Below are 56,673 nucleotides of genomic sequence, written 5' to 3'. Positions count from 1 at the left end.
CTCTCGAACAGTGGCGCGCCGATATCGTCCTCGAGCTGTTTCAAGGTCATCGAGACGGCGGACGGGGTGCGGCCGATCTGGTCGGCGGCGGCGCGCACGCCGCCGGTCTCGCAGACCGCGACGAAACTTCGCATGCCGATCAGGCTGATGGTTTTGCCCACTGTTAAGCTTGCCTGAACATTTGTGCCAAAAATTGAGCTTGATTGAAGTTCACAGCATTGGTTAGGTCGTTGTCAACCGAATTGATGCAGGTCGAACAGAATGCTGAACGGTCAGAACTTCGTTGCAGGCGAATGGCGCGACGGCGCCGACTGGGCCGAGGATATCAATCCATCCGACGTGACCGATGTTGTCGGGCGGTTCGCCCAGGCGCAGCCGTCCGACATCGACGACGCCGTAGCGGCGGCTCATGGCGCGCAGCGGGCGTGGGCAGCGGCCGGGCTCGAAGCCAGAGCTGCCGTTCTCGACGCCATCGGGCGCGAGTTGATGGCGCGCTCGAAAGAGCTTGGCGAACTGCTGTCCCGCGAGGAGGGCAAGATCCTGGCCGAGGGCGTCGGCGAGGTCTATCGCGCCGGGCAGTTCTTCACCTATTTCGCCGCGGAGGCATTGCGCAATCTCGGCTCTTCGGCCGAGTCCGTCCGGGCCGGCGTCGATGTGCTGATCGAGCGCGAGCCGCTCGGCGTCGTCGCGATCATATCGCTCTGGAATTTCCCCATCGCCACCGCGTCCTGGAAGATCGCGCCAGCAGTGGCTTTCGGCAATGCCGTGGTCTGGAAACCGGCCAGCGCCACGCCGGCCAGCGCCTGGGCGTTGACCGAGATCATCAGCCGGCAGGCCATCCCGAAAGGCTTGTTCAACCTGGTGATGGGGTCGGGATCGACGATCGGCCGCGAGCTCGCCGCAAATGCAGATATACAAGGGCTGAGCTTCACCGGCTCCGGTGCCGTCGGTTCCGGCATCGCGGCACTGGCGGCCGCGCGGTTCGTAAAGCTTCAGCTCGAAATGGGATCGAAGAATCCGTTCGTGATCATGGACGACGCCGACCTCGACCGCGCCGTCGACCTCGCCGTGAACGGCGCCTTCGGCGGTTCGGGCCAGAAATGCACGGCGGCCTCACGCCTGATCGTCCATCGGCCCGTCCATGACGCCTTCGTCGAAAAGCTGCTGGCGAAAACCAAGGCGCTGAAGGTCGGCCATGCCCTGGAAGCCGGCGTCCAGATGGGGCCGGTCGTCAGCGCCGGGCAACTCTCAGCCAATCTCGATTATGTGACGCTCGGCAAAAGCGAAGGCGCCGAGCTTGCGACAGGTGGCGAGGCGCTCGACCTGGCGCATCGGGGGCACTACATGGCGCCCGCTGTTTTCCTCAATGGGCGTTCGCGCATGCGCATCAACCAGGAGGAGATGTTCGCGCCGATAAGCTGCGTCATTTCCGCAAACGATCTCGACGAAGCGATCTTCCTTGCCAACGACACGCCGTATGGGCTGACGGCGGGGATCGCCACGCGTTCGCTCGCACGCGCCACGACGTTCCGCCACGCGTCGCGTTCGGGCTGCGTCATGGTCAACCTTGCGACCGCCGGCACCGACTATCACGTGCCGTTCGGCGGCGTCCGCGCATCGAGCTACGGTCCGCGCGAGCAAGGGCGCTCGGCGGCCGAGTTCTACACCCAGGTGAAGACCTCCTACATCCACGCGGGCGTACCCGAATGACCGTCGCTACCGACACGCCTCAGGTGCTCATCGACGGGCTGCAATACTGCAACTGGTCACGCGAGATTTTTGAGCAGATGCGCCAGGGCGGCTTGACTGCGGTCCACGCCACGGTCGGCTATCATGAAGGCTTCCGCGAGACGGTTCGGCACCTCGTCGATTGGCGGACACGGTTTCGCGACAACGAGGACCTGATCCTTTTGGCGCGCGACAGCGGCGACATCGAGCGTGCCCGCGCCTCGAACCGGACAGCGATCTTTCTCGGTCTGCAAAACCCGATGCCGATCGAGGACGACATCGGCCTGATCGAAATGCTCTTCGATCTGGGCATCCGTTTCATGCAGCTCACCTACAACAACCAGTCACTGCTGGGCTGCGGCTGGATGGAGAAAGAGGACAGCGGCCTGACGCGGATGGGGCGAGAGGCGATCGCCGAGATGAACCGGCTCGGCATGATCATCGATCTGTCCCACGCGGGCGAGCGGACAGCGCTGGAAGCGATCTCGCTCTCGCAGCGTCCGGTGGTCGTCAGCCACGCCAATCCTCGCTGGCTGCGCGACAGCAATCGCAATGTCTCCAAAGCCGTCCTGCTGGCACTGCGCGAAAGGGAAGGATTGCTCGGCCTTTCGCTTTACCCGCTGCATCTTCCGAACGGTTCCGACACGACACCAGGGCAATTCGGGGAAATGGCTTCGGAAGCCGCCCGGATCATGGGCGCTGAGCATCTCGGCATCGGCTCGGATCTCTGCCAGGACCAGCCCGACAGCGTGGTGCGCTGGATGCGCGAGGGTCGTTGGACCCGCGAGATACAGGCGACCGCGAGCTTCCCGCTTCAACCGTCATGGTTCGGATCGAACCTCGACTTTTCCAGGCTTTCGGAAGGCCTTCTCTCGGCAGGCTTCGGCAAAGCTGAATCCTCCCTCGTGCTTGGCGGCGCCTGGCATCGCTTCATCAAGGCCAGCCTGCCTTCCGGTGGCTGACTAAGACGACGTTGGGGCCGTTGCGCTATTCTGCCGCCTTGTCGTCTGGGTGGCCAAGCTCGCAGAACCAGCCGCCGAGATATTTCACCGACGGCTTCTTCGGATCGAGAACAGGAGTCTTGGCCTCGATAGCGGCGCGAAATGGCTCGGCACTGTCCTGCGGGATGAATCCAAGGTGGTCGGCCCCGCTGTTGTCGACCATCTTCACCTTGTTGTCGGAAGTGCCGAACGAGATCGTGTGGCCGACACGCGGCGCTGTCAGCGAAGCCTCGACCAGGCGCACGCAGTCGTCGAAGGAGAGATAAGACCACAGCATGCGGCGGTCGGCCGGCTCGGGGAAGGACGAGAAGATGCGCAGGCATGCGGTCTCGATGCCGAACTTGTCCCAATAGAGCCGGCTGAGGCTTTCGACGAAATTCTTCGACACGCCGTAAAGGCTGTCGGGACGTACCGGCGCATCGACGCCGATATGCGCCTCGATCTCGTGGTAGCCGATCGCATGCACCGAGGAGGCGTAGATGACGCGCTTCACGCCGTGTTTCCGCGCGCCTTCATAGATATGGTAGGAGCCTCGGATGCTGGAATCGAGGATGGTCTGCCACTCGCATTCGAGCGGCGCCCCGCCGAAATGCACGATCGCGTCGCAGTCCTTGGTCGCCGCGATCGTCGCCTCCATGTCGGCGAGATCGAAGACCGCTTCCTCCTCGTGAGGCGCGAGATCGCCGAACGGCTCGCGCCCCGCCAGACGGATCGTCTTTGCCAGCGACACCAGCCCTTTACGCAACTGTGAGCCGAGCCGGCCGGCGGCGCCGGTGATCAGGATACGTTCGTAATGCGGCATTCTCTACTCCACTTGCGCGACGGCGGCATTGATCCGCGAGATCGCCTCGGCCAACACCTCTTCGCTGGTCGCGGTCGAGATGCGGAAATAGGGTGACAGTCCATAGGCGACGCCGGGCACCGACGCCACCCGGCCTTCGTTCAGAAGATAATTCGATACAGCCGCATCGTCCTCCAGCACGACGCCCTTGGGCGTCTTGCGGCCGATCAGGCTGGCGCAGCCGATATAGACGTAGAAGGCGCCCTCCGGCGGCGAGAGCGTCAGGCCGTTGATCTTCCTGATGCCGTCGACGACCAGGTCGCGGCGCCTCTCGAAAGCCTGCCGGAAACGCGCGACCTCATCCTGCGGGCCGTTGAGTGCGGCGACGGTCGCTGCCTGGGCGATCGAGCAGACCGAGGTGCAGGACTGACTCTGGATCGTCGACATCGCCTTGAGCAGCGGCGTCGGCCCGGCCGCATAGCCGACGCGCCAGCCCGTCATGGCATAGGATTTCGACACGCCGTTGACGATCAGCGTGCGGTCCCTGAGTTCGGGACAGGCCTTGGCGAACGAAACGAATTCGCGCCCGTCGAAGAGGATGTGCTCGTAGATCTCGTCGGACAGGATGAGCACCTGGGGGTGTTTTGCCAGCACCGCGCCCAAGGCCTTCAGATCGGACTCCGAATAAACCGCGCCGGACGGGTTTCCTGGCATGTTGAGGAAAAGCCACTTTGTCCTTGGCGTGATTGCCTTTTCCAGCAGGGCAGGCGTCAGCCGGAAGCCGGTGGTCTCCGGGCACTCGACGACAATCGGCGTGCCGCCGAGAAGCTTCACCATTTCGGGATAGGAGACGAAATACGGTGCCGGCAGGATCGCCTCGTCGCCGGTCTCCAGCGTCGCCATCAGCGCGTTGAAGATGATCTGCTTGGCGCCGTTGGCGACCACGATGTCGTCGGCCGTGTAGTCCAGTCCGTTCTCGCGCCGGAATTTTCCGGCGATGGCTTCGCGCACCTCGACCGTGCCGGCGGCTGCCGTATAGAGTGTCTGGCCGGCCTTTGCCGCGAAATGGGCGGCATCGACAATGTGATGCGGTGTCGGAAAATCGGGCTCGCCCAGGCCGAGATCGATCACGTCCACGCCTTTGGCGCGCAGCGCCTTTGCCGCTTGGGAGGCCGCCATCGAGGCCGATGGCTTCACCACCGAGAGGCGCGAGGCAATATAGCTCATCAGTCGTTCTCCGTGATGTATCCCTTGGATCGGTCATTGGCCCGTGCGGCGGCGCTGCGCCTGGCCGGATCGCCATAGCCGCCGCCGCCCGGCAATTCGAGGACCAGCCGGCGGCCGGCCGGAACATGCTGCCAGCCCTTGGGGCGCATCTTGGTGCCGTCGTCGAGCTTGACCACGCCGGCAATGCCCGGCTTGCCGCCGTTGCGTCCTTGAGCCGGATGATTGACGCGGTCGAACATGGCGGAAAAGTCGAACTCGTGGCCGTCGGTCGCGGCGATCTCGATGACCTGTCCAAGGCCGCCGCGGAATTCGCCGTCGCCGCCGGAATCCGGCCGCAGCTCCTTGCGCCAGATCACGATCGGACCGGTATGCTCCGTCGCCTCGATCGGCATCGTGTGCACGCCGGAGGGAAAGGCCGTCGCCGACAAGCCGTCGAGCTCCGGGCGGGCGCCCATGCCGCCGGAGTTGAACATCAGCACTTCGGCCCGACGACCGGAGCCGCCGGCGACAGGCCGCACCGAGATGTGGATGTTCCACAGCGCGCCGGCCCCTTCGGCGAGGATCTTGCCGGGCAATGCCTTGGAGAAAGCGCCCAGCACCAGGTCGGGAACCATGTGGCCAAAGATGTGCCTGAGCGCCACCGGCGCCGGCCGCACGGCGTTCAGGATGTTGATTGGCGACGAGACGGTGAAGAAGGCGAGCGAGGCGGCATTGTTGGGAATGTCGGGCGCCACCATGCATTTCAGCGCATAGCAGGCATAGGCCTTGCTGTAGATGATCGGGCAATTGATGCCCCAGCGGCTCATCGGGTCGGTGCCGGTGAAATCGACCTCGACATGGTCGTCGCGGACCGAGACTGTCGCGACAAGCTTGACCGGCTCGTCGTAGCCGTCGGTCACCAGCTCGTTCGACCAGCTTCCCTTGGGCAGCGCCTTGATGCGTTCGAGCATGGCGTCGCGGGTGCGCGAGAAGATGAATTCGCCGAGCCCGTCCAGTGAGATGAGCCCGATCTCCTTCATCATGTCGACGAGGCGGCGATGGCCGACCTCGTTGCAGGCGGCTAAAGAATAGAAATCGCCGACCACTTGGTTCGGCTCGCGGACATTGGCGCGTAGGATGCGGACGAGGTCGAAATTGACCTTGCCCTTTTCCGCGAACTTCATGATCGGGATCTGGATGCCTTCCTCATAGACCGACTTGCCGTCGGCGCCGAAGCCGCGCCCGCCGACATCGACGACATGCGCCGTGCAGGCGAAGAAGGCCACGAGCTCGCCGTTCAGGAAGGACGGCGACACCATGGTGATGTCGTGCAGATGGCCGGTGCCCAGCCAGGGATCGTTGGTGACATAAGTGTCACCCTCGAACATGTTGTCGCGCGGGATCTCGTTCATGAAATGCAGCACGGCTTCGGCCATGGTGTTGACGTGGCCGGGTGTGCCGGTGACTGCCTGCGCCAGCATCTGGCCGCGCGAGTCGAACACGCCGGCCGACAGGTCGCCGGATTCGCGCACCGAGGTCGAAAAGGCCGTGCGCAGCAAAGTGAGCGCCTGCTCCTCGACCACCGAGATCAACCGGTTCCACATGACCTGCATGCGGATTTCGCCAATGTTGCCCTTGCCCGGATCGCTCATGCCTGGCTGCCTTTGCGGATCAGGAGGATTGCGCCGTCGCTCTGGATGACGGCGTCGAAGCTGGTGGTGACGACGGTCGATGTCTCGCGCTCGACGATGATCACGGGGCCTGCCACGCGATCGCCGGCGCAAAGCGTGTCGCGCTCGACGATACCATAGGTCTGGGGCGCGCCGGTCGCTGGATCGAACACCGCGCGGGTGATCGCCGGCTCGTTCGACGTCTTGCCCGTGGTCAGTTGGTGTCTCGCAGCGGAAGGACGAACATCGGTTGCCTTCACCGACCATGTGACGATCTCGATCTCCAGCCCGTCGAGCCCTTCGATGGCGCGGCCGAAGAAGCGCTGGTAGCTGATCTCGAACAGCTCCTTGAGCCTGGCGACGGCATCGTCGCCGAACGGCTCGTCCGCCAGCGGCACCGGGATTTCCCAGCCCTGGCCGGCATAGCGCATGAAGGCGGTGATCTCGCACACGATCTTGCCGCTGGCGCCGGTGCGGACAAAACCCTCGGCGGAGGCCTTGAGGTCGGCCAACAGGGCGTTGACTTCGGCTGGCTTGAACCGCGACAGCCGCGTCAGCTTGGAGGCCAGCGCTTCATAGCCGAATGGCGCCTTGAGGAAACCGATCGCCGAGCCGACACCGGCGCCTTTCGGCACGATGCACCGATCGATGCCGAGCTTTTCGCAGAGCCTTGCCGCGTGCAGCGGTGCTGCGCCGCCAAAGGCGATCATGAGATTGTCGGAGATGTTCTTGCCGTTCTCGACGGCATGGACGCGAGCGGCGTTCGCCATGTTCTCGTCGACCACCTCGCAGATGCCGAAGGCCGTCGCCATGGCATTCAGCGAAAGCCTCTCGCCGACATCGCGCAGGATCGCCTGTTCGGACGCGGCTGTGTGGAGCTTGATCGCGCCGCCGGCGAAATTGTCGGGATCGAGCTTGCCGAGCACCAGGTCGGCGTCGGTGATCGCCGGGCGCTTGCCGCCGCGGCCGTAGCAGGCGGGGCCCGGTTCCGAGCCGGCGCTTTCCGGTCCGGTCTGGATGCGGCCCATGGCGTCGACCCAGGCAATGGAGCCGCCGCCGGCGCCGATCTCGATCATCTCGATCACCGGAATGGAGATCGGCATGCCCGAGCCCTTCGAGAAGCGATAGGTGCGTGCCACTTCGAAGGTTCTCGCGGTGCGCGGCGCATAGTCCTCGATCAGGCAGATTTTTGCGGTGGTCCCGCCCATGTCGTAGGAGACGACCTTCTCCAGGCCGAAGCGCCTGGCGATGTCGGCGGCGAAGATGGCGCCGCCCGCAGGGCCGGATTCGACCAGCCGTACCGGAAATTCAGAGGCCGTCTCCACCGAGATCAGGCCGCCGCCGGAATGGATCATGAAGACCGGGCATTCGGCACCCATATCCCTCAGGCGCGTCTGCAGCCGCGCGAGATAGTCGGCCATCTGCGGCCGCACATAGGCATTGGCGCACACCGTGTTGAAGCGCTCGAACTCGCGCATTTGTGGCGAGACCTCGGCGCTGATCGAAATCGGGATAGTCAGTTTCCTGGAAAGGATTTCGCGCGCGCGACGCTCGTGGTCCGGATTGGCATAGGCGTGGATGAAGCCGATCGCCACCGAGCCGAAACCGGCGGCGGCAATCTTGTTGGCGATCTCTTCGAGGGCGGTTTCGTCGAGGGGCTGCAGCTCCTGGCCCTCGGCGCCGATGCGGCCCTTGACGGTAAAACGGTCCTCGCGCGGGATCAGCGGCATCGGTAGTTGCAGGTTCAGATCATACTGCTCGAAGCGGTTCTCCGTCCGCATTTCGATCACGTCGCGGAAACCCTCCGTCGTGACCAGCGCCGTCCTGGCGCCACGCCGCTCGATGAGCGCGTTGGTCGCGAGCGTCGTGCCGTGGATGACGATGCCGATCTCGGCGGCCGAGATGCCGGCATCGCGGATGACCACGTCGATGCCGTCGAGGATCGCCTGCTCCGGCGCCGAATAGTTGGTCAGCACCTTGGTCGAGAACATCGTTCCCCTGACATCGAGGGCGATGTCGGTGAAGGTACCGCCGATATCGGCGCCGAGGCGGATGTCTTCGGTTCTGGAGGTCATGCCTTGGCCTTCTGGGAAGCGAGTGCTGCGTCGCGCATCTGGGAGAGGGTCTGCCGGGGTGTGAGCGCTTCGGGAGAAACGGCGATGTCGAGAACGGCACCCGTCGCGGAGTTGAGCGCCCGCTCGAACGCCGCCGCGAAATCCCCGGTGGATTCGACCCGCTCGGCGTGGAAGCCATAGGCCTTTGCCAACGTCACGAAATCCGGGTTCTCGAGCGAAGTGCCGGAGACACGCGCAGGATAGTTGCGCTCCTGATGCGCGCGGATCGTGCCGTAGATGCCGTTGTTGACGATCAGCACGATCGGCTGCGCGCCCGCCTGCATGGCGGTGCCGAGTTCCTGGCAGTTCATCTGGAAATCGCCGTCGCCGGCAAAGCAGACGACCGTGCGCTGCGGAAATGCCACTTTGGCGGCGATCGCGGCGGGCAGGCCGTAGCCCATGGCGCCGGATTGCGGCGCAAGCAGCCGCGCCTCCGGCCCGAACTTGAAGAACTTGTTCGGCCACACTGTAAAGTTGCCGGCGCCGTTGGTGAGGATGACGTCGGCCGGCAGGGTCTCGCGCAGCCAGGCGGTGACCGCGACCATGTCGACGGGGCCGGGCTGAACGGGCGCGGCGAATGTTCCTTCATAGGCCTTGCGTGCCGCCGCGCGCCAGTCGGCCCAGGTGCCTTTCACCGGGGTTAGCGCCTTGGCGAAGGCGTTCGGACCGGCATGGATGCCGATCGTCGGCACGTAGATCTTGCCAATCTCGCGATCCGAGCCATGGACATGGATGAGCTTCTGGTGCGGCATAGGCACGGACAGCAGCGTATAGCCGTCCGTCGTCATCTCGCCGAAGCGGACATTGACGGCGAGGATCACGTCGGCCTCGCGGATCAGCTTCTTGACATGCGCCACCATGCCGACGCCGGCCTCGCCGACGAAGACCGGCGAATGGTTGTCGAACTGGTCCTGATAGCGGAAGGCGGCGACGACCGGGATGTCGGAAGCCTCGGCAAAAGCCTGGAGCGTGGCGCGGCCACCCGCCGTCCAGTTGGCGCCGCCCATGAGCAGCACCGGCCTTTCGGCCGCAGCGCACATCTTGAGCGCCGAAGCCATCGCGTCCGCGCTCGGCGCCGGCTCGAAAATCGAAGCCGGGCCTCTGAGCGGCGCGGCCTCGGTCATGGTCGTCAGCATGTCTTCCGGCAACGCCACCACGACGGGGCCGGGCCGACCGGTCAAGGCGGTGGTCCAGGCCCGCGCGACGATCTCGGGGAGCCGCGCAACGTCGTCGATCTCGACCGCCCATTTGGCGATGGTTCCGTACACCGCCCGGTAGTCGATTTCCTGGAAAGCCTCGCGGCCTTTCATATCGGTGCCGACCTGGCCGACGAACAGGATCATCGGCGAACTGTCCTGCATCGCCGTATGCACGCCGATGCTGGCATTGGTCACGCCCGGGCCACGGGTGACGAAACAGATGCCTGGCGATCCGGTCAGCTTGCCATAGGCAGAAGCCATGAAGGCCGCGCCGCCTTCGTTGCGGCAGAGCACATAGTCCAGCTTGCCACGGGTGTCGTGCAACGCGTCGAGAACGGCGAGATAGCTCTCGCCGGGGACGCCGAAGCTCTTGGTCGCGCCGAGCGCGATCAGGCACTCGACGAGGAGGTGACCGCCATTGCGGACCATGCTTCGGCATCCTTACAGCTGGCGGCAAGCGTACCGAGCTTGCCTTTCGGTTATACCTGCACTCCAGCGGGCCGGCGCGAAATCAAGAAATGCGGTTCATTCGAAAGTTTTTCTTTACTGTGATGCGCGCACCAGAACGCCGGGATTCATCGTGCCCCGCGGATCGAATGCGCGCTTCAGCCGCGCCATGAGGTCGCGCTCGATGGGGGCGCGATTCCTGTCGGCCATGGCGATCTTTGCGCGCCCTAGCCCATGTTCGGCCGCGAAGCTGCCGCCCATTTTGGTGGCGAGCGCAGCCAGCGCTTCGGCGAACGCCCCGGCCTTGCCGTTGAAATCGGAGCGGCCTTCCGGCGGCGACAAATTGTAGTGGATGTTGCCGTCGCCGAGATGGCCGAACGGGTTGATGCGCACACCGGGAAGAATGTCGTTGCATAGACCGGTGCCTGCTTCGATGAAGCGGGCAATCGCGCCCGGCGGCACCGAGATATCGTGCTTCAATTGCTCGCCTTCGAGGCGCTGCCCCTCCGGCTGCTCCTCGCGCAGGCGCCAGAACTGCGCCCGCTGCGCGCCCGAATTCGCCAGCGCGCCATCCGTGACCAGACCTTGCTCCATGCCCCATTCCAGCGCCGAATTCAGGATCTCGTCCAACGGGACGCGTGTCGAGCCCGAAGCCAGTTCGACGAGCAGATAGACGTCACCGCGCGACTCAAGCTGGTAGGCGAGATCCTGCAGGTGTTTGAGTGCGAGTGCGAGGCCGACATCCGAAAAGAATTCGAGCCCGGCCAGGAACTCTCCGGCTTCGCTGCGCAGGAAGGCGCCGAACGAGACCGCGGCGGCAAAGTCGGACATCACCAGGAGCGCGCTCGCCTGTTGGCGTGGCGTGGGATAGAGCCGCAAGACAGCACGCGTCACAATGCCGAGCGTGCCTTCCGCGCCGCAGAACAGCTTGCGCAACTGATAGCCGGCATTATCCTTCTGCACCGCGCGCAACCCATCCCAGATTTCGCCATTCGGGGTGACGACTTCGAGGCCGAGCACAAGATCCTGCATCATGCCGTAGCGAAACGCCTGGCTGCCGCCGGCATTGGTGCCGATCAGGCCGCCGATCCTGGCACTGCCCTCGGCACCGAGATGCATCGGGAACATCAGCCCATGCGGCTCGAGCGCCTCGTGCAGCGTCGCGAGAACGACGCCTGCGTCGACCGCGATCGACCCGCTCTCCGGATCCGGTTCGCCGATTGCAGTCATGCGCGAAAGCGAGATGATCACCGCGTTCGCCTGATCGGCGACCGCACCGCCGCACAGGCCCGTATTCCCGCCTTGCGGGATCACCGCGACGCCTGCTTCCCGGCATGCCTTCACGACCGCCGCTACTTCAGCAGTGTTCGCCGGCCTGGCAACCCCCAGGGGCGCGACGCCGTAGCGGTTGAGCCAGTCGCGCCGGTAGGGTTCGACGTCGGTGCCCGAAAGCCAGCCTTTCGGTCCGAGGATTGTCTGCAATTCACCAACGGGATCGGTCATCGAAATACCTGAGCCATGCGATGCGCCGCCTACAGTCAGTTGTATCGCGCGGCTCAATGGCCCAGCACCTGCGACAGGAACCGTTGGGTACGCTCGTTGCGGGACGCGCTGAAGAATTCCTCCGGCGGCGCCTCCTCGACAATCTCGCCCGCGTCCATGAAGACGACCCGGTCAGCAACCCGCCGTGCGAAACCCATCTCATGGGTGACGCAGATCATCGTCATGCCTTCGGAGGCGAGTGTCACCATCACGTCGAGCACCTCCGATATCATTTCCGGATCAAGTGCCGAGGTCGGTTCGTCGAAAAGCATGATCTGCGGTTGCATGCACAGCGCCCGCGCGATTGCCACGCGCTGCTGCTGGCCGCCGGACAACTGTCCGGGAAACTTCATCGCCTGTTCCGGGATGCGGACTTTTTCCAGATAGCGCCGGGCTCTTACTTCAGCTTCCGCTCGAGGCTGCTTGCGCACGATCATCGGCGCCAGCATGCAGTTCTCCAGCACGGTCATGTGCGGAAAAAGATTGAAGTGCTGGAACACCATGCCGACTTCGCGCCTGATCCCGTCGATGTTGCCGACATCGTCGTTGAGCTCGGCGCCGAGCACGGTGATGCGGCCGCCATTGTGCTGCTCGAGCCGGTTGATGCAGCGGATCATGGTCGATTTGCCGGAGCCGGAGGGGCCGCAGACGACGATCTTCTCGCCGCGCTCGACGGACAGGTTCACGTTCCGCAGTGCGCGGAATGTGCCGTAGTATTTGTCGAGGTTTTCCAGGCGGACGGCAGGTCCGCCTGATTTGGTCGAATTGCCAGCAATCATATGTGTCTCCCTACCGTTCGCCGACCGCCATGCGGCGCTCTAGGAAGGCGCCATAGCGCGACAGGCTGAAGACGAAGATGAAATAGATGAAGGCGATGAAGGCATAGACCTCGACATAGGCGAAGCGCCATTCGCCGGTGCCGTAGGCGGCGTTGCCGGAGGCCAGTATCTCGAAGAAGCCGACGATCACCACCAGCGAGGTCTCCTTGAAGGAGATGACGAACTGGTTGATCGTGGCCGGCAGCGCGTTGCGCATGGCCTGCGGCAAGACGATGAGGCCGATGCGCTGCCAATAGCTCATGCCGAGCGCCATGGCGGCCTCTTCCTGTCCCGCCGGAACGCCCTGCATGCCGCCGCGCACGATTTCGGCCTGATAGGCGGAAAAGAACAAGGCCGATCCCAGGATCACGCGGTAGAGCTTGTCGCCTTGCAGCCATTGCGGCAGCGCGAAGGGCAGGACGATGGCGAAGGTGAACAGGATCGAGATCAGCGGCAATGAACGGACCCCATCGATGACGAGGCCGGTGGTTCGCGAAATCCAGGGCAGTTCCGACCGGCGCAACAGCGCCAGGCAGATCGCCAATGGGAAGCCGATCAGGCAGGTGGTGACGAAGATGAAGAGGGTCAGAGCCAGGCCGCCCCACGCCTCCTCGCCGACATAGGCAAGGCCTAGCACGCCGCCCTTCATCAGCACGTAGTAGAGCGCCGCTCCGGCTCCCCAAACCAGCGCAATGCGGCGGCCCGTCCAGAAGGCCGGAATGCAGCTCAGCACGGTCATGACCACCACGACGACGCAGGCCAGCGCCGAGCGCCATTGCTCCTCGAACGGATAGAGGCCGAAGAGGATGATGCGCCATCTGGCAGCGATGACCGACCAGCAGGCGCCGGCCGCCGCCTGGCAGGCTTCAGGCCCGCCGCTGGTCGTGAACACGGCCGAAAAGACGGCCCAGTTGAGCAGCTTCCAGACGACGAAAACCATGATCGCCAGGGATATCAGCGACAGCAGCGCCTGAAGCGGCGTCGCGAAGAAGCGGCGCTTGAGATCTTCGAGCCTGCCGGGAGCAGGGGGAGCGACAACGACCATCTCCATCTCTCAGCCCCTCAATTGATTGCCCTTGAGGGCAATGGCTCTGTTGATGCGGTTGAACACGGCGGCCAGGCTGAGGTTGATCGCGAGGAAGCCCGCCATCAGGATGCCGATGGCTTCCAGCGTCTGGCCGGAATGGTTGATGGTCAGCGCCACGATCATGAAGAAATCGGTGAAGCCCACCGCAATGCCCATGGTCGTTGCCTTCATCAGCCAGACATACTGGTTGGCGAGGATCGGCAGCATGGCGCGCAGCGCCAGCGGAAGCCGCACCAGCGTGAAGATCCGCCAGGGGCTGAGCCCCAGCGATTGCGCCGCCTCCATCTGTCCCTTGCCGACAGATTTGAAGCCGCCGCGCACGATCTCGGCGATGTAGGAACCGCCATAGATAGCGATGGCGATGGCTAAAGCGGAAAACTCGGGCGGAATGCGCAAGCCTCCCCTAAGGTTGAGGCCTTGCAAGGCGGGGAAGTCGACCAACGGCAGGTCCGGCAGCCGGCCAACCGCCAGGATGATCGCCGCGCAGACCAGGGCCGCCGCCGCGCCGGCGACCTGGATGCCGAGCCGCTCGCCGACCGGTCGGCTGAGGCGCGCTGTCCTACCCAGCCAGACCGGCAGCACGACGGCAGCGATCAGCGCGACTGCGGTGGCGACCATGGCCAGGTTGCCGACATTCGGAACCGGCACGTAGAGGCCGCGGCTGGTCAGCAGCATGCCCAAGCCCTGATGCGCGGCGCGCGGCGTCGGCAGGTGCGTGATGACCGCGTACCAGAAGAAGACCTGGAGGATCAGCGGGATGTTGCGGAAGATGTCGACATAGGTGCGGCCAAGCAGCCGCGCCAATTCGTTCGAGGAGGTCCGCGCCAGGCCGACGATCGTACCTACGACCGTCGCCATGAGCAGTCCGGTGCTGCCCAGGAACAGCGTGTTTATGATACCGATGAGGAAGTACCACCAATATGGATCATTGGCGGTGGCCGGCAGCAGCGAGAAGTTCACATCCCAGCCCGTCGACTTGAACAGGAAGTCGAAGCCGGAGGTGATCCCTTGCGCGGCAAGGTTCCGCCTGGCGATCATCACGCAGGCAAGGACCATCGCGGCAAGTGAGCCGACATAAAGGACCTGCAACAGCGCGTTGCGGACCTTCTGATTTCTCAGCAGGCTGACCATCGACCCATCTTTCTCGAATTACAGCCGGCTCCGCCTGGCAGGAGCCAGGCGGAGCCCAGAACGGGACAGCTCTTGACGTGGATCAGTCGATCACCAGCGGGAACAGGACACCGCCATTGTTCCACAAATTGGTCAGCTCACGATCCATCTTGTAAGGCGAGTCCTTGCCGAGATCGCGCTCGAAGATCTCGCCGTAATTGCCCACCTTCTTGATCACGTTGTAGGCCCAGTCGTCGGAAAGCCCGAGACCCTTGCCCATGCCTGGCGTGACGCCGAGGAACTTCGCCACCTGCGGCGAGGTCGGCTTGGCCTTGATCTCATCGACATTCTTGGAGGTGATGCCTTCCTGCTCGGCGAAGATCAGGGTGCTGAGCGTCCAGTTGGCGATGTCGACCCAGTTATCGTCGCCTTGGCGCATGATCATGACTTCCGGCTCGACGGCGAGCACGTCGGGCAGGATGACATGGTCTTCAACCTTGCCCTTGGCGATGCGGGCGATGGCGAGCGTCGGCCCCCACTGCGCGTAGAGATCGCAGCGTCCGGAGAAATAGGCCTGTTCGAGCTCTTCGGTTTTTTCAATGAGCACGGGCTCCAGCTTGATGCCGATCTTCTGGGTGTAGGCGGCGACCTGCTGCTCTTGCGAGGTACCGGCGGGAATGCAGATCGTGCCGCCATTGGCGTCCTTCAGCGACTTCAGGTTAAGCTCCTTGTGCGCCATCACCTTTGTCGTGCCGAGGTAGTAGGACGTCGAGAATTGCAGGCCGAGCTCGGTGTCGCGGCTGAGCGTGCCACCGGAGGCCTTGATGATGATGTCGACATCGCCCGACTGAAGCGAGGGCCAGCGCTGCGCCCAGCTGATCGGAACGACCTTCAGCTTTGCCGGGTCGCCGAACACGGCGGTCGCCACCGCCTTGCAAAGGTCAATGTCCATGCCCTTCCAGTTGCCCTTGTCGTCGACCTCTGCGAAGCCGAGATACGAGCCGTCATGGCCGGTGCAGTTGAGCACGCCGCGCGCCTTGACGGTTTCGAGCGTCTTGCCGCCCGCCGCTTGTGCCGGCGCCGCCAAATGCACGAGGCCAAGGGCCACGGCAGCGGCCCCCCATTTGATCATTTTCATGTTTGTTGTCTCCACTGTTGAGGTTGTTTCGTTTCTTGTTGTTGGAGCTCCGCAAGATGCTTTTCGGAGCCCGGTCTCGAAGCCGCTTGTCAGTCGGAAAGCGGGGTCGGTTTGGGCAGGGGAACCTTGAGATCGCTCCGCCAATCCTGCTGAGCCAGCCATCGATGGAGGGCGGCCACAGCTTTCACGCGCAGATGCCCGCGCGGGACCACAAGGTAGAAGCCGGGCACTTCCTCCGGCCTCATATCGGCAATTGCGTCGCGGCCGATCGGCGCGACCAGCGCACCCGAGCGGAAATCCTCCTCGGCGTCGATCACGGAGACCAGGCCCACGCCAATGCCTTGCAGGGTCGCCCGGCGCATGGTCGCCGCGTCGTCGAAGCTGATGCTGCGGTCGCCGTCGGTCAGCTCCACTCCGAGGTGGCGCAATATGTCCGGCCACAGGCGCTTCGACTTGACCGTGTCGAGCAGCGTGAACCGCGTGAGGTCCCGCGCCGACTTGATCTTCTCGCCGATCGCCGGGGTGCAGCAGATGATCTTCGGATCCGGCACCAGCAGCGTGGTCTCGTAGTCCGGCCAGTTGCCGTAGCCCCACTGGACAGTCATATCGATGTCGTCGCGCCCGAAATCGGGCAGGTCGACCATCGTGGTCAGGCGAAGGTCGGCGCCCGGCAGGATCTCGCGGAAGAGCGAAAGCCGCGGCAGCAGATAATGCGTGGCGAAATAGGGGCTGGCATTGAGGTTGATGCGGTCGCGGTAGTTCGACTTGGTGACGCGCCGAACGCCCTCGGAGAATTCGTCGAAGCCGGCCTTGACGTAGTGGGAGAGCAGAATGGCGGATTCAGTCAATTCGATCGAGCGGCCCTTGCGCTCGAACAGCGTCACCTGGAGCGTGTCCTCAAGCAGCTTGATCTGTTGGCCGACGGCCTGCGGCGTCACCAGCAATTCGTCGGCCGCCTGCCGGAAGCTCTTGTGCTGCGCGACGGCGTGGAAGACGCGCAGCGCGTTGAGCGAGGGGAGGCGAAGCTTGCCGGTCATGGTGAATTCCGCCTCCTTTCGTTCGAGACTCCGTCGATCATGCACTCGCGCTATCTCAGACGCCTCCGGCTTCTGAAAATTGATTCAAGCGTAGATGTAGCCACCTGAAACAATTACGTTTTCACCCGTCATGTAGGTGTTCTTCGGCCCACCGGTCATCAACACCCATTCGGCGATTTCGGTCGGCTCGGCGCCGCGGCCGAGAGGGCTTGCCTTGGCCAGTTCCTCGAGGAAGCCGAGGGCCTTTGCCTTCTCCGTGGCCATGCCGGCGGGCGCGACGGAATTCACCAGGATCCCATCCTTGGCGACATGATGGGCAAAGGAGCGCGTCAGGCTGACGACGGCAGCCTTGGTCGCCGCATAATGCGCGTTCTGCGGATGCGCCTTGAAGGCGTCGACGGAGGTCAGATTGACGATGCGGCCGCGCACATGGGCTTTTGGCTCCTGCGACTGCATGTGGCGAACCGCGGCCACCATCATGTGATAGGTGCCCTTGATGTTGATGCCGTTGGAAGCGTCCCATTCGGCGTCGGTGATTTCGAGCAGAGGACGGCGCGGATAGATCGCGGCGCAGTTGATCAGCGTGTCGACGCGGCCGAGCTTCGAAACGACGGCGTCGAAGGCGGCATGGCACTGAGGCCCAACCTGGATGTCGCAAGTCGCGGCCGCGGTCGGCAAGTTCTTGGCCTTCGCCGGTTCGAGCGCAACCTCAGCGGCCTCCTGGTTGATGTCGATAATGCCGATCTTGGCCGCCCCGGCCTCGACGGCCATGCGGGCCAGGAGCGCGCCGAGGCCGGCGCCGCCGCCTACGATCAGAACGGAGAGGTCCTTCATTTAAGGTTTTCCTTACTTGGTGCCGCTCGGCGAAGTCGGCCAGGTCGGCATGATGTCGAAACGGGTAACGTCGGCCCATGCCGGGAGCGCAAGCACCGCGACGACCATCCTGGCCACGTCATCCGGCTGCACCACCTTGCTGGCGTACATGGCCTGGCGGGCCTTGCTGTCGAGGATATCGTTGTAAAGCTGCGTCTCGACGCGGCCGGCGACGATCTCGGTGACGCGTATGCCGGACGGGGAGAGGTCGGCGCGCAGCGCGCCGGCAAAGCCGGAGATGGCCGCCTTGGTGGCTGCATAGACGGCAATGTTGGAGAATGGGGCGTGGCCCGCGACGGAGCCGGTGAACAATATGTGCCCGGACTTCCGCTCCCGCATCTGCGGCACGACGAGGCGGGTGAGGAGGATCGCCGCGCTGAGGTTCACTTCCAGCGTGGTGTCGATGTCGGCGATCTTCATGTCGGCGAAATTGCCGAGAGGCGGCATGATGCCGGCATTGTTGATCAGCACATCGATGGTGATATCCGCCAGCACCGATTCCAGCGCCTCGCGGTCGGTGACATCGACGGCGACCGGCACGATACCCGGACGCTCGGCCTGCAATTCCTTGAGTGCGGCCTGACTGCGGCCGACCGCGTAGACGTCGTAACCGGCGTCGCTCAACGCGATCGCCATGGCTCGTCCTATGCCGCTCGTGGCACCTGTGATGAAGGCTGTCGTCACCTGGGCTTCCCCGATTGCTTGATGTTCAATTTGCGGCCTGGGCCGATGCCGCGAAACCAAGAAAAGCAGCAAAAAGGAAAGATAAACTTTCGAAAGCCACTGCGGTGTTTGAAACGTTCTACGCTGCTTGCGCGAACTTCAAGACCGAAAATCAAAGGAAAACAATGCTTTCGGCGCGCAGGCGGAGGCTCCCGCCGGTCGATCGAACAAAAACATGGCTTTCGCAACTGCGTGGCGGATTGCCTTCGGCGTGAGCGTTCAGGATCGCATCTGACGCGGGCTATCCGCCCGTCGATAGCGGCCTTTTCATCCTGGTGAAGAGCGAGGCCGCGGAGGCCTTTTGCTCGGCATCCGTCGCCTCGACCCCCGACGCCTTTGCCAGGGCGCGCACACGCCCCAGGCTGTTTTGCAGATGCTTGCGCATGGCCTGGCGGGCGGCGCGGCCATCCTGCCTTTCGATGGCATCGACAATGGCTTCGTGCTCGCGGTGGATGCGTGCGTAGTAGCTGTCCTTGAGTGCCGGCTCTACCACATAGCCAAGCTGGAAGCGTGGCACGATCATCGGCCCGAGATAGCTCAGGAAGCCATGGATGAATTCGTTGTGCGCCGCCTTGGCGATCGCAAGATGGAAGTCGTAATCGTAGTGGATCTGGACGGCGGCGGGATCCGCCTGCTGGGCGTCGATGTGGTCCATCATCGCCCGGATGTCGCTTGCTTGCCCGTCGGTGCGGCGTTCCGCGCAGAGTCCGGCGGATTCCACTTCGACACTCAACCTCAATTCAAGCAAGGCGATGGTTTCCGGCAACGTCCGCAGCGCCTCGTCGGGGATCGAGAAATTGCGCGGGACGGGCGTGTCGCTGACGAACATGCCGCGCCCCTGCTGGGGCACCACCATGCCCTCAGAGCGCAATCGCGCCGCCGCTTCGCGCACGACGGTACGGCTGACGTCGTATTCGGCGCAGAGCTCCGCCTCGGTCGGCAGCTGCGCGCCTGGCTGCAACTGTCCGGAGCGGATTTTTTCGGCCAGGCTCTCCGCCACCAAGGTGGAAAGCGGCTTGCGCTTTGTCATTGAGATCCTTTCGACCAGTCCAGATTCGCGATGATGCCTGAACCGGCAAGACCATTCAAACCGCCGCTGTGACGATGAGTTCGACAAGCATCCCGGGCTTGGCCATCCGTCCTTCGCCCGAAGAGCGCGCCGGCGCATGTTCCTTCGGCATCCAGCCATCCCAGACCGTGTTGACCTCATCGAAATCGCGCACGTCGTCCAGCCACATCTGGACGTGAAGGATGCGGGTCTTGTCCGTGCCGGCCTTGGCGAGCAACGCGTCGATCTTGCCGAGCACCTCGCGCATCTGGTCGGCGGCGGATTGGCCCGGCCGGGCAACCTGGCCGGTGAGGTAGAGCGTGCCGTTATGGATGACACCGTGATGGATGCGGGTGTCGAAATCGAAGCGCTGGATATCGCTCACAGGTTCTCTCTCAAATTGCCGGCTTCTGCCGGATGGGGTTGCCTTGCAAGTACTGCGCGTAGGGCGCCTGAACGAGCCAGCCGGCATCGACGGGGAGCGTGACGCCGGTGATCGACGCGGCACGGTCGGAGCAGAGGAACAAGGCCGCCTCGGCGACATCGCGCGGCTCGACGAAGCGGCGCAGCGCGGTCGTGGCCTGGATCGCTTCCGGATTGCGCTCGCCCTTGGCAATCTTCGCTTTCAATCCATCCGACAGCGTGTAGCCGGGCGCCACGGCATTGACGCGAACCCCATGCGGGCCGAGCTCGGCGGCCAGCATCTGGGTAAGCGCCAGCACCGCATGCTTGCCGGGCGTGTAGGCCGGCAGCGAAAGCGGCGCGAAAGATGCAAGCGAGCCGACATTGAGGATCGCGCCTCGCCCGGCGGTCGACATCAGCCGGCCGAACACCTGGCAGCCAAGCAGCGTGCCGCGGTAGTTGATGCGCCACATCCGCTCGTCTTCGCCAAGGTCCTGATCGAGCACATGCTTGCCGCTCTGCAGGATGCCGGCGCAGTTGACCGCGACGTGAGGCGTGCCGAACGCATCGCCGACAGCTCGCGCCAGTGTTTCGACCGAGGCCGGATCGCCGACATCGGTCTGGACGAAGAGCGCGCGCGGCGCGCCGGCGCTCTCGCATGCGCCGGCCGCGTTCTGGCCCCGAATGGCGTCGCGGCCAGCGACGACCACCTGATAGCCGTCCTCGGCAAAGCGCTCGGCGATCGCGCGGCCGATGCCGGACGTGCCTCCGATGACGATGGCTGTTTTCGCGTCAGCCATTGCGGCGATCCTTCCGCTCGATGTCGAAGAATTCGGCCATGGCTTCGACCTGGAAATCCATCATCGGGCGCCCGGGCTGGATGCGGCAGCCGATCTCCTGCGCCGCCTTGAGCAGGGCGGTTTCGGCCGGCTCCATGATGATGTCGACGACCGTCATCTCCGGTGTCAGCTTGCTCACATCCATCGGCAATGGATCGCTGGCTTTCAGCCCGGACGGCGTGGCGTTGATCGCCATGTCCATGCCGGATGGATCGGCTTGGCCGACCTCGATCCGGCAGCTGGGAAAGGTCTTGTTGACCAGCGAAGCGAGTTTTTGCGCGCGTTCCTTGTCGATGTCGGCCAGACGGATTTCCGCCGCGCCTTCCTCGGCAAGGCAGTAAGTCAGCGAGGCGCCGGCTCCGCCGGCGCCGACCTGGAGGATGTGCTTGCCGGCGATCCGGTGTCCGCCCGCCTTCAGCCCTTCGATAAAGCCGACGCCGTCGAAATTGTCGGCGTACCAGGTGCCGTTCGCCTGCCGGCGCACGGAATTCGCGCTTTGCACGCGCGCGGCGCGATCATGGGCTGTGGCGCATTTGTGGAAGACCGGGACCTTGTACGGCACCGAGATGATCACGCCCCGGATATTCTCCGCGGCCGTGATGCCGGCCCAGAAGGTGTCGAAATCTTCCGGGCTGCAGCTCAGCGGCACCATCAGGCTGTCGAGCCCTTTCTGCTCGAAGATCTCGTTGAAGATCCCGGGGCTCTTCGCATGGCCCACTGGGTGGGCCAACATGACGAAGATGTCGGCCTTTCCGGTTCCGCGCATCGGTTATTCCTTTCCGTTTGACAATTCGTGATCACTCAGGATTTCGAGGGCCCGCACGAGCGACGAATGGTCGGCTTCCGCGCCATCCGTCCGAGCGGTACAGGCATTCATCAGCTTCTGCGCCGTCGCCGTGCCCGGCAAGGCAACGCCGAGCGCGCGGGCGCTTTCGAGCGCGAGGTTGAGGTCCTTCTGGTGCAACCGGATGCGGAAGCCCGGCACGAAGGTGCGGGCGATCATGCGTTCTCCGTGCTCTTCGAGCACGCGCGATGAGGCGAAACCGCCCATAAGCGCGCTACGCACCTTGGCCGGGTCGCAGCCACCCTTACTGGCGAAAACCAGCGCCTCGGCGACCGCCTCGATGTTGAGCGCGACGATGATCTGGTTGGCGATCTTGCAGGTCTGGCCGGCGCCGTTCTTTTCGCCGATCAGCGTGATGTTCTTGCCGAGCTTCTCAAAGATCGGCAACGCGCGCTCGAACTCGGCGGCCGGCCCGCCGACCATGATGGTGAGGCTCGCCGCTCTGGCGCCGACCTCTCCGCCGGAGACCGGCGCATCGAGATAGCCTGCTCCGGCTTCCCTGAACTTCGCCGCGAATTCGGCCGTGGCGATCGGGCTGATCGAGCTCATGTCTATGACCAGCTTGCCGGCCGAAATTCCTTCGAGCACGCCGTTTGGTCCAAGCAGAACACGCTCAACGTCAGGCGTGTCGGGCAGCATGGTGATGACGATCTCGGATGGCCTTGTCGCTTCGGCAGGGGATGCGACCACCGATGCCGTCAGGTCCTTCGGAAGAGGGGAGCGGTTGAGGACCGTGACGATCTCATGCCCGGCACCGGCGAGATGCCGCGCCATCGGCGCGCCCATCACGCCAAGCCCGATGAAGCCGATTTTCATGCGCAACTCCCGTGCGGCGTCGGAGCGCCTTGCAGTTCAAGTGAGGCATATGATATAGGACATCATACAAATTTCAATGCACCTTCTTTGGAGGCCGGTCGCAAATGCAGGAGCGCGTCAATTCGCTGAAAGCGGCCGTACAGGCCGGCCGGGCTCACATCGGCATCTGGTGTTCGCTGGCCTCGGCGCTTACCACCGAAGTCGTGGCAGGCTCCGGAGCGGGCTGGCTGCTGATCGACGGCGAGCACAGCCCGAACGATCTGCGCAGCATCATGGCGCAGCTTCAGGTCGCGGCAGCGTTTCCCTGCGAGTCGGTCGTGCGCCTGCCGTCGGACGATCCCAACCTGATCAAGCAGGCGCTGGACGTCGGCGCCCGCAGCCTGATGATCCCGAATGTGCGCGCGGCGGACCAGGCACGCGCAATCGTCGCCGCGACGACCTATGCTCCGGGCGGGTTCCGCGGCTTCTCGGTCGGCCACCGCGCCAACGCGTTCGGCCGCATCGCCGATTATCACGCCAAGGCGCGCGAGCAGCAATTGCTTGCCGTGCAGATCGAGGACGAGACCGGCGAGGCCAATGCGGCCGAGATTGCGGCTGTGGATGGCGTGGACGTCCTGTTTGTAGGGCCGGGCGATCTCTCCACCAACATGGGCGCGATGGGCAATCCCGGCGCCACGCATGTGCAGGAAGCGATATCGTCCGTGCGCAAGGCCGCTGCTGCCGCAGGCAAGGCCAGCGGTATCCTGGCTCCCTTGAAGGCCGATGCGGACCGCTATCTCGCCGACGGCTTCACCATGGTCGCCGTCGGCTCCGACCTTGGCCTGCTGGCGCGGGGCTCGGACGCCCTGATCGCCTCATTCAAGCAGTAGAACGGAGAGCAGTCGTGGCGATCCCTCCTTACAAGGCACCTTCGCGCGACGCTTATGACATCGTCATAGTCGGCGGCGCGGTCGTCGGCTCGTCGACGGCCTATTGGCTGAGCCAGGCGCTGGGCAACGGCGCCTCGATCCTCGTTGTCGAACGGGACAGCAGCTACGAGTTCTCCTCGACCGCGCTTTCCACCAGCGCCATACGCCAGCAATATTCCAATCCGATCAATGTGAAGATCAGCCAGTTCGGCATCGAGATCATCCGTGGCTTCCAGGAGCGGATGGCGCCGTTCTACACGAATGAGCCGGCGCCCGATCTCGGCTTCAAGGAGCACGGATATCTTTACTGCTGCTCGCCCGAAGGCGTGGAAGCGGCGCGCGAACGGGTCGAGCTGCAGCGCAGCCTCGGCGCCCACACCATGTTCCTCGAGCCAGGCCCGCTGAAGGAGCGGTTCCCGTGGCTGAATGTCGACGACCTCGGCGGCGGCTCGTGGGGCGCACGCGAAGAGGGTTGGTTCGATTCCATGGGCATGCTGAACGGGTTCCGCCGCGCGGCGCGTGCCAGCGGCGTCGAATATATCGACAATGCGGTGACCGGATTGGACATCGCCGATGGCTGGGTCGTTTCGGCCCGCCTCGCGACAGGCGAGACGGTTTCGTGCGGAACGCTGGTCAATGCCGCCGGCCCGAGGGCGCAGCAGGTGGCGGGCATGGCCGGCCTCTCCATCCCGGTAGCTCCCTACAAGCGCTACAGCTTCGTCTTCGCCAGCGCCAATCCGATCCCTGGACGGATGCCCAACGTCATCGACCTTTCCGGTACATTCGTGCGTCCGGAAGGCGAGCTTTTCCTCACCGGCAACACGCCGCAGGGCGATGGACCGGCCGATTACGACGACTTCGAAATGCATTTCGAGGAATTCGACGACTATATCTGGCCGGCGCTGTGGCACCGCATTCCGGCCTTTGATGCGCTGAAAGTCCAGACGAGCTGGACCGGCCACTACGAATACAACATGCTCGACCACAACGGCATCGTCGGCTTCCACCCGGCGGTGAGGAACTTCATGTTCGCCAACGGCTTTTCGGGACACGGCCTGCAGCAGTCGCCGGCGGTCGGCCGGGCGGTGTCGGAGTTGATCGTCCACGGCACCTTCCAGACGCTCGACCTGTCGCCGTTCTGCTACGAGCGCATCCCGCGCAACGCGCCATTTCTGGAAGAAGCGGTGATCTAAAGCGTGTCGCGCTGAAACAGATTCAGGCGACACGCTTTAAGTCTTTGTTTTTATGCATGTCGTTGCCCCAGAACCGCTGCACACTTCTGGGCGACATGCATTAGGGCAGAGGCCGCCAATCGCCCAAGTTTCGATGGGATGGCGGCCTCAGGCCACTGGGCTCAGGCCGCGTATCTTGCCATCACAGGCTGACTCGACCACTGGGCGTACCAGGTATCGAACAGTTTGAGCTGCTGCTCGGCATAGCCGCGCTGGCTGTCGCTCAGCGCATCCGTCTCGTTGAAGTGCAGCCTGTATTCGGGATTACCCTTCAGCACCATCATGTGCTTGAAATAAAGCACCAGGTCCGGACCCTCGTCGAAGGAGGACAGCACGGCGAGCGCGGCGTCCAGTTCCTGCGCCAGCCGGCGCGCTTCTGCATCGCCCTTCGCCGCCGCCTTGCTGAGGCCGACCAGATGCAGCACTTCCTTCGGCAGCACGTTGCCGATGCCGGTGATCGCACCGGACGCTCCGCAATTGACGAAACCATGGAAGACGGCCGTGTCGACGCCGATCATCAGCGCGACCTCATCGTCGCGGCTGGTGATGTTTTCCGCCGCATAGCGCAGATCCGACGGGCCGCCGAACTCCTTGAAGCCGACCAGGTTGGGATGTTCGGCCCGCAGCGTGAAGAAGAGGTCGGCGCGTGTGGCAAAGCCGTAATAAGGGCTGTTGTAGATGACCGCCGGCAGATCGGGGGCGGCCGAGAGAATTGCCTTGAAGTGGTGGCGCTGCGCGGTGACCGAGGGCCCGCGCGACAAAACGCGCGGGATCACCATCAGGCCCCTTGCGCCGACCTTTTGCGCATGGGCGGCGTGAGCCACGGCGCTGGCCGTGTTGACCGCGCCGGTGCCGACGATGACCGGCACGCCGGCCTTCACCAGGCGCTCGACGCCTTCCATGCGCTGCTCGTCGGTCAGCAGCGGCCAGTCGCCCATGGAGCCGCAATAGACGGCAGCCGACATGCCGGCGGCGATCAATTCGCGCCCTTTGCGCACCAGCGCGTCGAAGTCGGGAAGCCGGTCATTGGTGCAAGGCGTCATCAGCGCCGGCATGCAGCCGGAAAAAACGTTGGTGGTCATTTCAGATTCTCCTTGAGGCTGGCATGCTGTTTGATCAGTTTGTCCCGAAGCAGCACCGCTTGCCAAGCGGATAGTCGCGGCCGACAGGGAGAAACAAACAATGCGCACCAAAACCAGCATCCGCGTCGTCGGCTGCCATGCCGAGGGTGAGATCGGCGATGTCATCGTCGGCGGTGTGCTGCCGCCGGCGGGCCGCACGATGATGGAAAAGATGATCACGATGGAGCGCGATCACGACCATGTAAGGCGCATGCTGATCTGCGAGCCGCGCGGCAGCGTCGCCCGGCATGTCAATCTCCTGGTGCCCTCGACGCGCGAAGATTGCGCGGCGGGGGCCATCATCATGGAACCGACCGAATATCCGCCGATGTCCGGTTCCAACACGATCTGCGTCGCCACGGTGCTGCTCGAGACGGGGATGGTGCCGATGCAGGAGCCCGAGACGCGCTTCAAACTGGACATGCCGGGCGGCGTCATCGAAGTGCGCGCCGAATGCCGCGACGGCAAATGCCTGTCGATCACCTTCCGCAACGCGCCCGCCTTTGCCGAACGCCTCGACGCCAACATCGAGGTCGAGGGGCTCGGAACGCTCACGGTCGACATCGCCTATGGCGGGATGTTCTACGCGATTGTCGATGCGGCCGCGCTCGGCTTCTCAGTCACACCCGACGAGGCCCGCGACCTGGCCGCGGCCGGCGAGAAGGTTCGGCGCGCGGCGCGCGAACAGCTCGATGTCGTGCATCCGGAATTCGACAATGTGCGCGGTGTGTCGATCGTGCAGTTCGCCATGCCGTTCCAGGGGCCGGGCAACGTCACGCGCAACACCTGCATCGTCTCGCCTGGACGCTCCGACCGCAGCCCGACGGGAACCGGCACCTCGGCCCGTATGGCCGTGCTGCAGGCGCGTGGCCTGATGAGCGTCGGCGATGTGCTGATCCACGAATCGATCATCGGCTCGCACTTCACCGGCAGAATTCTAGAATTGACTGAGATCGCCGGACTAAAGGCGATCGTTCCTGAGATCACCGGCAGGGCGTGGATCACGGGTGAGCATAACTACTATCTCGATCCGACGGACCCGTATCCGCAAGGCTATGTGCTGTCGGACACCTGGGGCACCTCGACCTCGGTGAAGCAGTAGCAGGATCCGGCCAGGCGGGACAGCCGAACTATCAGGCACCGCACTTGCACAGAATGTCAGCGGACCTTGCAGTGAGGCGTCTGCTCTGATTCCCTATGGCTGGTGGGGATCGCCTGATTCGTGTGCTCGTTGTTCCGGTTCCGCATGATCGTGCGGCAGGGCAGCAGGCGCTTTCGGTAGAAAGATGGAAAAAATGACCGACAAGCCGGAAATCCTGGAGATGAGACCCAAGATCACCGTCGTCGGTGTCGGCGGCGCCGGCGGCAACGCCGTCAACAACATGATCGCCGAAGGCTTGCAGGGCGTCGAGTTCGTCGTCGCCAACACCGACGCCCAGGCGCTCACCATGTCGAAGTCGTCGCGGCTGATCCAGTTGGGCGCGCATGTGACCGAGGGCCTGGGCGCCGGCTCTCTGCCCCAGGTCGGCAGTGCGGCCGCGGAGGAATCCCTCGACGAGATCATGGATCATCTGGCGGGAACGCATATGTGCTTCATCACCGCGGGCATGGGCGGCGGCACGGGGACGGGCGCTGCGCCCGTGATTGCGCGTGCCGCGCGCGACGCCGGCATTTTGACGGTCGCCGTCGTCACCAAGCCTTTCGTGTTCGAAGGCAAGCGCAGGACCCAGGCCGCCGAGGAAGGCATAGAACGCCTGCGCGAAAGCGCCGACACCGTGATCGTCATCCCGAACCAGAACCTCTTCAGGGTCGCCGATGCCAAGACCACGTTCGCCGACGCCTTTGCCATGGCGGACCGTGTTCTCTATGCAGGCGTCGGCTGCATCACGGATCTCATCGTCAAGGAAGGTTTGATCAATCTCGATTTCGCCGACGTGAAGTCGGTGATGCGGGACATGGGCCGGGCGATGATGGGAACCGGCGAGGCCTCCGGAGAGGGGCGCGCAAGGATCGCGGCCGAGGCGGCGATCGCCAATCCGCTCCTCGATGAAGCCTCCATGTCGGGCGCCAGGGGGCTGCTCGTGTCGATCTGCGGCGGCATGGACATGACGCTGTTCGAGGTCGACGAAGCTGCAACGCGGATACGCGAAGAGGTCGACGCCGATGCCGACATCATCGTCGGCGCCATCTTCGACCAGGCACTGGCAGGAAAGTTCCGTGTGTCCGTCGTCGCGACGGGTCTGCGCAAGAGCGCTGACATTGCGCAGTTCGAGCAAAGGATTGCCTGAAACCACGGCGATCTCTCGGCTGCGGTTGTGGCGACGGCGCGACGCGATCGCCTGACATCCGCTTCCGGCGCCGGATAATCGCCAGCCGCCACATGCCGCTGGCTGGCGAGGCTCTGCACGCCCTCCTGCAGCAAGCTTCGGCTGCGGATCCGGCCGTCGCATCTGTCCATATTGGACCAATTGACTGCCCTGTTGGACAGGAGCCGATTTAAATTCCGGTGGGGAGGAGTAGAACTTAGCGACGATCGATGAAGCGTCGCACCTACCCGGAGAACTATCTTGCTGTTTGCCGTGCACTGTCTCGACCATGCCGACGCGCTTCCGCGGCGGCTTGCTAATTATGATGCTCACAAGGCTTATCTTGCGGGTGGCCCGGTCGCGACCGTAATCTCCGGGCCGCTGGTCGCGGCGGACGGCGCAACCATGATCGGCTCGCTCTTCGTCTTTTCCGCGGACAGCATCGAGGAGGTGAAGACGTTCAACGTCGGCGATCCGTTCAATGCCGCCAATGTCTGGCGGAGCGTCAGCATCAATCCCTTCCTGTTGCGTGTCGACAACCGCGGCTGATGGGGGAGGGACTCGATGAAAAGCTTCGTCTACAACGGCCAGCCGGCACGCGTCGTCTTCGGATCGGGCACGATCGCGCGGTTGCCGGAGGAGATCGACCGGCTGGGGCTGAAACGCGTGCTCGTGCTGGCAACGCCGCCGCGGGAGGCCGAAGCCCGGCGTCTTGCCGGGTCGCTTGGCGGCACGGCGGCCGGCGTCTATGCCAAGGCGACGATGCATACGCCCGTGTCCGTCACCGAGGACGCGCTGCGGGTCGCGGCGGAGTTGCGGGCCGACGGGCTGGTTGCGGTCGGCGGCGGCTCCACGACGGGCCTCGCCAAGGCGATCGCATTGCGCACCGACCTGCCGCAGATCGTGATGCCGACGACCTATGCCGGCTCGGAAATGACGCCGATCCTCGGTGAGACGAAGGATGGCGTGAAAGTCACCCAATCAAGCCCGAGGGTGCTGCCGGAAGTGGTTATCTACGACGTCGATCTGACGATGACGCTTCCTGCCGCGTTGTCGGGAACAAGCGGCATGAACGCCATCGCCCACGCCGTCGAGGCGCTCTACGCCAGGGAGAGCAACCCGGTGATAAACCTCATGGCGGCCGAGGCCATTGGCGCATTGGTGGATGCCTTGCCGGTCATCGCCGAGACGCCGCATGACCGCGATGCACGCTCCAAGGCTCTCTATGGCGCCTGGCTTTGCGGCATCTGCCTTGGCTCGGTCGGCATGGCGCTGCATCACAAGCTTTGCCACACCCTCGGCGGCAGTTTCGATCTGCCGCATGCGCAGACCCATACGATCGTGCTGCCGCACGCGCTGGCCTATAATGCCCCTGCCGTTCCAGCGGTCATGGAAACCCTGCGGGCCGTGCTGAAGGCGGGCGATCCCGCGATGGCCCTCTATGATCTCGCGGGCCGGATAGGGGCCAGGCGCGCCCTGTCGGAGATAGGCATGCCGCCCGACGCGATCGACATCGCGACGGACCGTGCATTGGCCAATCCCTATTGGAACCCGCGAGCGTTGGAGCGGGAACCGATCCGGGCCCTTATCGCCCGCGCCTATACCGGCGAACCGCCGCAGGCCTGAGAACCCGAACGTCTCTGGAGGAATTATCGCCATGACAGGCACCACGCACGCTGCCCGACCGAAATATCCCTATTTCGAGGAAGAGACCTCGGTCGACGTGGTCAACGCGCGCATGGGACCGAATGTCGATCCGCGTCTGCGCGAGGTCATGACAGTGTTGGTGAAACATCTGCATGCCGCCATCAAGGAGATCGAGCCGACGCATGAGGAGTGGCTGCAAGGCATCAAGTTCCTCACCGATGTCGGCAGGATGTGCTCCGACTGGCGGCAGGAGTTCATCCTTCTTTCCGATACGCTCGGCGTCTCGATGCTCGTCGACGCCATCAATCACCGGCGACCGAACGGCGCCACGGAAAACACCATCCTCGGGCCTTTCCATGTGCCCGAAGCCCCGCGCTACGAGCACGGCGCGAGCATCTGCCTCGACGGCAAGGGCGAACCGATGGTGGTGCGCGGGCGTGTGCTCGACACGCAAGGCAAGCCAATCGCCGGCGCGCTGATCGACGTCTGGCAGACCAATGACGACGGCTTCTACGATGTCCAGCAGAAGGACGTGCAGCCCGACTGGAATCTGCGCGGCGTCTTCACCACGGACGCGAAGGGCGGGTACTGGTACCGCTCAGTCAAGCCGCGCTACTATCCGATCCCGGACGACGGACCGGTCGGCAAGGTACTCGCGGCGCTCGGGCGTCACCCGAACCGCGCTGCCCATGTCCACTACATCGTCAGCGCGCCGGGTTACGATCCTGTCATCACCCACATCTTCGCGCCCGATTGCCGCTACCTGGCCGAGGACGCCGTCTTCGGCGTGAAGGATTCGCTGATCGCCGATTTCACCAAAGTCACCGACCGGAAAAAGGCGAGCGAGCTCGGTTTCGATGCTCCCTTCTGGTCGGTCGAGTGGGATTTCGTCCTGGCTCCCAAGACCGCCGGAACTTGAACTTCCGTAGGCCCGTATCCGTCCAGCCCGAAGGAGAATGTCGGGATGAACGATCACAAGTTCCTATGGCGGCTGCAGTCGTGTTCGAACCAGGCGAATGGCTCGGTGCCTTGGCGAAGGCCGGAGGCGCAGAACGCCGCCATTCGCTGGCCGATCTCACCTGAATATCGACATAGCTCAGTCTGTCTGGATCCAGACCGCTTTCGTCTCCAGATACTCATGCAGATGCTCGACGCCGCCCTCACGGCCGTAACCGGACATCTTCATGCCGCCGAACGGCACGGCCGGGTCGATGGCGTGGTACATGTTGACCCAGACCGAGCCGGCCTTGACGCGGCGGGCAAGCCTGTGCGCGGTGCCGAGATTGGTGGTGAAGATACCGGCCGCCAGACCGTAAGGCGTTGCGTTCGCCCGCGCGACGGCTTCATCCAGCGTGTCGAAGGGCATCGCCGAGATGACCGGACCGAAAATCTCTTCGCGCGCGATGGTCATCTTGTCCGACACCGCGCCGAAGACGGTCGGCGCGATGAAGTTGCCGCCGTCATAGAGCTCGCCCGTCAGCCGCGAGCCGCCGGTGACCAGCTTGGCGCCCTCGTCGCTGCCCGCCTTGATGTAGCCTTCGACCTTGCCGGCCTGTCTTGCGTTGATCAGCGGTCCGATCTCGGTTTCCGCCTCGATGCCATGGCCGATGCGCAGCTTGCCGGCGAACTCGGCGACCCGGCGCACGAACTCGTCATGGATCTCGCGCGCCACGAACAGCCGCGAGCCGGCGATGCAGATCTGGCCCGAATGCACGAACACCGCCATCGCCGCGACCGGAACAGCCTTGTCGATATCGGCGTCGCGGCAGACGATGATCGGCGACTTGCCGCCGAGTTCCAGCGAAACCCGCTTGAGGTTGGTGACACCGGCGTGGGCGATCGCCTGGCCGGTCAGCGTCGAGCCGGTGAAGACGATCTTGTTGACGTCGGGATGCTCGGCTAGCCGTGCGCCGGCCTCGGCCCCGGTGCCGGTGACGATGTTGACGACGCCGTCGGGCACGCCTGCCTCCTGCATCAGCCGCGCGATCAGCAGCGGCGTCAGCGAGGCATCCTCCGACGGCTTCAGCACGATCGTGCAGCCGGTGGCCAAAGCCGGCGCTATCTTCCATATCGAGGCGGCGGTCGGTGCATTCCAGGGGATGATCGCGCCGACCACGCCGACCGGCTCGCGCCGCGTGAAGGTGACGATCTCGCCGGGAATGGAATTGTCGATCGCCTCGCCATGCAGCGCGGTCGCCATGCCGCCATAGAAGCGAAGCATGCCGATGACCCGGCGCCGGTTGGCCAGCGTGCGGGTGATCGGCAGCCCCATGTCGAGCGTGTCAGAGACGCTGAGCTCTTCCCAGTGCTTCTCGAACAGGTCGGCGATCCTGAGCAACACGCATTGCCGCTCGTAGGGCGAGAATTTGGACCAGAGGCCTTCGAAAGCCGCGCGCGCCGCGGCCACCGCCGCGTCGATATCCGCGGCTCCGCCACGCGGTACCGTCGCCAGCACTTCGCCCGTCGCCGGGTTCAGCGCCTGCAGCTCCTCGCCGGACTGCGCCGCGACCCACTTGCCGCCGATGAACATCGGCCGGAATTCGCCATGGTAGAGCGTCGTGGCCTTCGCCCTCGGGTCGAAGTTCAGCGTCATCTTCTCCTCCTCACGAATTCCGACGCGACTATTACTCCCGGCGCGGGCGACCTCAAACAAGGAAAGCTAAAAGGGCGTTCAGATAATCGGACTGTGCAACGCGCGCGACTTCCCCGATGGTTCCGGCAACGGAGGAAGCCCGCTCAGCGGGTGAAGGCCGGCGACATTGGCGAACTCCATTGCGCCGCCGTTTTGCGAGGCGCAAGGTTGCGCATGCCCGGGCCGACGGTTTATGCCGGATCGAGATTTCCCGACGAGAGGCAGAGTTGATGAAGGTCGTTTCCATCTCCAAATCGCATGGCGGCATTCAGGGTGTCTATTCGCATGCTTCCGAGGTTTGCGCCTGCGACATGACCTTCGCCGTCTTCGTGCCGCCCCAGGCCAAGGACGGGCCCTTGCCGGTTCTGTGGTATCTGTCGGGCCTTACCTGCACGCACGCAAACGTCATGGATAAGGGCGAATACCGGCGCCTGGCAGCCGAGCTCGGGCTCGTCGTCGTGTGTCCCGATACCAGTCCGCGCGGCGCCGACGTTCCCGATGAAAAGGACAATTGGCAATTCGGCTGCGGCGCCGGTTTTTTCCTCGACGCGACCGAGCAGCCCTATGCGAAGAACTACCGCATGTCCTCCTACATCACCGAGGAATTGCCGGCGCTCGTTGCCGCGAACTTCCCGGTCGACACGTCACGCCAGGGTATCTTCGGCCATTCGATGGGTGGGCATGGTGCGCTGACGGTCGCGCTGAAGAATCCGCAGCGCTACCGAAGCTGCTCGGCTTTCGCGCCGATCGTGCAACCCTCGACGGCCGGCTGGTCGCGGCCGGCCTTCGAAAAGTATCTTGGGCCGGACGAAAAAAGCTGGCGCGCCTATGACACGACGCTGCTTATCGAGGACGGGAAGCGCTTCCCGGAATTCCTCGTCGACCAAGGCACCGAGGATGGCTTCCTGCAGGACGGTCTTCGGCCATGGCTGCTCGAAGAGGCATGCAAGAAGGCAGGCATCGATCTTACCTTGCGCATGCAGGAAGGCTACGACCATTCCTATAATTTCATCTCGACCTTCATGGACGATCATCTGAGGTGGCATGCCCGCCGCCTTGAGTGATGTCGGCCGTAAAAGAGCGCGCTGCGGCCCTGCCGAAGGTTCACTATGACGCCCGCGCCAGCTTGCCGTAGCGTTTGATGAGGCGGTCGCGCTTCAGGCGCGATAGCCTGTGTGTCCAGAAGAGCCCGTCGAACTGGTCGATCTCATGCTGGTGGCAGACCGCCAGCAGACCCTCGGCGTCCTCGAATTGCTCTTTGCCTTCAAGATCCTGATAGCGAACCCGCACTCGGGCGTGTCGCTCAACCTCTTCGGTGACACCGGGCATCGAAACACTGCCTTCCGTATGACGGGTCATATCGGTCGAGGCCTCGATAATCGATGGATTTACATAGATCCCAGATTTGGAGGCCGAAGGCAGTTGGATCGCCACCACACGTTTCAGAACGCCTATATGCGGGGCGGTGATGCCGATCCCGGGCGCTGCGTGCATGGTATCGATGAGATCGCCCGCGAGACGGAATAACTCGATGTCGAACCGTTCGACGGGATCCGCGACGGCACGCAGCAGGGGATCGGGGAATTTTATGATCGGCCTGATCGCCATATCTCTTCGTCTTCGCAAGGTGGAAGGGCTACGGCGAAGCTTCCGAGCCTGACCGTTACGCACTTTTCCAGGAGTTACGCTAGCCCACCGGCTTCTGCAGAACGTCGAACTGCGGGTTGGTCTCCGAAAAGATCGGCAAGGCCGCGGCACCGAGGACGGACGTGTCCTTTCCTGCGGCGCCGACCAGGACGCGCGGCGTGACGCGGGCGCTGGTCGAGCTGACCGAGAGATGCAGTGGCTCGAGCCGGCCGGCCAGCGCCTCGATCACCGGCAGCGGCATGAAGCCGCCGAGCACGACGGTTTCGGGATCGAGCGCCATTTCGAGCACGTCGATCGCCTGGCGCAGCGGATCGACCGCCTTGGCCAGCCAGGCTTCAAAACGGCTGTCGCCATTCGCCAGAAGCTCTTCAAGCAGGTCGGGCGAGGCGTGGTCAGGATCCGGCAGGTCGAGACTGTCATAGGCCGCGCGCAGCGAGACATAGCGCTCCAGGCAGCCGCGCTTGCCGCAATCGCAGGGAAGGCCGTCAGGCCTGACGATGATGTGGCCGATCTCGCCGGCATTGTGGCGGCTGCCCTTGTAGAGATGGCCGTCGAGGAAAAGGCCGGCGCCCAGGCCCGTTCCGATGAACAGATAGACGAAGCTGTCGAGCTTGCGCGCAACGCCATAGAGCCGCTCGCCGATGGCGGCCGCGGTGGCGTCGTTCTCAACGGTCACGGCGATGCCGGTTAGCCGTTGCAGTTCTTCGGCTATCGGAAAATTCTGCCAGCCGGGCAACGCAGTCGGCCCAACCGAAGTCATGCCTTCGACATCGAACGGCCCGGGCATCGCCATGCCGATGCCGAGCAGCCTTGTCCGGTCGAGGCGGGAGGTTGCGATCAGGTCAGCGGAGATCGCGGCAAGCACTGGCATGGCCTCGGCGGGCGTCGGCCGGTCGACATTTCTCTCGACGCGGGCGCGCATGGTGCCGGAGAGATCGGTGACGACGCCGACGGCAAGCTGGTGGTCGAGCTGCAGGCCGATCGAATAGCCGCCATCGGGATTGATGGAGTAGGGGACGGCCGGCTGGCCGCGCGCGCCTTTCAACGTTGCTTCAGGCCGCAGCAGGCCGGCCTCTTCCAATTCCTCGACGATGTTGGAGATGGTCTGCGACGACAGCGCCGTCTGCCTGGCGATCGCCGCCCGCGACAGCGCGCCGTTGGTGCGGATCGCTTCGATCACCACACGCCGGTTGTGCGATTTCGCCTGTTCGAGATTGGTGCCGGAGATGGCTTTCTTGAGAGTCATAAGGTAGCAGTTGCCAGTCGCGGAAACTGTAAAGTGCCACTTTAGGAAATCAAGTTGATTTAATTATACTGGCGGCAACCAACTGAACGCCTGGGCCGCCGGTAAGGCCGGCATATCGACGTATCGGAAATATCGGCCGCCTGGCGCGATGGCTCAGGCGAGCGCGTCGTGGCAAAATCGGCGGCTGACGGCATGCCGCGGCCAATTGGGCAGGAACGATCTCGCGGTTGACGCATTTTGCTTCGCGTCAACCGTTTGAGGGACTCGATGCGCATAGCCCATGTCGCGCCGCTTTACGAATCCGTGCCGCCGAAACTTTATGGCGGGACCGAACGGATCGTTTTCTACATCACCGAAGCGCTGGTCGAGCTCGGACATGATGTGACGCTGTTCGCGAGCGGCGACAGTGAGACGTCGGCGCGGCTGGTGCCCGGGCGCGACATGGCCATACGCCTCGACCCGCGGCCGAAGAAATCGGAGATCGCCGCGCATCTGGCCATGCTCGCCGATGTGCGCGCGCGCGCTGGCGAGTTCGACGTCATTCATTTCCATCTCAGCCATTTCCTGCATTTTCCGCTTTTCGAGCAGATCGCGGGGCGGACGGTGACGACACCGCATGGCCGGCTCGACTATGTCGACCTGGCGCCGGCCTACAAACGCTTCCCGCGTTTCCCGATGATCTCGATTTCGCACAGCCAGAAGCGGGGTTTGCCGGATGCGAACTGGCTCGCCACGATCCATCACGGACTGCCGCTCGATGCCTATCGACCGACCTACGAACCACAGGCAAAGGAGCCGTATCTCGCCTTCCTCGGCCGCTTGTCGCGCGACAAGCGGCCGGACCGCGCCATCGAGATCGCGCGACGGTGCGGGTTGAAGCTGAAGCTGGCGGCCAAGATCGGCGATGACGACCGGGCCTATTTCCGCGATAACATCGAGGCGCTCATCGACGGCGACCGCATCGACTATGTCGGCGAGATCACGGAGGGCGAGAAGGCCGGGTTTCTCGGCAACGCTGCGGGCCTCCTGTTCCCCATCGACTGGCCGGAGCCATTCGGCCTTGTCGCGATCGAGGCCATGGCCTGCGGCACACCTGTGATTGCCTGGAACCAGGGCGCCCTGCCGGAGATCGTCGACAATGGCGCTACCGGCTTCGTTGTGGATAATGTGGACGATGCAGTCGCGTCGATACCCGCGCTTCTCGATCTCGACCGGCGGCAGGTAAGGTCGGTCTTCGAAGAAAGGTTCTCGGCAACAAGAATGGCGCGCGACTATCTCGCTGCCTATATGCGCCTGACCGGCATGCCGGAGGCTAAGGCCTCTTGACCTTGACCGCCCTGGGTTGGGGGGCAAACGAAGAGGTGACGAATGACGGAGCTCGACGAGCGCAAGCTCGATCCTGCCGTGGCCCTTTCCACGCTCGATGAAACGGGGCCGCGGGAACCGCACCGGCTTTTTGCCCTCAAGCAAGGTGACTGCTTCGCCGTCGCCGACGCCTATGGCGACATCAGGGGGTCGGGCGACGGGTTCTTCCGCGACGACACGCGCGTGCTGTCCGAATTCCGGCTGACCATCGGCGGCAGGCCGATGTCGCTGCTCGGCGCCTCGCTCAGCCAGGACAATGTGCTGTTCACGTCCAACCTGACCAACCTGCCGATCCAAAGCGCGGGCGGCCGCGATATCCCGCAGGGCGCGATCCATATCGAGCGAGTCAGGCTGCTGTGGCAGGACAGGCTGTTCGAGCGCATTACGCTTGCCAACTATAGCCGCGAGCATTCGACCATTACGGTCTCGCTGCATTTCGCAGCCGACTTTCGCGACATGTTCGAGGTGCGCGGCTCGACGCGGGTCAAGCGCGGCACGACGCATTTGGCGAGGACCGAAAAGGGGTCCGTCATGCTCGGATATGACGGTCTCGACGGGCTGCCACGCCTGTCGGCAATCTCATTTTCGCAGGCGCCCGATAAATTGGGCGACAACCGCGCCGATTTCCTGATCGCTGTGACCAAGCGCAGCAGGAAAGTGCTTTATGTCGAAGTCGGCCCGGAAGCTTCGGAAGCCCCCAATCGCGACCGGTTCCGCGCAGCCGCCGCGCGTGCCCGGTTCGGGATGCGCGCCAAACGGCGACATGGGGCGACAGTGCGCAGCTCAGGCCGCGTCTTCAACGACTGGGTGGAACGCGCCCGCGCCGATGTCGCTCTGCTCACCACGGAGCTTTCGACTGGGCCCTATCCCTATGCCGGCATTCCGTGGTTTTCGACGGCATTCGGCCGCGACGGCGTGATCTCCAGCCTGCAGATGCTCTGGCTCAATCCCGGACTGGCGCGCGGCGTTCTCTCATTTCTCGCGGAGCATCAGGCAACGGAGACCTCGCCTTTCAGTGATTCCCAGCCGGGCAAGATCATGCATGAGACGCGCAAGGGCGAGATGGCGGCGCTGCGCGAGCTTCCCTTCGGCCGCTATTATGGCGGTGTCGACACCACGCCGCTTTATATCCATCTTGCCTCGGCCTATGCCGACCGTACCGGCGACATGGCGTTCATCGATAAGCTCTGGCCATCGCTCAAGGCCGCTGCCGAATGGACGGAGGAGGCGAGCCGCGCCACCGGCTTCGTCACCTACCAGCGCGCCGCCGAATCCGGCCTTGCAAACCAGGGCTGGAAGGACAGTTTCGATTCGGTGTTCCACGCCGACGGGCGCATTCCAAAGGGGCCGATCGCGCTGGTCGAAGTGCAAGGCTACGTCTTTGCCGCCTTCCGCGGCATGGCGGCGCTCGCGCGCCGCCGCGGCGAATTCGCGGACGCCGAGCACTGGGAAGGCCGCGCCGAGGAAATACGGATCGCGGTGGAACGCGATTTCTGGCTCGACGACATGAACTTCTACGCCCTGGCCATCGATGGCGAGGGCCAACCATGCAAGGTTCGAACATCAAACGCCGGGCACCTGCTTTTTGTCGGGCTGCCGCAGCCCGAGCGTGGAAAGCTGGTCGCCGAGCAGTTGCTGTCGGCCTCCTTCCATTCCGGTTGGGGACTGCGAACGCTCGCCGACGATGCGGTGTTCTTCAACCCGATGTCCTATCACAACGGCTCGATCTGGCCGCATGATACGGCGCTTTGCGGCGTGGGCCTCGCCCGTTACGGCGAGCGCGACAGCGTGGTGCGGCTAATGAGCGGCACGTTCGAGTCGGCCGTGCATTTCAACATGCGGCTACCGGAACTGTTCTGCGGCTTCGCTCGGGCGCCGGGCGAGGCACCGATCGCGTATCCGGTAGCCTGTCTGCCGCAGGCCTGGTCGGCAGGCTCCACTTTCATGCTTATGCAGGCCTGCCTGGGACTTGAAATCGACGGTTGGGAAGGCGAATTGCACGTCACCCGCCCAAGGTTGCCGATCGGCATCGACACGCTCACGCTGCGGCATCTCTCTGTCGGCGACAGGGCGGTCGATCTCACCTTCCAGCGGGTCGGCGACCGTGTCGCCGCCTTCCTGCCCGACCAGCACGAAGGCCAGGTACCGCTCATCGTTCGCACATAAATAAAGCCCCGCAAACCCGCGTTCAACAATCGAAAAATGTCGGAACCCATGGCCGGGTTGTGCGTTCCATACCTGAACCGGTCTGCCGGTCCGCAGCCGGCAAGAATGAAAACAAAGAGCGGACAGCCGGAGGCAACCTGACATTTCAATGACACAATATGGCGTCGACCTGTTTTTGGTCCTTATTCTCGCAAGCCTCGGACTTTCCGCTCTCGCGATCTTCATTTCGATATCCCGCCATCGCCGCAATCACTTGAGTGCGTCAGCTACGCCGGGTTCCAGCGATGACTTCGCCACTGAAGCAGCGCGCAAGGTGCTGCGCGAATTCGAGAAGAACGGGCAGTCCGTCGACGCGGCTCTGGTCACTTGGTCGCCGGACACGTTGCGCAAGATCCTCGCCGACGAACTGCCGGATGCGCAGGTGATCGTCGTCTCCAATCGCGAGCCTTATATCCACAACGAAACAGAGGATGGCGATGTTGAGCTTGTCGTGCCGGCGAGCGGGCTGGTCTCGGCGCTGGAGCCGATCACGCGTGCCTGCGCCGGCACCTGGATTGCCTATGGCGGCGGCAGCGCCGACCGGACGGTGGTCGACAGGAGCGACCGTGTACAAGTGCCGCCCGGCAATCCATCCTACACGCTGCGCCGGGTCTGGCTGAGCGAGGACGAATATCAAGGCTACTATCTTGGCTTCGCCAATGAGGGCTTGTGGCCACTTTGCCATATCGCCTTCACGCGCCCGATCTTCCGCACCTCCGACTGGGACGCCTACGAAACGGTCAATCGCAAATTCGCCGACACGGTGGTTGCCGAAGCGCGCAACGAACGGCCGATCGTGCTGGTCCAGGACTATCACTTCGCGCTTTTGCCGCGCATGATCCGCGAGCGTCTGCCGGAGGCGATCATCATCACCTTCTGGCACATACCGTGGCCGAACTCGGAAGTGTTCAGCATCTGTCCGTGGCGCGAGCATATCCTCGACGGCCTGCTCGGCAGTTCAATCATCGGCTTCCACACCCAGTTCCATGCCAACAACTTCACCGAAAGCGTCGACCGCTTCATGGAAAGCCGTATCGAGCGGGCGGATGCGGCCGTCTCCTATGGCGGCCAGGTCACGCTGGTGCATGCCTATCCGATCTCGATCGAATGGCCGGTCGAGCTGCTCAAGGCACTGCCAAGTGTCGAAGAGTGCCGCGCCCGGATCCGCAAACGGTTCGGCATCCCAGCCGATGCCAAGCTCTGCGTCGGCGTCGAGCGCCTCGATTACACCAAAGGCATCCTCGACCGCTTCCACGCGCTGGAGGAGTTGTTCATTCGTCATCCTGAAATGATAGGGAAGGTGGTGTTCCTCCAGATCGCCGCCCCCAGCCGCGGCACGTTGCCGGCTTACAAGCATCTGCACGAGGAATGTCTGCACTATGCCGACGAGCTCAACGAGCGCTACGGCAACGAGACCTACCGGCCTGTCGTGCTGGTGGCGGAACATCACGCCCAGAAAGGTGTCTACGAGATCTATCGCGCCGCCGACATCTGCATGGTCACCAGCCTGCATGACGGCATGAACCTCGTTGCCAAGGAGTTCGTGGCGTCGCGCGACGACGAGCGAGGCGTGCTGCTGCTCAGCACCTTCGCCGGCGCCTCGCGCGAATTGCTGGAGGCGCTCATCGTCAATCCTTACGACGCAGCGATGATGAGCGAGGCGATGCTGCAGGCGCTGACGATGGGGCCGGACGAGCAGCACGAGCGCATGCGGCGCATGCGCGAGATCGTGCGCGACAACAATGTCTATCGCTGGGCCGGCAGCATGCTGCTCGACGCAGCGCGGCTGAGGAAGCGCGGCGACCTCGACCGGGTCACGGCTTCATACGACCGGCCGACGGGTCCCACCGGCGACAATGTCGTTTCCATGTTCGAACGCAAACAGGCAGTCGGATTCCGATGAATAGTCAGGCAGATCTTACCCCGCCGCTTCCCGAAGGCCGCTGGGCGCTTTTCCTCGACATCGACGGCACCTTGCTGGAGCACGCGGCGCATCCGGACAGCGTGTCGGTCAGCGACGAGTTGCGCCATTTGCTGGAGGGGGTCGAGCGGCGGCTGGACGGAGCGCTCGCCTTCATCACCGGTCGCTCGATCGCGGCCGTGGACCAGCTGTTCGATCCCTTGAAGCTGCGGATCGCCGGCCTCTACGGGCTGGAGCACAGGATTGCACCAAATGGGAAGATCGAGGCCACCGGTGCGCCGGCGGATATGGCGGCACTCGCCGATGAGATCGAATTGGAGCTGGCAAGCAAGGCGGTCTATGTCGAGCGCAAGGGCCCGGTGCTCGCCATCCACACGAGAGCCGCGCCGCAGCTTCTGGCGCGGGCGACGGAATTGGTCGAGGCGGCGCTTGACCGCCTGCCGAAGGGCTACCGGGTGATCGCCGGCAATGCCGGCGTCGAGCTTATGCCGCTGGAAGCCGCCAAGGGCGCCGCGATCCGGCGTTTCATGCAGATCGATCCTTTCACTGGCAGGCGCCCGGTGTTCCTCGGCGACGACACGTCCGACGAGAACGGCTTCGACACGGTCAATGCTGCGGGAGGAATTTCGATACGGGTGAAGCCGCAGGGCGAGACCACCGCGCGCTTCGCCATCGAGAATGTCGCGAGCGCCATTACCTGGCTCGAAGCCAATTTCGGGGAACCGGCCAAGCAGGCAAGCCGCAGCGATCTCGTCGCCTAACCCGGTTGGGCGGCGCGCTGCTATTGCTGCTGCAAAACCAAGCGAATCAAGGCTGAACTCCTTTTTCCAGCCTTGAATCAAAGGTTTGCCGGATTGGGAACCCCCCTCCCTGTCCTGAATGTCCACGAGTTCTAGGCGGGAAACAGGAAGGCGCCGCCGGGATCGAAGAACACCCGCCGCCGGCCCGGCGAGGTATCTTGCGTTGCCGCCATCGAGGACGTCGGCCTGATGTCGATTTCCTGTCCGGCGCTTGTGCGCGCGACGATGCGCCGGCGCTCGCCGTAGAAGGCGATGTCGACGATCTCGACGGAAAGCTCGGCATTGTTCGGCGAGCGTTCCAGGCGAAATGCTTCCGGCCTGATCATCAGCCTGGTTTTCTGCCCTCGCTCGAAGCTGCCGTTCGCGTTTATGCCGGAGACGAGCGAGCCGTCGGCGAGGCGAATGGTGGAGGCGCCGCTCACCGTTTCCAAATGTTCGGCGGCGAGGAAATTCGAGTTGCCGATGAAGCCGGCGACAAAATCGGTGGCTGGCCGCAGGTAAAGGTCCTCGCCGGTGCCGATCTGCTCGATGCGGCCGTCGCGGAAGAGCGCGATGCGGTCCGACAGATGCAGCGCCTCTTCCTGGTCATGCGTGACATAGAGGATGGTGACGCCCGTCTCGCGGTGGATGCGGCGGATCTCGGCCTGGATCTCCTCGCGCAGTTTCTTGTCGAGCGCCGAGAGCGGCTCGTCCATCAAAAGGATCGGTGGGTCATAGGCCAGCGCACGGGCGAGCGCGACACGCTGCTGCTGGCCGCCCGAGAGCGCCGCGGGCAGCCGCTCGGCGAAGTTCTCGAGCCGCACCAGCGAAAGCATGTCGGCGACCTTGCGCTTGACCTCGGCATCCGGCCGGCGGCGCACGCGGAGCGGGAAGGCGACGTTTTCGGCGACGCTCAGATGCGGAAACAGCGTGTAGCGCTGGAAGACCATGCCGATGTTGCGCTTGTGCGAGGGCACCGACAGCAGCGACTTGCCCTGCAGCAGCACGTTGCCGGAGGTCGGATCCTGGAAGCCGGCGATGGCGTAGAGCGTCGTCGATTTGCCCGAACCCGACGGACCGAGGAAGGTCAGGAATTGGCCCTTGGGAATGTCCAGTGTCACATCATGAACGGCGGTGAAGGCACCGAATACCTTGCGCAATTTGCGGATCGAGAGAAAGGGCTGGGTCATGTCTGCAGCTTTCGGCGCAAGAGGGCCGTCACGATCATCAGGGCCAGCGTGAGCGCGACAAGCAGGCTGGAGGCGGCGGCGATGACGGGGGTGAGGTCGGATCGCAGACTGCCCCAGATCTTGACCGGCAAGGTCTGCAGGGTGGGGCTGGCCATGAAGATCGCCACGACCACCTCGTCCCAGGAGGCGAGGAAGGAAAAGATGGCGGCGGAGAAGATGCCGATGCGGATCGACGGCAGGGTGATCCGCAGCTTCGCCTGAAGCGGGCTCGCGCCGCAGACGATGGCCGCATCCTCGATCGACTTGTCGAAACCTTCGAGCGCCGTGGCGATCGGGATGATGGCGAAGGGGAGCGCCAGCACGGTGTGGGCGACGACGAAGCCGATCGTCGTGCCGCCCAGTCCAAGCCGCAGGAAGAAGGCATAGATGGCGATGGCGAAGACGACGACCGGCAGCACCATCGGCGTCAAGAGCAGCCCGCGCAGGATCTCGCGCCCGCGGAACTGGCCGCGAACCAGCGCGAAGGAGGCGAGCAGGCCGATGGTTACGGCGAGGATTGCCGTCATCGTTGCGATGCGCGCGCTGGTGAGGGCCGCTTCGATCCAGGACGGATCGGCAAACAGCTCCTGATACCATTTCAGCGTCCAGCCGGGCGGCGGAAAGGCAAGCCAGCGCGAGGAGCCGAATGAGAGCAGCACGATAAAGACCACCGGCAGGAGCAGGAATGCCGCGACCAAGGCGGTGAAGCCTAGCAGGGCAATTTTCAGCCAGCCGAGGCGGTCATAGTCGAGCAGCATCTCAGGCGCCTCCCACCGCACGCCTGGCGCCGACAAGGCGCAGTTGCAGCGCGTAGAGCGCCATGGTGACGACGAGCAGGATGAAGGCGGCGGCGCTGCCAAGACCCCAGTTGAGCAGCGACTGGATCATCTGCGCGATCATTTCGGCGAGCATCATGTTCGACGTGCCGCCGAGCAGCGCCGGTGTGACGAAATAACCGAGCGACATGACGAACACCATCAGGCCGCCGGCGGCGATCCCGGGCAGCGAGAGTGGCAATAGGATGCGGCGGAAGGCGGCGAGCGGGCTGGCGCCGCAGAGGGCCGCGGCGCGCAGCGTCATCGGGTCGATCGCCCGAAGCGTGCCGACCAGCGGCAGGATCATGAAGGGCAGCATGATGTAGACCATGCCGATGGTCACACCCGTCAGATTGTTGATGAGCGGCAGCGGCTGGTCGATGATGCCGGCGCCAATCAGTGCCCGGTTGATGACGCCGGTGCGCTGCAAGAGCACCATCCAGGCATAGGTGCGGGTCAAGAGGTTCGTCCACATCGACAGGATGATGATGCCGAACAGGATCGAGGCCAGCGCCGGCGGCATGATCGCCAGCATCCAGGCGACCGGGAACGCGACCAGCACGGTGACGATGGTGACGACGAAGGCGACCAGGAAGGTGTTGAAGAACACCCGCGCATAAGTGCCGTCGCCCAGCAGCGCCGCATAATTCTGCAGGCCGGGAGCGGGGTCGGTGACGCTGCGCAGCAAAAGCGCCAGCACCGGCACGACGAAAAACAGTCCGATCAGGATCAACGCCGGAAGCAGGCCGCTGAGGCCTGCCGGTACTCGCGGGGCTGCGATCCCTTGCTGTGCTTCCACCGACATGGCGGTAATCCCGGATTGCGGATCGGGACAGCTGGTGCCATCCCGATCCTGTCAGGAAAAGACGGGCGTCACTTCGCCTGCCAGGCGTACCAGCGCGTGGCGATCTCGTCGCGATGCTCGGCCCAATAGTTCATGTCGAGGTTGATCTGGCCGTCGACATGGGCGTCGGGCAGGCCCTTGACTACGTCGGCGGGCATTTCAGCCTTGGCCTTGGTGTTGATCGGCGCGTAGCCGCTCGCCTCGGCGAATTTCGCCTGCCCGGTCGGGCTGGTCGCCGCAGCGAGGAATTTCATGGCGGCGTCCTTGTTCTTGGCGCCCTTCGGGACAACGAGAACGTCGGCTGCGGTCAGGTTCTGGTTCCAGGAGACGCCGACATCTGCGCCGTCCTTCTCCAGCGCGAAGACGCGGCCGTTCCAGAGCTGGCCGAAGGCGGCCTCGCCGGAGGCGATCAGCTGCTGCGATTCTGCCCCGCCGCTCCACCAGACGATATCCGACTTGATGGTGTCGAGCTTCTTGAAGGCGCGGTCAAGGTCGAGCGGATAGAGTTTGTCGGCGGGCACGCCGTCGGCGAGCAGAGCGATCTCGATCACGCCCGGCGCCGACCATTTGTAGAAGGTGCGCTTTCCAGGGAATTTCTTGGTGTCGAACATGTCGGCCCAACTCGCCGTTTCGCCGGAGACGGCGCCCTTGTTCCAGGCGAGCACGAAGGAATAGTAGAAGCTGCCGACGGCATTCTCGTTGCTGAAGCGCGGGTCGAGATCGGCCTTCGGCACGGCGGCGAAGTCGATCGGCTCGAGCAGACCGTCCTTTGCGGCCTTGATGGCGAAGTCCATCTCGACATCGACAACATCCCAGGTGACGTTCTTGGCGTCGATCATGGCCTTCAGCTTGCCATAGTCGGTCGGCCCGTCCTGCAGCACCTTGATGCCCGACGAGGCGGTGAAGGGTTCGGCCCAGGATTTGGTCTGGGCTTCCTGGGTCGTTCCGCCCCAACTGGTGAACACCATCTCGTCGGCCCTTGCGGCCGCGGTCGCCATCAGTCCGGCAAGGATGCCGGCGAAAATCAGTTTCATGTCGTTCTCCTCTGATTGGTTGTTCCGTTTCTTATTCTTGTCTGCACCCTCGCCATGCGCCTCAGCGCATGACGAAAGGATCGGGGATCGGGTCGTCCGAGGTGCGGATCCACACCGATTTCGAGCGTGTGTAATCGCGAATGGCATCGAGGCCGCCTTCGCGGCCGAGGCCCGAAAGGCCATAGCCGCCGAAAGGGACCAGCGGCGAGACGGCGCGGTAGGTGTTGACCCAGACGACGCCGGCACGGATGCCGCGCGCCATGCGATGCGCCTTGGCGAGATTGCTGGTGAAGACCCCGGAAGCGAGCCCGAAGGGCGTGTCGTTGGCAAGCGCCAGCGCTTGCGCCTCACTGTCGAAGGCAAGCACGCTGAGCACCGGGCCGAACAATTCCTCGCGCACGCAGGCGAGGGCCTGGTCCTGCGCCTCGATGATCGTCGGCGCGTAGTAAAATCCGTCAGCCTTGTCCTTAGGCCGCGCGCCGCCGGTGATCAGCTGCCCGCCCGCCGCCACGCTTTCGGCGACTATCGCCTCGATCCTCTCGCGCTGGCGCGAGGTCGCCAATGGACCCATCTCGGTAGCGGGGTCCTGCGGGTCGCCGATGACGATGGCTTCAGCCTTGCGCTTCAGCCGGGCAAGGAAGTCATCCTTGACGGAGCGCTCGACGAGGAGGCGTGAACCTGCAACGCAACTCTGGCCGGTGGCCGCGAAGATACCGGCGACGACGGCATTGGCGGCGCTGTCGAGATCGGCGTCGGCGAAGACTGCTACCGGGCTTTTGCCGCCGAGCTCGAGCGTCGTGTAGGCGAGGTTCTCGGCCGTGTTGGCAACGATCCGCCGAGCGGTTGAGGGGCCGCCGGTGAAGGCGACGCGCGCGACGAGCGGATGGCTGGTCAGGCGATGCCCGCAATCATGGCCGAAGCCGGTGATGATGTTGACAGCGCCGGCTGGAAAGCCGGCTTCGCTAACCAACTCGGCGAAAGCGAGCAGGGGTGCCGGGCCATCCTCGGAGGCCTTGAGCACGACGGTGCAGCCGGCGGCCAGCGCTGGGCCTAGCTTGACCGCTGACAGGAAAAGCTGCGAGTTCCAGGGCACGACGGCGGCGACGACGCCGATCGGTTCGGGCCGAACCGTCACCTCCATGTCGGCCTTGTCGATCGGGATGAAGGCGCCTTCGTGCTTGTCGGCGAGGCCGCCGTAATAGCGGTAGTAGTCGCCGACATAGGCGATCTGGGCGCGCGTCTCGCGGATGATCTTGCCGGTGTCGCGCGTTTCCAGCTCGGCCAGGCGGCCGGCATTAGCGGCGACGAGATCGCCGAGCCTGACCAGCAGCTTGCCGCGCGCGCTCGCGGTCATCGCCGCCCATGGACCGGAGCGCAGCGCCCGGTGCGCGGCCTCCACGGCGCGGTCGACATCGGTAATGGAAGCTGCGGGCATCGTCGCCCAGCGCAGGCCCGTCGACGGATCGATGCTCTCGAAAGTGGAGGAAGGCTCCTCGAACTCGCCGTCTATGTAGTTCCTGAACGTCGTGCTGCTCATCGCGACCCTGCCTCCTGGAAGGCCGGCATCACCTTGTCGATGAACAGCCGCAGCGATTTCTTCTTGCGCTCGTGCGACAGGCCGCTGTCGATCCAGATCGAGTACTGGTCGTAGCCTTGCGCCTCATAGGTCTTCAGCCTGGCGATCACCTGGTCGGCCTCGCCGATGACGAGGTTCTGCCTGATCTTATCCGGTGCGTATTGCGGCATGGCCGCTATCTCGCCCTCGGTCAGCGGCGCCAGGATACCCTGGCGCACCGGCTTCTTGTTCTGGAACCAGGCGCCGAACTGGCAGTAGAACTGCGACAGGTCCTGCGTCAGGCGCTCGGCGTCGGCGGCGTCCTCGGCCACGAAAGTGTGCATCAGGAGCATGATTTCCGGCCGCGCGATGTCGGGATGCGCCTGGCAAGCGGTGTTGAAGCGCTCCATCAGGCTCGCCACCTCGCCATCGCCGGAAGCCAACGGCGTCACCTGGACCTGGCATTGGTTGGCGACCGCGAAGTCGTGCGAGTTCGGATCGCGGGCCGCCACCCAGATCGGCGGATAGGGCTTTTGCACGGGCTTGGGCGAAGAGGTGGTTGGCGGAAACTGCCAGAACTCGCCGGAATGCTCGTAGTCGCCGTCCCAGAGGCCGCGGATCGCCGGGATGATCTCGCGCATGCGCTGGCCGGCGCCCCAGGCATCCAGCCCCGGGAAGACGCGCTGATATTCATAGCTATAGGCGCCGCGCGCGATGCCCAAGTCCAGCCTGCCACCAGTGATGACATCGGCCATCGCCGCTTCGCCGGCGAGTTTGATCGGATGCCAGAAGGGCGCGATGATCGTGCCGGTGCCGAGCCGGATGGTTTTCGTCTTGGCGGCCAGATAGGCGATGTTGATGAAGGGATTCGGCGAGATGGTGAATTCCATCCCGTGATGCTCGCCGATCCAGGCTGCCTCGAAACCCGCCGCTTCAGCCAGCAGGACGAGTTCTTCCAGTTCCGTCAGCAAATCGGAATGCGGCTTGGCGAGATCCGAGCGCTCCATATGGACGAAAAGCGAAAATTTCATCGGTCTCACCGCTGGCCGGAATGGATTGGGCCGGAATGGATTGGCGCTGATGGCGCCGGCTTGGCGAGCGGCCGGACCTCGCCTTCGATCTCGTTGCCGACATAGACGCCGAAAGTGTCCTCGGCACGCTCGCGTGCATAGCGGGCGAGCATCGAGCGCACAGCCGGGTCGGCGATCCTCAATTCGGCCATGCGTTCGATCTCGACAAAGCGGATATGGCCGTCTCCGGAGACGGGGGCCTCCACCGTTCCGCGATAATAGACATGGGTGCGCGAAGCGACCGTCGCGTCGTCCCACACCGCGTAGAGGAAGCCGAGTTCGGCGTCGATGCCCTTGGCGGCAAGCCGTCCCCTGAGGCTGCGAGGGTCGTTCGCGGCGCCCAGTCCATGCCCGGCCGGCAATAGGTAGGATCCCTCGGCAGTCTCGAAGAAGAGCACGCGGCCTTCGTTCTCGAGGATGGCGCCGACCTCGGTTCCGGGCGGAGCGGCCGCCGCGAGCGCGTCCTGGCTGAGGCCCGGCGTGACATAGGCGCCCCGGCAATAACCGAGAGGCTGCGCGCCGTTGTGGGTGAAGTCATGGACGCGGCCAATGAGGATCGAATGATCGCCGGCATCGATCAACTGTTCCATGCCGCAATCGAACACCGCTACCGATCCCTCGATCAGCGGATTGCCGGTCTGTCCGGACTGCCATGCCACGGAGGCGAACTTGTCCGCGGCCTTCGAGGCGAAGATGCCAGACGCTGCTTTCTGCGCTTCCGACAGAATGTTGATGGCAAAACCTCTTGAGGTCGAGAAAGCCCGATGCCCCATCGCCTTCTTGGCGATGCAGACCAGCACCAGCGGCGGATCGAGCGAGACCGAGGTGAAGGAATTGGCGGTGAAGCCGCGTGGGTCGCCGGCCTCGTCGATCGTCGTGACGATGGTGACGCCGGTCAGGAAGGAACCCAGCGCGCGCCGGAATTCCATGGCATCGAATACGGGGTCGATCTCAATGGCCACAGGGCGAACAGCCGTGACCTGGTCGAGAAAGGCCGTGATGCGCTGAGTCACTTTTTGCGGCGAAGCGATTGTCATCATGTGCTTTTCGCCGCTCAGCACCAGGCATTGCCCGGCCGGCGCAAGCCGCGCCATCGCCGCGGACATGGCGGGTGTCGAGTTGCGATCTTCCGAGCCGGTCATGAACAGCGCGGGTGCCGAGAGATCGGCAAGGCGATCGGTGTGCTCGGTATCGGCATGGGCAAAGAGACGATAGGTGCGGGCATAGCCTTCTGCGTCGACGCTTTCGAGCGCCGAGCGGGCCGTCGCGGCCGCGTCCGCCAGAAGCGGCGGGATCGGATTGCCGAACCAGCGGGCAATCGTCGCGGCGATGGCCGACGGATCGCCGGGGCCGCCGAGTGCGGCCGCCCGTTCGTGCACTGCTTGCGCGAGTTCGGGCGGGCGACGGAAGACGGCGTTGAGGCAGACGAGCGAACCGACGCGGGACGGGGCCTGGAGCGCCAGTTCCTGGGCGACCAACGCGCCCATGGAGTGGCCGACGACCGCCACGCGGTCGAGGCCAAGATGATCGAGAAGACGGATCGCCTGATCGGCGAAGTCGGACAGGTTGGCGTTTTCCGGGGGCAGGGGCGAGGCGCCATGGCCAAGCATGTCGATGGCGATGACGTCGAAGCGCCCCTGCATCGAGGCGATCTGCGGTTGCCAGATCGCAGCATCCATGCCGACGCCGTGGATCAGCAGGACCGGCGCGCCCGAACCGGCCCGGATGAAGCCGGTGCCGTCGGGAGCTTTGCTGCGGATCGTCGCGGCGTCAGCCATGCAGGTCTCCGAGCTCCTTCAGGTCCTGATAGCGATCGCCGATGCGGTGATGCGGCCGGCCGCCGATGGACGCGCCGAGCGCCACCACCAGTTCGTCCGGGGCGGGTGCGTCGCCGATCTGGAAATGCACGGTGAGATAATGGGAGCGGCGGCCTTCGTCGCTTTTGTCCATCAGCGGTATCATGATCGGCGTGTTGGGACCGCCGCGCAGATTGGTGAAGGCGAGGTAGGTCTTGGCGCCGACGGCGCGGCGATAGTGGTTGCCGAAATGCAGGGTGTGGATCAGCGCCGACGCGTGCTCGATCTCGCCCGACGTGCCGCAGATGGCGGCTTTGCCGTAGCCTTCAATCGCTTCGCCCGAGCCCGCCACGCCGATGATTTCATTGGTCAGCGTTTCGCCGAGCACAGGCGCGAAGGCACGGATCTCCGGGGAGAGGTCCTCGGTGAAGCCACGGCCGGCCCACGGGTTGGTCAGGACGGCGGCGACGCCGATCAGGCGCAACGGCCGTGGAGCCGCCCTGCCGCCCTCGATCAGCGTGTTCTCGGTGTAGGTCACGATCTTGCGAATGGCCGGCTGCATGGAATTCCTCGGATGGAGCCGCTCGCGGCTGCATCATCTTTTGTATCGTCTTATGGTATACCATGCTATGGAGTGCCGTATGCCTTGTCAACTGGCCATGGAATCTGTTTTGTGAGAGGCGAAAAGGCGGAAGGAAAAAATGGCTGACGACACGCTTCGCATCGACCGCACCGCCAAGACGCTGAGGACACTCGCGTTGGAGCGGATGCGCGAAGCGATCATGGATTTTCATTTCCAGCCCGGCGAACGGCTGGTCGAGCGGCCGCTCTGCGATCAGCTGGGGGTCAGCCGTTCGGTTGTGCGCGAGGTGTTGCGGCAGCTGGAGGCCGAGGGCCTTGTACAGATGATAGCCGGGCATGGACCGGCGGTGGCCAAGCCCGATCTTGGCCGGACCGACGAGATCTACGAGCTGCGCGCGCTGCTCGAAGGCATAGCGGCCAGGGCCTGTGCCGCTTCGGCCACCGACGACCAGATCGCCTTGCTCGATGCGGCGCTGGCAAAGCTGTTTGAAGCATGGGCGTCGGGCGTGCCGGCCGAGGTCATGCGGGCAACCGCGAGGTTTTACGAGGTGCTGTTCGAAGCCGCCGACAAGCGTATCGCGTGGGAGATCGTCACCGGTCTCAATGTCCGCATCAACCAGCTGCGTTCGATGACGATCACGTCGCCGAACCGCCGCGAGCCGGCGATCGCCGAAATGAACGCCATCATGGATGCGATCCGTTCGCGCAAGCCGGAAGCGGCGGAGGCCGCGGCCCGGCGGCATGTGGAGACGGCCTGGCAAATTGCGCGCGACGCGCTTCGGCTCGGCACGCTGTAGACAGGTTGTTCAGTTCCTGTCGACGGGCTTGGAGCGCATCCTCGACACCGTCTCGCGCTCCGCCCGCTTGGAGCGCATTGGCGGCAGGCCGCGGTCGATCAGGTCCGTGTCCTCCAGCACCATGTCGCCCATACGCTTGAAGGCGATATCGAGCGCGCCGGCGCGATGTGCCGAACGCAGGAAGCCGGGGAGGGCGCGGACAGGATGGTCCTGCGCCAGCGGCTCGTCAGGGAAGACGTCGCTGGCGGCAACGATGTGCCCGCTCTTCACCGCCGCCATCAGCGCCGGGAAATCGACGACGCCGGCGCGGCTGAGCAGGATGAAGGCGGCGCCCTTGCGCATTTGGGCAAACGAGTCCGCGCCCAGAAAACCTTGGTTCTCGCTGGTGACGGAAGCGACGACGAAGACGAAATCGCTTTGCGTCAGCACCCCATCCAGCGAGGCGGGCTCGACGCCGTTGTCGATCAGGATCGACGGTGGCAGCCACGGATCGTAGACTTTCGTGCGGGTGCGAAAGCCGGTCAGCAGGCGGTTGAGCGCGCGGCCGAGGTCGCCGAAGCCGATGATGCCGACATCGGCACCGGACAGCAGCCGCGCGGTCTGATTGCCGTCGCCGCCCCACAATTCCTTGCCCTGCCGGAAAGCGAGGTCGGCGTCGACGATGTTGCGCGCCAGGTTCAGCGCCATGGCAAGGCCGAGCTCGGCGACCGGCTCGGCAAAGACCAGGCCGGTGGTGACGACATGGATGCCGCGCGCGAACAGCGTCTCATACGACATATTGTTGATGAGGTTGGTCTCGACGTTGAAGATGCAGCGCAGCGCCTTCAGCTTCTCCAGCGTTTCCGCTGATATCGGTGGCTGGCCGACGATATAGCGCGCTTCGGCCAGCACATCCGGTGGCAACTCGGCTACGCCTTCAGGCGTTGTCTCGACGATGCGATATTTGTTGCGAAACAGCGCCAGCTGCGGCGGCGTGAAGATTAAATCGAGCGTGCGCGGTTCGGGTGCGCTGATCACCAGCGGCAAGGCTTTGTTTGGCATGACGTTCCTCCCGGCGCGATTGGATCGCGTCAATCACATCCACGTTTTCTACTCCTGATGAAACGATTTACAACAGCGAAAAATCGATTTATCCATTACATTAACGAGCGGGCAGGCGGCTGTCTGCCCTCGGGAGGAGATTAATGGCGCAACAGGAAGGCCCGCAGCGGCGTCCGTCGATCCACGACGTGGCAAGCCACGCCGGCGTGTCCGCGGCCACCGTCTCCAAGGTGCTGGCCGGCGTCACCACGGTGAGGCCGGAAAACGCGCAGCGTGTCTTCGATGCCGTCGAACTGCTGGGCTATCGCGTTGATCCTTTAGCCTCCGACATGCGCCGCGCCAAGCGCCGCATCATCGGCGCCATCATGCCGGAATTCGAAAGCGAGTTCTTCGGCCAGATGGTCACCGAGTTGGAAGGCCTGGCCGAGCAGCGCGGCTTCACGCTGGTCGCGGCATCGAGCCGTGAATCGGAAACGCGCGAGAAAGAGATTCTCGCCCGCATGCATGACTGGCGCGTCGCCGGCGTGGTGCTGGCGCCGGTGCGCAACGAGCATGGGCCGGCGGCCGCCTTCATGAAAGCCAACGGTATGACCGGCGTGCTGATCGACCGCGTCCTGTCCGACGACGCCTTCGACACGGTATCGGCAGACAGCGCCGCCGCCAGCGCCGAGGTGGCGCGGATGCTGATCGGCAAGGGGCACAGCCATATCCTGGTCATCGGCCTTGCCGAGCAGGCGGCGACCGTGCGCGCCCGCCTTGAGGGTTTTCGCGCGCAGGCGCTGGCGCTCGACCCGTCGGTGCGCATCGACGTCATCACTTCGGAAGTCAGCGTCGAGCCGCTCAGGTCTTCGCTTCGCGATTACTTTGCCAGGGGCGAGCGGCCGACGGCCGTCTACTCGCTGTTGCTCAAGGGCACGCTTGTCGCGTTGTCCGAATTCCGCCGGCGCGGCTGGCATTGCCCGAACGACATCTCGCTGGTCGGCTTCGACGACGCGGAATGGATGCAGGTGACATGGCCGGCGATCGCCGCGGTGGTGCAGCCGGTGCGCCAGATCGCCAGCGAGGCGATGAACCTTTTGTTTCGCAGGGTCGAAGGTGCTGTGGGACCGCCCACTGCGCGGCTCGAACCCTGCCAGGTGTTGATGCGGGAATCCGTTGGCTCGCCAGGCAGCGGCCCGCATTCCGGGGGAGGAGACCGACAAATGCCCCCATTGTCGTGAACGGTAGAAAAACGCCGGCCCTGGCCTAGGCGTCCGGCGCCAAGGATCAAACGGAGGATAAGATGATATCGCATCTGTCAAAGATAAATCGATTTACACTCGCCATCGGTGTCGCGCTTGCGTTTTGCGCCGTCGGCACCGCCAGGGCCGAGGACGGCGAGTACGGCGTGCTGATGAAGACGCTGGCCAATCCGTTCTGGGGCGCCATGGCGCAGGGCGTTGCGGACGGCGCCAAGGAAGCCGGCGTGAAATACTTCCAGCAGGCGGCCGAGAGCGACCAGGCGGCCGAGCCGCAGCTCAACCTGTGCAACACCATGCTTGAGCGCAAGCCGGTGGCGATGATCACCGCCGCGATCAACTCGACCAACCTTCTGCCTTGCCTGAAGTCGGCGCAGGACGCCGGCATCAAGATCGTCGACCTCGACAACAATCTCGACCAGGCGGTGCTCGACAAGGAAGGCGTCAAGGTCACCTTCCATATCGGGTCCGACAACATCGCCGCCGGCGCGCAAGGCGCCGAGTATCTCGCCTCCAAGCTCGGCAAGGACGCCAAGGGTCCGGTGCTGGTGATCGAAGGCCTGTCTGGCAATATCACCGGCGAGAAGCGCGCCAAGGGCTTTGCCGACAAGTTGAAGGAACTGGCGCCCGGCCTCGAAATCGTCGCCTCGCTGCCGGGCGACTGGGATCGAGGCAAGGCCGCTTCCATCGCCACCGACACGCTGACCGCGCATCCCGATCTCGTCGCCATCTTCTGCGCCAATGACGGCATGGCGCTGGGCGCGGTGGAATCGGTCTACGCCGCCGGCAAGGGCGAGCAGGTGACGATCATCGGCGTCGACGGCAACTCGGACGCCGTGAAGTCGATCAAGGAAGGCCGGCTCAATGCCTCGGTGGCGCAGCTGCCCTATCTGGTCGGCAAGCAGGCGGTCGAGAACGTCAAGAAGGCGCTGGCCGGCGACAAGGTCGAGGACAGCATCGCCGTGCCAACGCTGGTGCTGACCAAGGACGTGATCGACGCCGGCAAGGAGCCGATGCTGCAGTACGTGAAATAGTCCTCCCGGACGGGCTGGCGCGGGTCTACCCTGCGCCAGCCAACTTTTTTGCAACAGCGAGGCAAGATGGCTTCCGAAACGACGCAGCCCGGTTTCTGGGCTCGGGTGCAGCGCGCATCCGTCGAAAGGCTCCACATCAGGCTGGAGTCGCTGGTGGTGCTTCTGGCGCTGAGCACGGCGATGGCGCTGCTGTCGCCCTATTTCCTGTCGCTCAGCAATTTCCTCAACATCCTGCTCGCGACCTCGACGATCGGCGTGCTGGCGATCGCCGCCACCTTCGTCATCGGCTCGGGCGGGCTCGACCTGTCGCTCGGCTCGGTGATGGGGCTGGCCGGCGTCGCGGGAGCCTTCGTGGCGGTCAATCTCGGCTGGCCGTCGGTGCTGGCGGTGATCGCCTGTATTTTGGCCGGCGCGATCGCCGGCTACATCAACGGGCAACTGGTCACCCGCGCCTTCGTGCCGGCCTTCATCGTCACGCTCGGCATGCTGGGCCTGGCGCGCGGTCTGGCGCTGGTCATCTCGCAGGGCCGGGCGATCTATGGCCTGCCGCCCGAGATCGTCTATATCGGTCAAGGCCGGCCGTTCGGCATTCCGATGCCGGTGATCATACTGGTGCTGACAGCGATCATCGCGCATTGCGCGCTCGCCTATACGCGCTTCGGCCGCCATACGCTGGCGCTGGGGGATAGTGAGAGTGCTGCCCGCGCGGCCGGCATCCGCGTCGAGCATCACCGCCGCATCATCTACACGCTCTCCGGCGCGCTCGCCGGGCTCGCCGGCCTGCTCTTCACCGCCCGCGTCAATGCCGGCGATCCGACGGCCGGCATCAATTACGAGCTCACCGCGATCACGGCGGCGATCATCGGCGGCACCAATCTGTTCGGCGGCCGCGCCTCGATCCTCGGCACAATGATCGGCGCGCTGATCATGGGGGTGCTGCAGAACGGGCTGACGCTGCTTGCGGTGCAGTCCTACTACCAGCAGATGGCGATCGGCGCCGTGCTGATCCTCGCTGTCTTCATCGACCAGTACCAGGTGCGGAAGGAGTCGCGCGTATGACCCTGCTTTCGCTTCAAGGCATCCGCAAAAGCTTCGGCGCGGTCGACGTGCTGCATGGCGTGGATCTCGCGGTCGACGCCGGCGAGGTGGTCGGCCTCGTCGGTGACAATGGCGCCGGCAAGTCGACGCTGATGAAGACCATCACCGGCATCTACCGCGCCGACACCGGTTCGATCGAATTCGATGGCAAAGACATCCTGCCGCTCGATCCCGGCCAGCGGCGCCGACTTGGCATTGAGATGATCTATCAGGACCTGTCCTTGGCCAAGCAGCAGGACGTGGCCTCCAACATCTTCCTCGGACGCGAACCGGTGAAGAAACTGTTCGGCGTCATCCCGGGCTTCGTCGACAAGGGCGAGATGGACCGCCAGGCGACAAAGATGATCGAACGGCTTGGCGCGCATCTGCCGTCGATCAACCGGTCCGTCGGCTCGTTCTCCGGCGGTCAGCAGCAGACGGTGGCGATCGCGCGCGCGCTCACCTTCAACCCGAAGCTCGTCATCATGGACGAGCCGACGGCGGCTCTTGCGGTGCGCGAGGTGCAGAGCGTGCTCGACCTCATCCGGCGGCTGAAGTCGGAAGGCATCGCCGTCATCCTGATCTCGCACCGGCTGAACGACGTGCTGTCGGTCACCGACCGCATCGTCGTGCTGCGCCACGGGCGGGCGGACGCCGATCTCGTCACCGCCAAGACCAACATGAACGAAGTCGTCAGTCGTATCGTCGGCGGCGGCGATACGGCCGCTGCCGCGGCGCACGAGCAACGAGGCTGACATGAATACCTTCGGACTGCACACTTTCGCCATCGCCCCGGTCTGGGACCTCGCCCGCATCGAGCCGCAGATGGACCGGCTGAAGGAGTTCGGCATCGGCCTCATGGAAATCCCGCTGCTGCGGCCCGAGGAGATCGACACCAGGCGCACGCGCGGCTTCGCCAACCATTACGGCGTCCAGCTCATTCCGTCGCTCGGCCTCCCGCGCGCGCTCGACGTGGTCGAGCGGCCGGACGAGGCGCTCGACTTCCTGCAGCCGGCGTTCAAGGTCTGCAACGAGGTGGGCGCCGAGGCGCTCGGCGGCGTCACCTATGGCACGATAGGCAAGACCACCGGGCGTGCGCCGATGCAAAGGGAAATCGACGGCATGTGCC

General features: G+C 64.2%; 53 protein-coding genes (2 of these 53 running past the window's edge). 21 read left to right on the top strand and 32 right to left on the bottom strand.

Annotated elements, in window-relative coordinates:
- Window positions 1-161: the 5' end (the start) of a LysR family transcriptional regulator gene (locus YU3_RS0118885; RefSeq protein WP_027167731.1), read on the bottom strand. Its footprint begins 748 nt before the window's first position; only the first 161 of its 909 coding nucleotides appear in the window; it begins with the start codon at window positions 159-161; the stop codon falls past the left edge of the window.
- A 100-nt stretch (window positions 162-261) separates the two neighbouring features.
- On the opposite strand from YU3_RS0118885, the gene YU3_RS0118880 reads away from it, so the two are divergent.
- Together YU3_RS0118880 and YU3_RS0118875 are read left to right on the top strand one after the other, a co-directional pair.
- The gene (locus YU3_RS0118880; protein WP_027167730.1) at window positions 262-1,710 is read left to right on the top strand and encodes an aldehyde dehydrogenase family protein; all 1,449 of its coding nucleotides are present in this window, start codon (window positions 262-264) and stop codon (window positions 1,708-1,710) included.
- On the top strand, window positions 1,707-2,690 hold the full coding sequence (locus tag YU3_RS0118875) for a membrane dipeptidase (RefSeq protein ID WP_036258869.1): 984 nt from the start codon (window positions 1,707-1,709) through the stop codon (window positions 2,688-2,690). Before YU3_RS0118880 ends, YU3_RS0118875 begins: the two co-directional genes overlap by 4 nt.
- A gap of 25 nt (window positions 2,691-2,715) precedes the next feature.
- On the opposite strand, the gene YU3_RS0118870 is transcribed toward YU3_RS0118875, so the two are convergent.
- The 13 genes from YU3_RS0118870 to YU3_RS0118810 form a co-directional block, all read right to left on the bottom strand.
- The gene (locus YU3_RS0118870) at window positions 2,716-3,531 is read right to left on the bottom strand and encodes an NAD(P)-dependent oxidoreductase (RefSeq protein WP_027167728.1); all 816 of its coding nucleotides are present in this window, start codon (window positions 3,529-3,531) and stop codon (window positions 2,716-2,718) included.
- 3 nt (window positions 3,532-3,534) lie between these two features.
- Window positions 3,535-4,737, bottom strand: coding sequence for a pyridoxal phosphate-dependent aminotransferase (locus YU3_RS0118865; RefSeq protein WP_027167727.1), 1,203 nt, complete (start codon window positions 4,735-4,737; stop codon window positions 3,535-3,537).
- Entirely contained in the window at window positions 4,737-6,368 is a 1,632-nt protein-coding gene (locus tag YU3_RS0118860; protein ID WP_027167726.1) for a hydantoinase B/oxoprolinase family protein, read from the bottom strand. The genes YU3_RS0118865 and YU3_RS0118860 overlap by 1 nt, the downstream gene beginning before the upstream one ends.
- Window positions 6,365-8,461: a hydantoinase/oxoprolinase family protein gene (locus tag YU3_RS0118855; protein WP_027167725.1), complete on the bottom strand. Its 2,097-nt coding sequence runs from the start codon at window positions 8,459-8,461 to the stop codon at window positions 6,365-6,367. The genes YU3_RS0118860 and YU3_RS0118855 overlap by 4 nt, the downstream gene beginning before the upstream one ends.
- Window positions 8,458-10,128: a thiamine pyrophosphate-binding protein gene (locus YU3_RS0118850; RefSeq protein WP_027167724.1), complete on the bottom strand. Its 1,671-nt coding sequence runs from the start codon at window positions 10,126-10,128 to the stop codon at window positions 8,458-8,460. The genes YU3_RS0118855 and YU3_RS0118850 overlap by 4 nt, the downstream gene beginning before the upstream one ends.
- A 114-nt stretch (window positions 10,129-10,242) precedes the next feature.
- Window positions 10,243-11,649, bottom strand: coding sequence for an FAD-binding oxidoreductase (locus YU3_RS0118845; protein ID WP_027167723.1), 1,407 nt, complete (start codon window positions 11,647-11,649; stop codon window positions 10,243-10,245).
- Between the two features lie 53 nt (window positions 11,650-11,702).
- Window positions 11,703-12,467, bottom strand: a complete 765-nt coding sequence (locus YU3_RS0118840; protein WP_051333984.1) for an amino acid ABC transporter ATP-binding protein — start codon at window positions 12,465-12,467, stop codon at window positions 11,703-11,705.
- Between the two features lie 10 nt (window positions 12,468-12,477).
- The gene (locus tag YU3_RS0118835; protein WP_027167721.1) at window positions 12,478-13,557 is read right to left on the bottom strand and encodes an amino acid ABC transporter permease; all 1,080 of its coding nucleotides are present in this window, start codon (window positions 13,555-13,557) and stop codon (window positions 12,478-12,480) included.
- Window positions 13,558-13,560: 3 nt separating this feature from the next.
- The gene (locus YU3_RS0118830) at window positions 13,561-14,724 is read right to left on the bottom strand and encodes an ABC transporter permease subunit (RefSeq protein ID WP_027167720.1); all 1,164 of its coding nucleotides are present in this window, start codon (window positions 14,722-14,724) and stop codon (window positions 13,561-13,563) included.
- An 82-nt stretch (window positions 14,725-14,806) separates the two neighbouring features.
- Window positions 14,807-15,841, bottom strand: coding sequence for an amino acid ABC transporter substrate-binding protein (locus tag YU3_RS0118825; RefSeq protein WP_027167719.1), 1,035 nt, complete (start codon window positions 15,839-15,841; stop codon window positions 14,807-14,809).
- Window positions 15,842-15,930: 89 nt separating this feature from the next.
- The gene (locus YU3_RS0118820) at window positions 15,931-16,878 is read right to left on the bottom strand and encodes a LysR substrate-binding domain-containing protein (protein ID WP_027167718.1); all 948 of its coding nucleotides are present in this window, start codon (window positions 16,876-16,878) and stop codon (window positions 15,931-15,933) included.
- Window positions 16,879-16,962: 84 nt separating this feature from the next.
- Window positions 16,963-17,712 carry an SDR family oxidoreductase gene (locus tag YU3_RS0118815; RefSeq protein ID WP_027167717.1) on the bottom strand — a complete coding sequence of 250 codons (750 nt, stop codon included), beginning with the start codon at window positions 17,710-17,712 and terminating at the stop codon, window positions 16,963-16,965.
- A gap of 12 nt (window positions 17,713-17,724) precedes the next feature.
- Entirely contained in the window at window positions 17,725-18,435 is a 711-nt protein-coding gene (locus YU3_RS0118810; RefSeq protein ID WP_027167716.1) for an SDR family oxidoreductase, read from the bottom strand.
- A gap of 14 nt (window positions 18,436-18,449) precedes the next feature.
- Between YU3_RS0118810 and YU3_RS40660 the strand changes: the two genes are divergently transcribed.
- On the top strand, window positions 18,450-18,689 hold the full coding sequence (locus tag YU3_RS40660) for a hypothetical protein (RefSeq protein ID WP_156913513.1): 240 nt from the start codon (window positions 18,450-18,452) through the stop codon (window positions 18,687-18,689).
- A 26-nt stretch (window positions 18,690-18,715) separates the two neighbouring features.
- On the opposite strand, the gene YU3_RS36745 is transcribed toward YU3_RS40660, so the two are convergent.
- The 5 genes from YU3_RS36745 to YU3_RS0118780 are packed head-to-tail and all read right to left on the bottom strand — an operon-like array spanning window position 18,716 to window position 22,423.
- Window positions 18,716-19,504, bottom strand: coding sequence for a FadR/GntR family transcriptional regulator (locus tag YU3_RS36745; RefSeq protein ID WP_036258866.1), 789 nt, complete (start codon window positions 19,502-19,504; stop codon window positions 18,716-18,718).
- A gap of 55 nt (window positions 19,505-19,559) precedes the next feature.
- Entirely contained in the window at window positions 19,560-19,907 is a 348-nt protein-coding gene (locus YU3_RS0118795; protein WP_027167715.1) for a RidA family protein, read from the bottom strand.
- A 10-nt stretch (window positions 19,908-19,917) separates the two neighbouring features.
- The gene (locus YU3_RS0118790; protein ID WP_027167714.1) at window positions 19,918-20,724 is read right to left on the bottom strand and encodes an SDR family oxidoreductase; all 807 of its coding nucleotides are present in this window, start codon (window positions 20,722-20,724) and stop codon (window positions 19,918-19,920) included.
- Entirely contained in the window at window positions 20,717-21,529 is an 813-nt protein-coding gene (locus YU3_RS0118785; protein WP_027167713.1) for a shikimate dehydrogenase, read from the bottom strand. Before YU3_RS0118785 ends, YU3_RS0118790 begins: the two co-directional genes overlap by 8 nt.
- A gap of 3 nt (window positions 21,530-21,532) precedes the next feature.
- On the bottom strand, window positions 21,533-22,423 hold the full coding sequence (locus YU3_RS0118780) for a 2-hydroxy-3-oxopropionate reductase (RefSeq protein ID WP_027167712.1): 891 nt from the start codon (window positions 22,421-22,423) through the stop codon (window positions 21,533-21,535).
- A gap of 104 nt (window positions 22,424-22,527) precedes the next feature.
- On the opposite strand from YU3_RS0118780, the gene YU3_RS0118775 reads away from it, so the two are divergent.
- The gene (locus tag YU3_RS0118775) at window positions 22,528-23,292 is read left to right on the top strand and encodes an aldolase/citrate lyase family protein (protein WP_027167711.1); all 765 of its coding nucleotides are present in this window, start codon (window positions 22,528-22,530) and stop codon (window positions 23,290-23,292) included.
- A gap of 14 nt (window positions 23,293-23,306) precedes the next feature.
- Entirely contained in the window at window positions 23,307-24,524 is a 1,218-nt protein-coding gene (locus YU3_RS0118770) for an FAD-dependent oxidoreductase (protein WP_051333982.1), read from the top strand.
- A 161-nt stretch (window positions 24,525-24,685) separates the two neighbouring features.
- On the opposite strand, the gene YU3_RS0118765 is transcribed toward YU3_RS0118770, so the two are convergent.
- Complete coding sequence (locus YU3_RS0118765) at window positions 24,686-25,645, bottom strand: dihydrodipicolinate synthase family protein (RefSeq protein ID WP_027167709.1); 960 nt, start codon at window positions 25,643-25,645, stop codon at window positions 24,686-24,688.
- Between the two features lie 100 nt (window positions 25,646-25,745).
- Here YU3_RS0118765 and YU3_RS0118760 point away from each other — a divergent pair, with 100 nt between their 5' ends.
- From YU3_RS0118760 to YU3_RS0118740, 5 genes are all read left to right on the top strand, one after another.
- On the top strand, window positions 25,746-26,786 hold the full coding sequence (locus YU3_RS0118760; protein WP_027167708.1) for a proline racemase family protein: 1,041 nt from the start codon (window positions 25,746-25,748) through the stop codon (window positions 26,784-26,786).
- 193 nt (window positions 26,787-26,979) lie between these two features.
- A complete protein-coding gene (gene ftsZ / locus YU3_RS0118755) occupies window positions 26,980-27,972 on the top strand; it encodes a cell division protein FtsZ (protein ID WP_027167707.1) in 993 nt (330 codons plus the stop codon).
- A 279-nt stretch (window positions 27,973-28,251) separates the two neighbouring features.
- Complete coding sequence (locus YU3_RS0118750; protein WP_027167706.1) at window positions 28,252-28,539, top strand: YciI family protein; 288 nt, start codon at window positions 28,252-28,254, stop codon at window positions 28,537-28,539.
- A 15-nt stretch (window positions 28,540-28,554) separates the two neighbouring features.
- Window positions 28,555-29,616, top strand: coding sequence for a maleylacetate reductase (locus YU3_RS0118745; RefSeq protein ID WP_027167705.1), 1,062 nt, complete (start codon window positions 28,555-28,557; stop codon window positions 29,614-29,616).
- A gap of 31 nt (window positions 29,617-29,647) precedes the next feature.
- A complete protein-coding gene (locus YU3_RS0118740; RefSeq protein ID WP_027167704.1) occupies window positions 29,648-30,556 on the top strand; it encodes an intradiol ring-cleavage dioxygenase in 909 nt (302 codons plus the stop codon).
- A gap of 177 nt (window positions 30,557-30,733) precedes the next feature.
- Here the strand turns inward: YU3_RS0118740 and YU3_RS0118730 are convergent, their stop codons facing one another.
- Entirely contained in the window at window positions 30,734-32,230 is a 1,497-nt protein-coding gene (locus YU3_RS0118730; RefSeq protein ID WP_027167703.1) for an aldehyde dehydrogenase family protein, read from the bottom strand.
- 269 nt (window positions 32,231-32,499) lie between these two features.
- Between YU3_RS0118730 and fghA the strand changes: the two genes are divergently transcribed.
- Window positions 32,500-33,333 carry an S-formylglutathione hydrolase gene (fghA, locus tag YU3_RS0118725; RefSeq protein WP_027167702.1) on the top strand — a complete coding sequence of 278 codons (834 nt, stop codon included), beginning with the start codon at window positions 32,500-32,502 and terminating at the stop codon, window positions 33,331-33,333.
- Window positions 33,334-33,376: 43 nt separating this feature from the next.
- Here fghA and YU3_RS0118720 read toward each other — a convergent pair whose 3' ends face one another.
- Complete coding sequence (locus YU3_RS0118720; RefSeq protein WP_027167701.1) at window positions 33,377-33,877, bottom strand: peptide deformylase; 501 nt, start codon at window positions 33,875-33,877, stop codon at window positions 33,377-33,379.
- A 79-nt stretch (window positions 33,878-33,956) separates the two neighbouring features.
- Window positions 33,957-35,162, bottom strand: coding sequence for an ROK family transcriptional regulator (locus YU3_RS0118715; RefSeq protein WP_027167700.1), 1,206 nt, complete (start codon window positions 35,160-35,162; stop codon window positions 33,957-33,959).
- A 267-nt stretch (window positions 35,163-35,429) separates the two neighbouring features.
- On the opposite strand from YU3_RS0118715, the gene YU3_RS0118710 reads away from it, so the two are divergent.
- From YU3_RS0118710 to otsB, 4 genes are all read left to right on the top strand, one after another.
- Entirely contained in the window at window positions 35,430-36,488 is a 1,059-nt protein-coding gene (locus YU3_RS0118710; RefSeq protein WP_027167699.1) for a glycosyltransferase family 4 protein, read from the top strand.
- Window positions 36,489-36,530: 42 nt separating this feature from the next.
- Window positions 36,531-38,693, top strand: a complete 2,163-nt coding sequence (locus YU3_RS0118705; protein ID WP_027167698.1) for an amylo-alpha-1,6-glucosidase — start codon at window positions 36,531-36,533, stop codon at window positions 38,691-38,693.
- 148 nt (window positions 38,694-38,841) lie between these two features.
- Window positions 38,842-40,635 (top strand): trehalose-6-phosphate synthase, encoded by a 1,794-nt coding sequence (locus YU3_RS0118700; RefSeq protein WP_027167697.1) that lies wholly within the window; start codon window positions 38,842-38,844, stop codon window positions 40,633-40,635.
- Window positions 40,632-41,414, top strand: coding sequence for a trehalose-phosphatase (gene otsB / locus YU3_RS0118695; protein WP_027167696.1), 783 nt, complete (start codon window positions 40,632-40,634; stop codon window positions 41,412-41,414). Before YU3_RS0118700 ends, otsB begins: the two co-directional genes overlap by 4 nt.
- Before the next feature lie 131 nt (window positions 41,415-41,545).
- On the opposite strand, the gene YU3_RS0118690 is transcribed toward otsB, so the two are convergent.
- From YU3_RS0118690 to YU3_RS0118655, 8 genes are all read right to left on the bottom strand, one after another.
- The gene (locus YU3_RS0118690) at window positions 41,546-42,622 is read right to left on the bottom strand and encodes an ABC transporter ATP-binding protein (protein ID WP_027167695.1); all 1,077 of its coding nucleotides are present in this window, start codon (window positions 42,620-42,622) and stop codon (window positions 41,546-41,548) included.
- Window positions 42,619-43,419, bottom strand: coding sequence for an ABC transporter permease (locus YU3_RS0118685; protein ID WP_027167694.1), 801 nt, complete (start codon window positions 43,417-43,419; stop codon window positions 42,619-42,621). Before YU3_RS0118685 ends, YU3_RS0118690 begins: the two co-directional genes overlap by 4 nt.
- 1 nt (window position 43,420) lies before the next feature.
- Window positions 43,421-44,281 (bottom strand): ABC transporter permease, encoded by an 861-nt coding sequence (locus YU3_RS0118680; protein WP_027167693.1) that lies wholly within the window; start codon window positions 44,279-44,281, stop codon window positions 43,421-43,423.
- A gap of 68 nt (window positions 44,282-44,349) precedes the next feature.
- Entirely contained in the window at window positions 44,350-45,354 is a 1,005-nt protein-coding gene (locus YU3_RS0118675; RefSeq protein WP_027167692.1) for an ABC transporter substrate-binding protein, read from the bottom strand.
- Window positions 45,355-45,415: 61 nt separating this feature from the next.
- Window positions 45,416-46,891 carry an aldehyde dehydrogenase gene (locus YU3_RS0118670; RefSeq protein WP_027167691.1) on the bottom strand — a complete coding sequence of 492 codons (1,476 nt, stop codon included), beginning with the start codon at window positions 46,889-46,891 and terminating at the stop codon, window positions 45,416-45,418.
- On the bottom strand, window positions 46,888-47,940 hold the full coding sequence (locus YU3_RS0118665) for an LLM class flavin-dependent oxidoreductase (protein ID WP_027167690.1): 1,053 nt from the start codon (window positions 47,938-47,940) through the stop codon (window positions 46,888-46,890). Before YU3_RS0118665 ends, YU3_RS0118670 begins: the two co-directional genes overlap by 4 nt.
- Before the next feature lie 5 nt (window positions 47,941-47,945).
- Entirely contained in the window at window positions 47,946-49,757 is a 1,812-nt protein-coding gene (locus tag YU3_RS42130) for an alpha/beta fold hydrolase (RefSeq protein WP_027167689.1), read from the bottom strand.
- Window positions 49,750-50,337 carry an amino acid synthesis family protein gene (locus tag YU3_RS0118655; protein ID WP_027167688.1) on the bottom strand — a complete coding sequence of 196 codons (588 nt, stop codon included), beginning with the start codon at window positions 50,335-50,337 and terminating at the stop codon, window positions 49,750-49,752. The genes YU3_RS42130 and YU3_RS0118655 overlap by 8 nt, the downstream gene beginning before the upstream one ends.
- 139 nt (window positions 50,338-50,476) lie before the next feature.
- Here YU3_RS0118655 and YU3_RS0118650 point away from each other — a divergent pair, with 139 nt between their 5' ends.
- The gene (locus tag YU3_RS0118650; protein WP_027167687.1) at window positions 50,477-51,154 is read left to right on the top strand and encodes a GntR family transcriptional regulator; all 678 of its coding nucleotides are present in this window, start codon (window positions 50,477-50,479) and stop codon (window positions 51,152-51,154) included.
- Window positions 51,155-51,163: 9 nt separating this feature from the next.
- On the opposite strand, the gene YU3_RS0118645 is transcribed toward YU3_RS0118650, so the two are convergent.
- The gene (locus YU3_RS0118645) at window positions 51,164-52,195 is read right to left on the bottom strand and encodes a hydroxyacid dehydrogenase (RefSeq protein WP_027167686.1); all 1,032 of its coding nucleotides are present in this window, start codon (window positions 52,193-52,195) and stop codon (window positions 51,164-51,166) included.
- A gap of 143 nt (window positions 52,196-52,338) precedes the next feature.
- On the opposite strand from YU3_RS0118645, the gene YU3_RS0118640 reads away from it, so the two are divergent.
- The 5 genes from YU3_RS0118640 to YU3_RS0118620 all read left to right on the top strand — a co-directional run.
- Window positions 52,339-53,415: a LacI family DNA-binding transcriptional regulator gene (locus YU3_RS0118640; protein ID WP_027167685.1), complete on the top strand. Its 1,077-nt coding sequence runs from the start codon at window positions 52,339-52,341 to the stop codon at window positions 53,413-53,415.
- 62 nt (window positions 53,416-53,477) lie between these two features.
- Complete coding sequence (locus YU3_RS0118635; RefSeq protein ID WP_027167684.1) at window positions 53,478-54,467, top strand: substrate-binding domain-containing protein; 990 nt, start codon at window positions 53,478-53,480, stop codon at window positions 54,465-54,467.
- A gap of 66 nt (window positions 54,468-54,533) precedes the next feature.
- Window positions 54,534-55,526 (top strand): ABC transporter permease, encoded by a 993-nt coding sequence (locus tag YU3_RS0118630; RefSeq protein WP_027167683.1) that lies wholly within the window; start codon window positions 54,534-54,536, stop codon window positions 55,524-55,526.
- Window positions 55,523-56,299, top strand: coding sequence for an ATP-binding cassette domain-containing protein (locus YU3_RS0118625; RefSeq protein ID WP_027167682.1), 777 nt, complete (start codon window positions 55,523-55,525; stop codon window positions 56,297-56,299). The genes YU3_RS0118630 and YU3_RS0118625 overlap by 4 nt, the downstream gene beginning before the upstream one ends.
- Window position 56,300: 1 nt before the next feature.
- Window positions 56,301-56,673 carry the beginning of a sugar phosphate isomerase/epimerase family protein gene (locus YU3_RS0118620; RefSeq protein WP_027167681.1) on the top strand. Its footprint extends 482 nt past the window's final position, so the window shows 373 of its 855 coding nt (coding positions 1-373); it begins with the start codon at window positions 56,301-56,303; the stop codon falls past the right edge of the window.

The sequence above is a fragment of the Mesorhizobium sp. WSM3224 genome, from assembly GCF_000427725.1.
In the GTDB taxonomy this organism is placed as follows: domain Bacteria; phylum Pseudomonadota; class Alphaproteobacteria; order Rhizobiales; family Rhizobiaceae; genus Mesorhizobium.
The sequence above is the reverse complement of the archived record's forward strand: the minus strand, read 5'-3'. Positions and strand labels throughout refer to the sequence as shown.

Bases quoted from the DNA above. Each gene is read 5' to 3' on its own strand.
- YU3_RS0118880 (WP_027167730.1), top strand. From the start codon at position 262: ATGCTGAACGGTCAGAACTTCGTTGCAGGCGAATGGCGCGACGGCGCC.
- YU3_RS0118875 (WP_036258869.1), top strand. From the start codon at position 1,707: ATGACCGTCGCTACCGACACGCCTCAGGTGCTCATCGACGGGCTGCAA.
- YU3_RS0118870 (WP_027167728.1), bottom strand. From the start codon at position 3,531: ATGCCGCATTACGAACGTATCCTGATCACCGGCGCCGCCGGCCGGCTC.
- YU3_RS0118865 (WP_027167727.1), bottom strand. From the start codon at position 4,737: ATGAGCTATATTGCCTCGCGCCTCTCGGTGGTGAAGCCATCGGCCTCG.
- YU3_RS0118860 (WP_027167726.1), bottom strand. From the start codon at position 6,368: ATGAGCGATCCGGGCAAGGGCAACATTGGCGAAATCCGCATGCAGGTC.
- YU3_RS0118855 (WP_027167725.1), bottom strand. From the start codon at position 8,461: ATGACCTCCAGAACCGAAGACATCCGCCTCGGCGCCGATATCGGCGGT.
- YU3_RS0118850 (WP_027167724.1), bottom strand. From the start codon at position 10,128: ATGGTCCGCAATGGCGGTCACCTCCTCGTCGAGTGCCTGATCGCGCTC.
- YU3_RS0118845 (WP_027167723.1), bottom strand. From the start codon at position 11,649: ATGACCGATCCCGTTGGTGAATTGCAGACAATCCTCGGACCGAAAGGC.
- YU3_RS0118840 (WP_051333984.1), bottom strand. From the start codon at position 12,467: ATGATTGCTGGCAATTCGACCAAATCAGGCGGACCTGCCGTCCGCCTG.
- YU3_RS0118835 (WP_027167721.1), bottom strand. From the start codon at position 13,557: ATGGAGATGGTCGTTGTCGCTCCCCCTGCTCCCGGCAGGCTCGAAGAT.
- YU3_RS0118830 (WP_027167720.1), bottom strand. From the start codon at position 14,724: ATGGTCAGCCTGCTGAGAAATCAGAAGGTCCGCAACGCGCTGTTGCAG.
- YU3_RS0118825 (WP_027167719.1), bottom strand. From the start codon at position 15,841: ATGAAAATGATCAAATGGGGGGCCGCTGCCGTGGCCCTTGGCCTCGTG.
- YU3_RS0118820 (WP_027167718.1), bottom strand. From the start codon at position 16,878: ATGACCGGCAAGCTTCGCCTCCCCTCGCTCAACGCGCTGCGCGTCTTC.
- YU3_RS0118815 (WP_027167717.1), bottom strand. From the start codon at position 17,712: ATGAAGGACCTCTCCGTTCTGATCGTAGGCGGCGGCGCCGGCCTCGGC.
- YU3_RS36745 (WP_036258866.1), bottom strand. From the start codon at position 19,504: ATGACAAAGCGCAAGCCGCTTTCCACCTTGGTGGCGGAGAGCCTGGCC.
- YU3_RS0118790 (WP_027167714.1), bottom strand. From the start codon at position 20,724: ATGGCTGACGCGAAAACAGCCATCGTCATCGGAGGCACGTCCGGCATC.
- YU3_RS0118785 (WP_027167713.1), bottom strand. From the start codon at position 21,529: ATGCGCGGAACCGGAAAGGCCGACATCTTCGTCATGTTGGCCCACCCA.
- YU3_RS0118780 (WP_027167712.1), bottom strand. From the start codon at position 22,423: ATGAAAATCGGCTTCATCGGGCTTGGCGTGATGGGCGCGCCGATGGCG.
- YU3_RS0118775 (WP_027167711.1), top strand. From the start codon at position 22,528: ATGCAGGAGCGCGTCAATTCGCTGAAAGCGGCCGTACAGGCCGGCCGG.
- YU3_RS0118765 (WP_027167709.1), bottom strand. From the start codon at position 25,645: ATGACCACCAACGTTTTTTCCGGCTGCATGCCGGCGCTGATGACGCCT.
- YU3_RS0118760 (WP_027167708.1), top strand. From the start codon at position 25,746: ATGCGCACCAAAACCAGCATCCGCGTCGTCGGCTGCCATGCCGAGGGT.
- ftsZ (WP_027167707.1), top strand. From the start codon at position 26,980: ATGACCGACAAGCCGGAAATCCTGGAGATGAGACCCAAGATCACCGTC.
- YU3_RS0118745 (WP_027167705.1), top strand. From the start codon at position 28,555: ATGAAAAGCTTCGTCTACAACGGCCAGCCGGCACGCGTCGTCTTCGGA.
- YU3_RS0118740 (WP_027167704.1), top strand. From the start codon at position 29,648: ATGACAGGCACCACGCACGCTGCCCGACCGAAATATCCCTATTTCGAG.
- YU3_RS0118730 (WP_027167703.1), bottom strand. From the start codon at position 32,230: ATGACGCTGAACTTCGACCCGAGGGCGAAGGCCACGACGCTCTACCAT.
- fghA (WP_027167702.1), top strand. From the start codon at position 32,500: ATGAAGGTCGTTTCCATCTCCAAATCGCATGGCGGCATTCAGGGTGTC.
- YU3_RS0118720 (WP_027167701.1), bottom strand. From the start codon at position 33,877: ATGGCGATCAGGCCGATCATAAAATTCCCCGATCCCCTGCTGCGTGCC.
- YU3_RS0118715 (WP_027167700.1), bottom strand. From the start codon at position 35,162: ATGACTCTCAAGAAAGCCATCTCCGGCACCAATCTCGAACAGGCGAAA.
- YU3_RS0118710 (WP_027167699.1), top strand. From the start codon at position 35,430: ATGCGCATAGCCCATGTCGCGCCGCTTTACGAATCCGTGCCGCCGAAA.
- YU3_RS0118705 (WP_027167698.1), top strand. From the start codon at position 36,531: ATGACGGAGCTCGACGAGCGCAAGCTCGATCCTGCCGTGGCCCTTTCC.
- YU3_RS0118700 (WP_027167697.1), top strand. From the start codon at position 38,842: ATGACACAATATGGCGTCGACCTGTTTTTGGTCCTTATTCTCGCAAGC.
- otsB (WP_027167696.1), top strand. From the start codon at position 40,632: ATGAATAGTCAGGCAGATCTTACCCCGCCGCTTCCCGAAGGCCGCTGG.
- YU3_RS0118690 (WP_027167695.1), bottom strand. From the start codon at position 42,622: ATGACCCAGCCCTTTCTCTCGATCCGCAAATTGCGCAAGGTATTCGGT.
- YU3_RS0118685 (WP_027167694.1), bottom strand. From the start codon at position 43,419: ATGCTGCTCGACTATGACCGCCTCGGCTGGCTGAAAATTGCCCTGCTA.
- YU3_RS0118680 (WP_027167693.1), bottom strand. From the start codon at position 44,281: ATGTCGGTGGAAGCACAGCAAGGGATCGCAGCCCCGCGAGTACCGGCA.
- YU3_RS0118675 (WP_027167692.1), bottom strand. From the start codon at position 45,354: ATGAAACTGATTTTCGCCGGCATCCTTGCCGGACTGATGGCGACCGCG.
- YU3_RS0118670 (WP_027167691.1), bottom strand. From the start codon at position 46,891: ATGAGCAGCACGACGTTCAGGAACTACATAGACGGCGAGTTCGAGGAG.
- YU3_RS0118665 (WP_027167690.1), bottom strand. From the start codon at position 47,940: ATGAAATTTTCGCTTTTCGTCCATATGGAGCGCTCGGATCTCGCCAAG.
- YU3_RS42130 (WP_027167689.1), bottom strand. From the start codon at position 49,757: ATGGCTGACGCCGCGACGATCCGCAGCAAAGCTCCCGACGGCACCGGC.
- YU3_RS0118655 (WP_027167688.1), bottom strand. From the start codon at position 50,337: ATGCAGCCGGCCATTCGCAAGATCGTGACCTACACCGAGAACACGCTG.
- YU3_RS0118650 (WP_027167687.1), top strand. From the start codon at position 50,477: ATGGCTGACGACACGCTTCGCATCGACCGCACCGCCAAGACGCTGAGG.
- YU3_RS0118645 (WP_027167686.1), bottom strand. From the start codon at position 52,195: ATGCCAAACAAAGCCTTGCCGCTGGTGATCAGCGCACCCGAACCGCGC.
- YU3_RS0118640 (WP_027167685.1), top strand. From the start codon at position 52,339: ATGGCGCAACAGGAAGGCCCGCAGCGGCGTCCGTCGATCCACGACGTG.
- YU3_RS0118635 (WP_027167684.1), top strand. From the start codon at position 53,478: ATGATATCGCATCTGTCAAAGATAAATCGATTTACACTCGCCATCGGT.
- YU3_RS0118630 (WP_027167683.1), top strand. From the start codon at position 54,534: ATGGCTTCCGAAACGACGCAGCCCGGTTTCTGGGCTCGGGTGCAGCGC.
- YU3_RS0118625 (WP_027167682.1), top strand. From the start codon at position 55,523: ATGACCCTGCTTTCGCTTCAAGGCATCCGCAAAAGCTTCGGCGCGGTC.